General features: G+C 63.3%; 48 protein-coding genes (2 of these 48 cut by a window edge). 20 read left to right on the plus strand and 28 right to left on the minus strand.

Annotated elements, in window-relative coordinates; all coding sequences use genetic code 11:
• Positions 1 to 461, plus strand: the 3' portion of a protein-coding gene (locus ACZYGA_RS14375) for a response regulator (RefSeq protein WP_077380128.1). It extends 202 nt beyond the left edge of the window; 461 of the gene's 663 nt are visible here — the last part of the coding sequence; the start codon falls outside the window, past its left edge; it ends in the stop codon at positions 459 to 461.
• Positions 462 to 609: 148 nt separating this feature from the next.
• Here ACZYGA_RS14375 and ACZYGA_RS14380 read toward each other — a convergent pair whose 3' ends face one another.
• Positions 610 to 4,608, minus strand: coding sequence for a hybrid sensor histidine kinase/response regulator (locus ACZYGA_RS14380; protein WP_077380126.1), 3,999 nt, complete (start codon positions 4,606 to 4,608; stop codon positions 610 to 612).
• A 550-nt stretch (positions 4,609 to 5,158) separates the two neighbouring features.
• Between ACZYGA_RS14380 and ACZYGA_RS14385 the strand changes: the two genes are divergently transcribed.
• From ACZYGA_RS14385 to ACZYGA_RS14430, 10 genes are all read left to right on the plus strand, one after another.
• Positions 5,159 to 5,416, plus strand: coding sequence for a DUF4212 domain-containing protein (locus ACZYGA_RS14385; RefSeq protein ID WP_077380124.1), 258 nt, complete (start codon positions 5,159 to 5,161; stop codon positions 5,414 to 5,416).
• Positions 5,417 to 5,545: 129 nt separating this feature from the next.
• The gene (locus ACZYGA_RS14390) at positions 5,546 to 7,348 is read left to right on the plus strand and encodes a sodium:solute symporter family protein (RefSeq protein ID WP_404626617.1); all 1,803 of its coding nucleotides are present in this window, start codon (positions 5,546 to 5,548) and stop codon (positions 7,346 to 7,348) included.
• A 147-nt stretch (positions 7,349 to 7,495) separates the two neighbouring features.
• Positions 7,496 to 9,451, plus strand: a complete 1,956-nt coding sequence (locus ACZYGA_RS14395) for a DUF294 nucleotidyltransferase-like domain-containing protein (RefSeq protein ID WP_404626618.1) — start codon at positions 7,496 to 7,498, stop codon at positions 9,449 to 9,451.
• Positions 9,452 to 9,480: 29 nt separating this feature from the next.
• Positions 9,481 to 10,137 carry a 3'-5' exonuclease gene (locus ACZYGA_RS14400; protein ID WP_404626620.1) on the plus strand — a complete coding sequence of 219 codons (657 nt, stop codon included), beginning with the start codon at positions 9,481 to 9,483 and terminating at the stop codon, positions 10,135 to 10,137.
• Between the two features lie 561 nt (positions 10,138 to 10,698).
• Positions 10,699 to 10,920, plus strand: coding sequence for a hypothetical protein (locus ACZYGA_RS14405; RefSeq protein ID WP_077380116.1), 222 nt, complete (start codon positions 10,699 to 10,701; stop codon positions 10,918 to 10,920).
• A 142-nt stretch (positions 10,921 to 11,062) separates the two neighbouring features.
• Entirely contained in the window at positions 11,063 to 12,028 is a 966-nt protein-coding gene (gene ttcA / locus ACZYGA_RS14410) for a tRNA 2-thiocytidine(32) synthetase TtcA (RefSeq protein ID WP_404626622.1), read from the plus strand.
• 228 nt (positions 12,029 to 12,256) lie between these two features.
• A complete protein-coding gene (gene aceK, locus ACZYGA_RS14415; protein WP_404626623.1) occupies positions 12,257 to 14,032 on the plus strand; it encodes a bifunctional isocitrate dehydrogenase kinase/phosphatase in 1,776 nt (591 codons plus the stop codon).
• 81 nt (positions 14,033 to 14,113) lie between these two features.
• Positions 14,114 to 14,863 (plus strand): SIR2 family NAD-dependent protein deacylase, encoded by a 750-nt coding sequence (locus ACZYGA_RS14420; protein WP_404626625.1) that lies wholly within the window; start codon positions 14,114 to 14,116, stop codon positions 14,861 to 14,863.
• An 80-nt stretch (positions 14,864 to 14,943) separates the two neighbouring features.
• Positions 14,944 to 15,888 (plus strand): bile acid:sodium symporter family protein, encoded by a 945-nt coding sequence (locus ACZYGA_RS14425; RefSeq protein WP_077380107.1) that lies wholly within the window; start codon positions 14,944 to 14,946, stop codon positions 15,886 to 15,888.
• Positions 15,889 to 15,998: 110 nt separating this feature from the next.
• Positions 15,999 to 16,871 (plus strand): tRNA-uridine aminocarboxypropyltransferase, encoded by an 873-nt coding sequence (locus ACZYGA_RS14430; RefSeq protein WP_404983205.1) that lies wholly within the window; start codon positions 15,999 to 16,001, stop codon positions 16,869 to 16,871.
• A 106-nt stretch (positions 16,872 to 16,977) separates the two neighbouring features.
• Here the strand turns inward: ACZYGA_RS14430 and ACZYGA_RS14435 are convergent, their stop codons facing one another.
• From ACZYGA_RS14435 to def, 5 genes are all read right to left on the minus strand, one after another.
• Positions 16,978 to 18,426 carry a TrkH family potassium uptake protein gene (locus ACZYGA_RS14435; RefSeq protein WP_077380103.1) on the minus strand — a complete coding sequence of 483 codons (1,449 nt, stop codon included), beginning with the start codon at positions 18,424 to 18,426 and terminating at the stop codon, positions 16,978 to 16,980.
• A gap of 82 nt (positions 18,427 to 18,508) precedes the next feature.
• Entirely contained in the window at positions 18,509 to 19,882 is a 1,374-nt protein-coding gene (gene trkA / locus ACZYGA_RS14440; RefSeq protein ID WP_077380101.1) for a Trk system potassium transporter TrkA, read from the minus strand.
• A gap of 160 nt (positions 19,883 to 20,042) precedes the next feature.
• Positions 20,043 to 21,494 (minus strand): 16S rRNA (cytosine(967)-C(5))-methyltransferase RsmB, encoded by a 1,452-nt coding sequence (rsmB, locus tag ACZYGA_RS14445; protein WP_417285782.1) that lies wholly within the window; start codon positions 21,492 to 21,494, stop codon positions 20,043 to 20,045.
• On the minus strand, positions 21,491 to 22,495 hold the full coding sequence (gene fmt / locus ACZYGA_RS14450; RefSeq protein WP_077380097.1) for a methionyl-tRNA formyltransferase: 1,005 nt from the start codon (positions 22,493 to 22,495) through the stop codon (positions 21,491 to 21,493). The genes rsmB and fmt overlap by 4 nt, the downstream gene beginning before the upstream one ends.
• A 175-nt stretch (positions 22,496 to 22,670) precedes the next feature.
• Entirely contained in the window at positions 22,671 to 23,180 is a 510-nt protein-coding gene (gene def, locus ACZYGA_RS14455) for a peptide deformylase (RefSeq protein ID WP_077380095.1), read from the minus strand.
• A 239-nt stretch (positions 23,181 to 23,419) separates the two neighbouring features.
• Between def and ACZYGA_RS14460 the strand changes: the two genes are divergently transcribed.
• Both ACZYGA_RS14460 and dprA read left to right on the plus strand, forming a co-directional pair.
• Entirely contained in the window at positions 23,420 to 24,472 is a 1,053-nt protein-coding gene (locus tag ACZYGA_RS14460; protein WP_205632725.1) for a LysM peptidoglycan-binding domain-containing protein, read from the plus strand.
• Between the two features lie 56 nt (positions 24,473 to 24,528).
• Positions 24,529 to 25,788, plus strand: coding sequence for a DNA-processing protein DprA (gene dprA, locus ACZYGA_RS14465; RefSeq protein ID WP_417285783.1), 1,260 nt, complete (start codon positions 24,529 to 24,531; stop codon positions 25,786 to 25,788).
• Positions 25,789 to 25,978: 190 nt separating this feature from the next.
• On the opposite strand, the gene ACZYGA_RS14470 is transcribed toward dprA, so the two are convergent.
• The gene (locus ACZYGA_RS14470) at positions 25,979 to 26,872 is read right to left on the minus strand and encodes a 5'-nucleotidase, lipoprotein e(P4) family (protein ID WP_417285784.1); all 894 of its coding nucleotides are present in this window, start codon (positions 26,870 to 26,872) and stop codon (positions 25,979 to 25,981) included.
• A gap of 255 nt (positions 26,873 to 27,127) precedes the next feature.
• Here ACZYGA_RS14470 and tsaC point away from each other — a divergent pair, with 255 nt between their 5' ends.
• The 3 genes from tsaC (at position 27,128) to aroE (ending at position 29,663) form a co-directional block, all read left to right on the plus strand.
• Positions 27,128 to 27,709: an L-threonylcarbamoyladenylate synthase type 1 TsaC gene (tsaC, locus tag ACZYGA_RS14475; RefSeq protein ID WP_077380089.1), complete on the plus strand. Its 582-nt coding sequence runs from the start codon at positions 27,128 to 27,130 to the stop codon at positions 27,707 to 27,709.
• A gap of 154 nt (positions 27,710 to 27,863) precedes the next feature.
• Positions 27,864 to 28,784 carry an oxygen-dependent coproporphyrinogen oxidase gene (gene hemF, locus ACZYGA_RS14480; RefSeq protein ID WP_077380086.1) on the plus strand — a complete coding sequence of 307 codons (921 nt, stop codon included), beginning with the start codon at positions 27,864 to 27,866 and terminating at the stop codon, positions 28,782 to 28,784.
• A gap of 45 nt (positions 28,785 to 28,829) precedes the next feature.
• Positions 28,830 to 29,663 carry a shikimate dehydrogenase gene (aroE, locus tag ACZYGA_RS14485; RefSeq protein ID WP_103751502.1) on the plus strand — a complete coding sequence of 278 codons (834 nt, stop codon included), beginning with the start codon at positions 28,830 to 28,832 and terminating at the stop codon, positions 29,661 to 29,663.
• 144 nt (positions 29,664 to 29,807) lie between these two features.
• Here the strand turns inward: aroE and ACZYGA_RS14490 are convergent, their stop codons facing one another.
• Positions 29,808 to 30,533, minus strand: a complete 726-nt coding sequence (locus tag ACZYGA_RS14490; protein ID WP_077380082.1) for a response regulator transcription factor — start codon at positions 30,531 to 30,533, stop codon at positions 29,808 to 29,810.
• A 230-nt stretch (positions 30,534 to 30,763) separates the two neighbouring features.
• On the opposite strand from ACZYGA_RS14490, the gene ACZYGA_RS14495 reads away from it, so the two are divergent.
• Complete coding sequence (locus tag ACZYGA_RS14495) at positions 30,764 to 31,303, plus strand: putative pterin-binding protein (protein WP_240499648.1); 540 nt, start codon at positions 30,764 to 30,766, stop codon at positions 31,301 to 31,303.
• 48 nt (positions 31,304 to 31,351) lie between these two features.
• Complete coding sequence (locus ACZYGA_RS14500) at positions 31,352 to 33,763, plus strand: ATP-binding protein (protein ID WP_479399453.1); 2,412 nt, start codon at positions 31,352 to 31,354, stop codon at positions 33,761 to 33,763.
• A 241-nt stretch (positions 33,764 to 34,004) separates the two neighbouring features.
• Here ACZYGA_RS14500 and ACZYGA_RS14505 read toward each other — a convergent pair whose 3' ends face one another.
• Positions 34,005 to 35,192: an EAL domain-containing response regulator gene (locus tag ACZYGA_RS14505; RefSeq protein ID WP_164850252.1), complete on the minus strand. Its 1,188-nt coding sequence runs from the start codon at positions 35,190 to 35,192 to the stop codon at positions 34,005 to 34,007.
• Between the two features lie 284 nt (positions 35,193 to 35,476).
• Positions 35,477 to 36,316, minus strand: coding sequence for a M48 family metallopeptidase (locus tag ACZYGA_RS14510; RefSeq protein ID WP_170877501.1), 840 nt, complete (start codon positions 36,314 to 36,316; stop codon positions 35,477 to 35,479).
• A gap of 239 nt (positions 36,317 to 36,555) precedes the next feature.
• On the opposite strand from ACZYGA_RS14510, the gene ACZYGA_RS14515 reads away from it, so the two are divergent.
• On the plus strand, positions 36,556 to 37,419 hold the full coding sequence (locus ACZYGA_RS14515; protein WP_077380076.1) for an ATP-binding protein: 864 nt from the start codon (positions 36,556 to 36,558) through the stop codon (positions 37,417 to 37,419).
• A 142-nt stretch (positions 37,420 to 37,561) separates the two neighbouring features.
• Here the strand turns inward: ACZYGA_RS14515 and der are convergent, their stop codons facing one another.
• The 14 genes from der to trmJ all read right to left on the minus strand — a co-directional run bounded on the left by der (position 37,562) and on the right by trmJ (position 52,303).
• Positions 37,562 to 38,986 carry a ribosome biogenesis GTPase Der gene (gene der / locus ACZYGA_RS14520; protein ID WP_077380074.1) on the minus strand — a complete coding sequence of 475 codons (1,425 nt, stop codon included), beginning with the start codon at positions 38,984 to 38,986 and terminating at the stop codon, positions 37,562 to 37,564.
• A gap of 399 nt (positions 38,987 to 39,385) precedes the next feature.
• The gene (gene bamB / locus ACZYGA_RS14525) at positions 39,386 to 40,546 is read right to left on the minus strand and encodes an outer membrane protein assembly factor BamB (protein WP_077380072.1); all 1,161 of its coding nucleotides are present in this window, start codon (positions 40,544 to 40,546) and stop codon (positions 39,386 to 39,388) included.
• Complete coding sequence (locus tag ACZYGA_RS14530; protein ID WP_084207900.1) at positions 40,543 to 41,199, minus strand: YfgM family protein; 657 nt, start codon at positions 41,197 to 41,199, stop codon at positions 40,543 to 40,545. The genes bamB and ACZYGA_RS14530 overlap by 4 nt, the downstream gene beginning before the upstream one ends.
• An 87-nt stretch (positions 41,200 to 41,286) precedes the next feature.
• Complete coding sequence (gene hisS, locus ACZYGA_RS14535) at positions 41,287 to 42,570, minus strand: histidine--tRNA ligase (protein ID WP_127734456.1); 1,284 nt, start codon at positions 42,568 to 42,570, stop codon at positions 41,287 to 41,289.
• A gap of 113 nt (positions 42,571 to 42,683) precedes the next feature.
• Positions 42,684 to 43,799 (minus strand): flavodoxin-dependent (E)-4-hydroxy-3-methylbut-2-enyl-diphosphate synthase, encoded by a 1,116-nt coding sequence (ispG, locus tag ACZYGA_RS14540; RefSeq protein ID WP_077380065.1) that lies wholly within the window; start codon positions 43,797 to 43,799, stop codon positions 42,684 to 42,686.
• A gap of 11 nt (positions 43,800 to 43,810) precedes the next feature.
• On the minus strand, positions 43,811 to 44,821 hold the full coding sequence (locus tag ACZYGA_RS14545) for a RodZ domain-containing protein (RefSeq protein WP_417285788.1): 1,011 nt from the start codon (positions 44,819 to 44,821) through the stop codon (positions 43,811 to 43,813).
• 362 nt (positions 44,822 to 45,183) lie between these two features.
• On the minus strand, positions 45,184 to 45,993 hold the full coding sequence (gene pilW / locus ACZYGA_RS14550; protein ID WP_077380061.1) for a type IV pilus biogenesis/stability protein PilW: 810 nt from the start codon (positions 45,991 to 45,993) through the stop codon (positions 45,184 to 45,186).
• Positions 45,994 to 46,262: 269 nt separating this feature from the next.
• Positions 46,263 to 47,420 (minus strand): dual-specificity RNA methyltransferase RlmN, encoded by a 1,158-nt coding sequence (gene rlmN / locus ACZYGA_RS14555; protein WP_077380059.1) that lies wholly within the window; start codon positions 47,418 to 47,420, stop codon positions 46,263 to 46,265.
• A 357-nt stretch (positions 47,421 to 47,777) separates the two neighbouring features.
• Positions 47,778 to 48,203 carry a nucleoside-diphosphate kinase gene (gene ndk / locus ACZYGA_RS14560; RefSeq protein WP_043333812.1) on the minus strand — a complete coding sequence of 142 codons (426 nt, stop codon included), beginning with the start codon at positions 48,201 to 48,203 and terminating at the stop codon, positions 47,778 to 47,780.
• Positions 48,204 to 48,462: 259 nt separating this feature from the next.
• Positions 48,463 to 48,789 (minus strand): HesB/IscA family protein, encoded by a 327-nt coding sequence (locus ACZYGA_RS14565; RefSeq protein ID WP_077380057.1) that lies wholly within the window; start codon positions 48,787 to 48,789, stop codon positions 48,463 to 48,465.
• A gap of 15 nt (positions 48,790 to 48,804) precedes the next feature.
• Positions 48,805 to 49,953: an aminotransferase class V-fold PLP-dependent enzyme gene (locus ACZYGA_RS14570; RefSeq protein ID WP_271303350.1), complete on the minus strand. Its 1,149-nt coding sequence runs from the start codon at positions 49,951 to 49,953 to the stop codon at positions 48,805 to 48,807.
• A 30-nt stretch (positions 49,954 to 49,983) separates the two neighbouring features.
• Positions 49,984 to 50,457: a Fe-S cluster assembly transcriptional regulator IscR gene (gene iscR, locus ACZYGA_RS14575; protein WP_077380053.1), complete on the minus strand. Its 474-nt coding sequence runs from the start codon at positions 50,455 to 50,457 to the stop codon at positions 49,984 to 49,986.
• A gap of 142 nt (positions 50,458 to 50,599) precedes the next feature.
• A complete protein-coding gene (cysE, locus tag ACZYGA_RS14580) occupies positions 50,600 to 51,496 on the minus strand; it encodes a serine O-acetyltransferase (RefSeq protein ID WP_077380051.1) in 897 nt (298 codons plus the stop codon).
• A gap of 9 nt (positions 51,497 to 51,505) precedes the next feature.
• A complete protein-coding gene (gene trmJ / locus ACZYGA_RS14585; RefSeq protein WP_077380049.1) occupies positions 51,506 to 52,303 on the minus strand; it encodes a tRNA (cytosine(32)/uridine(32)-2'-O)-methyltransferase TrmJ in 798 nt (265 codons plus the stop codon).
• A 362-nt stretch (positions 52,304 to 52,665) separates the two neighbouring features.
• On the opposite strand from trmJ, the gene ACZYGA_RS14590 reads away from it, so the two are divergent.
• Complete coding sequence (locus ACZYGA_RS14590; RefSeq protein ID WP_077380047.1) at positions 52,666 to 53,460, plus strand: inositol monophosphatase family protein; 795 nt, start codon at positions 52,666 to 52,668, stop codon at positions 53,458 to 53,460.
• A 122-nt stretch (positions 53,461 to 53,582) separates the two neighbouring features.
• On the opposite strand, the gene secF is transcribed toward ACZYGA_RS14590, so the two are convergent.
• The 4 genes from secF to tgt form a co-directional block, all read right to left on the minus strand.
• A complete protein-coding gene (gene secF / locus ACZYGA_RS14595; RefSeq protein WP_077380045.1) occupies positions 53,583 to 54,488 on the minus strand; it encodes a protein translocase subunit SecF in 906 nt (301 codons plus the stop codon).
• 12 nt (positions 54,489 to 54,500) lie between these two features.
• Positions 54,501 to 56,351, minus strand: a complete 1,851-nt coding sequence (gene secD / locus ACZYGA_RS14600; protein WP_077380043.1) for a protein translocase subunit SecD — start codon at positions 56,349 to 56,351, stop codon at positions 54,501 to 54,503.
• 73 nt (positions 56,352 to 56,424) lie between these two features.
• Positions 56,425 to 56,760 carry a preprotein translocase subunit YajC gene (yajC, locus tag ACZYGA_RS14605; RefSeq protein WP_077380041.1) on the minus strand — a complete coding sequence of 112 codons (336 nt, stop codon included), beginning with the start codon at positions 56,758 to 56,760 and terminating at the stop codon, positions 56,425 to 56,427.
• Between the two features lie 131 nt (positions 56,761 to 56,891).
• On the minus strand, positions 56,892 to 57,671 hold the 3' portion of the coding sequence (gene tgt, locus ACZYGA_RS14610; protein WP_127734466.1) for a tRNA guanosine(34) transglycosylase Tgt. It continues 339 nt past the right edge of the window; only the last 780 of its 1,119 coding nucleotides appear in the window; the start codon falls outside the window, past its right edge; it ends in the stop codon at positions 56,892 to 56,894.

The following is a 57,671-nucleotide window of genomic DNA, read 5'->3' on the forward strand; positions in this document are numbered from 1 at the left end:
CAGGCCTGATCCAGCTGCGTGGTCAGACGCCGGATATCCCGGTCGCCGTCGTATCCGGTAGCGAGGAGCCCTACGTGGTGCGCCGTGCCATCGATTATGGCGCTTCCGGTTTCATCCCCAAGTCCGCAAGTCTGGATGTGATCGCCGAGGCGATCGGCGAGATTCTCGAAGGCGAAGTCTGGCTGCCGACGGACATCGCCGAAGCCATGGGCGAGTCCAGCGAAGATGAGTCCCGCTTTGCCGAAGCGATCGCCTCGCTGACGCCACAGCAGTTCCGCGTGCTCAACATGCTGACGGAAGGCCTGCTCAACAAGCAGATCGCCTATGAGCTGAATGTGTCCGAGGCCACCATCAAGGCGCACGTGACCGCCATTCTGCGCAAGCTTGGCGTACATTCCCGCACCCAGGCCGTCATCGCGGCGCAGCGTCTGGAAGTCGAGCCGCCGAAGGTTCGCTCCTGAAGTGGCTGTGATTGACGGGATGATGCATCCCGTTCGATGAGCATGATCCTGCTTCGGAAAGACAAAAGCCCGCCCTGTCACTGACAGGGCGGGCTTTTTGCGGATACAGCGCCTGCTCGTTCACAGGCGCTGCGCGATTCACCCGCGATCAGCCATCGCCGTTCTCCGGTGCTCCGCCTGTCTCATCCGAGGTACCGCTGGCATGCTTCTCGGCACGATTGGCCTGCAGGGTACGCGTCAGCAGTGCGCGCAGCGCCGCCGGACGCACCGGCTTGAGCAGCAGGTGATAGCCGGCACGGCGTACCTCCTCGGCGACTTCGTCAGTGCGATCCGCGGTGATGACGATGCCGGGCACGGAGCCTGCCAGGCGTTCATCCAGAGCATCCAGCGCCATCAGTCCGGTCACTTCATTGTCGAGGTGATAATCGGCGAGGATGGCATCCGGATCACCATCCAGATTGCGAATCACGGATTTGGCACCACCGATGGACGTGGCGGTGAAGACTTCGCAGCCCCAGCCGGACAGCATCGCCTTCATGCCTTCCAGAATCAGGCTCTCGTTGTCGATGCACAGCACGCGGGTGCCGGTCAGCTTGTTGCCGGCGCGCTTGCGGGCCGGGACGGCATCCGGCTGTTCAGCGGCCGGCAGTGTCTTGCTGATCGGGACGCTGACCGCGAAGACCGTCCCCACACCGACCCAGCTGCGCACCGTGATCGGGTGATCGAGCACGCGACTCATGCGCTCGGCGATCGACAGGCCCAGCCCCAGCCCCTTCTCGCTCTCCTTGTGACGCTCGCTCTGATCGAGACGCCGGAATTCCTGGAAGATCTCGGTCAGCTTGGACTCGGGGATGCCGGGGCCGGTGTCCCAGACTTCGATGCGAATGCGATCCCCCAGGCGGCGACAGCCCAGCAGCACGTGGCCCTGACGGGTGTAGCGCACGGCGTTGGAGAGGAAGTTCTGCACGATGCGCCGCAGCATCTGGCCGTCAGAATCCACCGCCAGCTGAGTCATCACCACCTTCAGGTCCAGCCCTCGGTCTTCCGCCATCACCTCGAACTCGGCCTTCAGCGGCTTGAGAATATCCGACAGGCGGAACACGCTGCGACGTGGCGCCAGCGCGCCGGCATCGAGCTTGGAGATGTCGAGCAGGGTGCTGAGCAGCTCCTCGGCGGCCTGCAGCGAGTTGTCGATGTGATTGGTGGTGGTCTTCATCTCGCCTTCCACCTGCTGGGCGAGAGCGGAGGTGAACAGGCGCGCGGCATTCAGGGGTTGCAAAAGGTCATGACTGGCCGCGGCCAGAAAGCGCGTCTTGGAGGCGTTGGCATCCTCGGCCAGCTGCTTGGCCTGACGCAGTGCCTGCTCGGCTTCCGCACGTACACGGTTCTCGGTACGCAATGCCTCGTTGACCTGTGACAGCTCCTGGGTACGCACGCGAACGCGTTCTTCCAGATTCTCGTTGGTTTCCTTGAGGGCAATCTCGGCCAGGCGGCGTTCGGTGATGTCCTGATAGAGCGCGAAGAAGCCGAGGATGTTGCCCTTGCCGCTGAAGTGCGGCGTATAGGTCACCAGCATGTAACGCACACCGCCCTCGGGGGCTTCCAGCGAGATCTCGAAGGAAACGCGTTCCCCCGCCAGGGCGCGCGTCATCCAGGGGGCGCGCTGGCGATAGATGTCTTCAGGCATCGCCGCCTCGGCCGGCTCGCCGATGACGGCGGTACGGTCGATGCCCATCACCGCTTCATAGGCGCGGTTGGTGAAGAGGTAACGACACTCCTTGTCGAAGTAGGCGATCAGCGCCGGCACGTTGTCGGTGTAGATGCGGATATTGTTTTCCGAGCGGATCAACGCCTCTTCGGTGCGCTTCTGCTGGGTGATGTCCTGGTAGGTATAGACGAAGCCGCCGCCGGGCATCGGGTTGCCCTGGATCTCCATCACGGTGCCGTCCTGGCGATAGCGCACGTAGCGATGCGGCTCGCCGTCACGGATGGCGTCCAGCAGCTGATCGACATGCTCTTCCGGGTCGCCCGGGCCATATTCACCATTGTGCGCGTTGTAACGGAAGATGCGATCGATCGGGGCGCCGACACGGATCAGGTTGTCAGGGAAGCGGAACATGTCCAGATAGCGCTGATTCCACACCACCAGGCGCATGTGCTGGTCGACCACGCTGATGCCCTGGTGGATGTTCTCGATGGTGGCCTGCAGCAGGGCGCGGTTGAATTCCAGCACCTGTGAGGCTTCATCGACGATGGAGATGACATCCGAGATACCGATGCCGCGTCCCTGCAGGGCGGAGTTGACCACGATCCGCGCCGAGGAGGCACCGAGCACGGAAGCCAGGAAGCGCTCGGTGAACTGTATCAGGTCGATTGACGCGCGCCCGTGGAGTTCCAGCGGCTGGCCGCTGCGGCGTGCGTAATCTTCGAAGGCGCGTTCGACCTGCTCATGGCTCAGGAAGCGCTCACAGAGTACGCGCAGGTCCGAGACGGAGGTAGAGCCGGTCCACGGGCGCGAGACGCTGGTCTGACGCGTCTCGACGCTATCGACGAACAAGGATGCCTGGATGCGCTCGACCACGCGTTGCGGCGTCATCTGCGAGACGAAGATATAGCCGAACAGGTTGAGGCCGAGAGACAGCATCACGCCGTGGGTCAGCGGGTCACTGAAGCGGAAGCCGAACAGGCCATGCGGCGAGAGCCAGTCGATGCCGAGCGGACCGTAATTGACCATGTCGGCGGGCATCAGGCCTGCCTGGGCCAGTGCCGGAACCAGCAGGGTCCAGGCCCAGACGGCGAAGCCGAGGTTGAGGCCGACGATGACCCCCAGGCGATTGCCACGCTTCCAGTAGAGCCCGCCCAGCAGAGAGGGCGCGAACTGGGCCACGGCGGCGAATGACAGCAGCCCGATGGCTGACAGCGTGCTGTATTCGGCGATCAGCAGATAGAAGCCGTAGGCCAGGCCGAGAATCATCACGATGGTCAGGCGGCGGGCCAGCAGCACGATATGACTGTAGTCGCGGGCTTCGGTATCGAACCAGCGCAAACGGAACAGCAGCGGGATGACGATCTCGTTGGAGATCATGATCGAGACCGCGACCGCCGCGACGATGACCATGCCGGTCGCGGCCGAGAAGCCCCCGATGAAGGTCAGCAGGGTCAACCAGGTCTGATCTGCCGCCATCGGCAGTGCCAGCACGAAGCTGTCCGGTGATACCGAGCCATCCGGGAACATCGTCAGGCCGGCGGCGGCGATGGGCAGCACGAAGAAGGAGATGGCGATCAGATAGATCGGGAACAGCCAGCGGGCGCGGCGGGCATCCGAGTGGTGGGTGTTCTCGACCACCGCGACATGGAACTGGCGCGGCAGGCAGAAGATGGCCAGCATCGCCAGCAATGTCTGGGCCCAGAAGCCGGAGCCGAAGGTCTGGTTCTCGAGCTGTTGCTGGAGCTCCAGATAGGTGTCCGCCTTGGTGAAAAGATCCCCCAGGCCATTGAACATGCCCCAGGTGACATAGGCGCCCAGCGTCAAAAAGGCGATCAGCTTGACCAGAGATTCGAAGGCGATGGCCTGCAACAGGCCGACATGGTGCTCGGTGGCATCGGTATGCCGCGTGCCGAACAGGATGGCGAATATCGCCATCACCGCCGCGACATAGAAGGCGGTATCCCCCAGCCAGGCAGTGCGCGTGACGTCACTGGTGTCGGTCAGTACCTGATAGGCACTCGACACCGCCTTCAGCTGCAGGGCGATGTAGGGCAGGGTGCCGACCAGTGCCACCAGCGAGGCAAACACGGCCAGTGACTGCGTCTTGCCGTAGCGCGAGGCGATGAAATCGGCGATCGAGGTGATGTTCTGTCGCTTGGCGACGCGAATCATCTTCAAGAGGATCGGCCAGAACAGCAGACAGGTCAGGATCGGCCCGATGAAGATGCTCAGGTAGCTCCAGCCACTGGTCGCGGCCTGGCCGACACTGCCGTAAAAGGTCCAGCTGGTGCAGTAGACCGCAAGCCCCAGACTGTAGACTGCCGGTCGGCGACTGGCCGACCCGTGCTTCTTGGCGTTGCGATCCCCTCGCCACGCAATCATGAACAGTACCGCGATATAGCCCAGCGCCACTGCGATTAGCCACCACCCCTGGAACATGTTGCTCTCCTCTCTGGAAGCGCCATTCTACGCAGGCCCGGCCATGAGTCCCAAGCCTTGCAGGCCGCTCGGGGCTTCCTCCTGGCCATCAGACGACAAGATGTCCGCTCTCGCTCGTCCGTTCTCACCCGGCCTGAGGTGTCTCCGGCAGAAAATTGCGCCGCTTTCTTTCAGTGACATGACGAAAGAGCGGGGCCGTCTCGCCGTCATTTCCGACGCGTCATGAGAGTGTTTCGTTACTCATTTGGCCAATAGACCAAGGGAGTGCGTCTTTAGTTTATCTTTCAAGTATCTGTTATTTAAGGAATTGATGAGAGGCGTCATGAGGTCTTCAAGCGGATGCTCATGCTCTCGACTAAAGTCAGCCTGCGATGAGCTGGCCCCTTGGCTACTGTCAGAAGCGAGTCGCCAAGTTTCCTGATAAGCAACGCAAGACGCAGGGAATATCACTCACTCCATGAGGACGAATGATTCAGTCAATGGAGACCATTCATCGGTTCATCGCCGATGGGTCTCTCGCCAATCACAATAACAATGCGAGAACTCCGTCATGAAGGAAGAGAATGCCAAGGCGTATTGGGCCGCCAATATCAGACTGATCATGGGGTATCTCGTGATCTGGTTTGTCGTGTCCTATGGATGCGGAATCCTGTTGGTGGATGTCCTCAACAATATCCAGTTCTTCGGTTTCAAACTCGGTTTCTGGTTTGCTCAGCAAGGGGCGATCTATTTCTTCCTCGCGCTGATCATCTTGTACGCCCGTTCGATGAACAAGCTGGATGAACGCTTCGACCTCCACGAGCAATGAGCGGTGTTGAACCGCTTCCGTGGGCAGGTCTGCGATGAATTCCAGCGACGGCTCTGCAGGAAAGGAACAGGACTGAGCGTTTCATCTCTCACGACAACAAGATGATCGATATCGCCAAGGACAACGCCAATGGATGTTCAATTACTGACGTACCTTTTCGTGGGCGCCTCGTTCGCGCTCTACATCGGCATTGCGGTGTGGTCGCGTGCCGGCTCTACCAAGGAATTCTACGTGGCGGGCGGAGGGGTCCACCCCATCGCCAACGGGGCCGCCACCGCTGCGGATTGGATGTCTGCCGCCTCCTTCATCTCCATGGCGGGCATCATCGCCTATGTGGGCTATGACGCCTCCGTCTATCTGATGGGCTGGACGGGTGGCTATGTGTTGCTGGCGATGTTGCTGGCACCGTATCTGCGCAAGTTCGGCAAGTTCACGGTGCCGGATTTCGTCGGTGACCGTTATTACTCGAGCGTCGCACGTACCGTGGCGGTGGTCTGTGTCATCTTCATTTCCTTCACCTATGTCGCGGGTCAGATGCGCGGCACCGGCATCGTCTTCGCGCGCTTCCTTGAAGTGGACGTGAACGTCGGTGTCGTCATCGGCATGGCGATCGTCTTCTTCTATGCCGTTCTGGGTGGCATGAAGGGGATCACCTATACCCAGGTGGCGCAGTACTGCGTGTTGATCTTCGCCTTCCTGGTACCGGCCGTCTTCCTGTCGATCATGATGACCGGACACGTGCTGCCTCAGACCGGCTTCGGCGGCACGCTGGTGGATGCACAGGGCAACGATACCGGCGTCTATCTGCTGCAGAAGCTGGATCAGGTCGTGACTGACCTCGGCTTCCGCGAGTACACCGAAGGCTCCAAATCCACCATCGATGTCTTCTTCATCACGGCGGCACTGATGTGCGGGACCGCGGGTCTGCCGCACGTCATCGTGCGCTTCTTCACGGTACCGACCGTCAGGGATGCACGTATCTCCGCTGGCTGGGCGCTGTTCTTCATCGCACTGCTCTACACCACTGCGCCGGCCGTGGGTGCCTTTGCGCGGGTGAATCTGGTCGAGACCGTCAACGAGACACCCTATGAGGAACTGCCGGGCTGGTTCTACAACTGGGAGAACACCGGTCTGATCGGCTGGGTCGACAAGAATGGCGACGGCATCATCCAGATGCGCGGCGGTGACCCCTTCGCGGGCAAGCCGAGCTATGAAGGCGACGCCGACAGCCAGGCCGCTCGTGGTGAGTATGGTCAGCGTCTGGTGAGCAACACGCCCACCGACAACGAGAGCGAGGTCTACATCGACCGCGACATCATCGTGCTGGCCAACCCGGAAATCGGCAATCTGCCGGCATGGGTCATCGCGCTGGTGGCGGCAGGTGGCGTGGCGGCGGCGCTCTCGACGGCAGCGGGGCTGTTGCTGGTCATCTCCTCGGCCATCTCGCATGACCTGCTCAAGAAGACCTTCAAGCCAGACATCACCGAGAAACAGGAGTTGATGGCAGCTCGCATGGCGGCAGCGGTGGCCATCGTGATCGCCGGTTACTTCGGCATCAATCCGCCAGGCTTCGTGGCGCAGGTGGTGGCCTTTGCCTTCGGTCTCGCGGCCTCGAGCTTCTTCCCGGTCATCCTGCTGGGGATCTTCTCCAAGCGCATGAACAAGGAAGGCGCCATCGCGGGCATGCTGGTCGGGCTGGTGTTCACCTTCAGCTACATCGTCTACTTCAAGTTCATCTCGCCGGAGCTCAACACGGCGGAGTACTGGCTGCTGGGCGTGTCGCCGGAGGGGATCGGCTCGCTGGGCATGGTGCTCAACTTCGTCGTCGCGGTCGTCGTCTGCAAGGTGACACCGCCGCCGCCCGAGCACATCCAGCATATCGTCGAGGACATCCGCGTGCCGCGCGGGGCAGGAACGGCAGTGGATCACTGATCCCTGACGACAGCGCCTGGCCCGCTTGACCTCTCGGTCTGCGGGTCAGGCCCTACATATCCCGAGGCCCCGTCGTGCATTCGCAGGCGGGGCCTCATGGCTTGATGATCCGTGCCCTTCGGGGCGGGGAGCCAGTGGAGTCGTGTCATGCAAGCCACATTAGTCGAAATTCCGTTCGGCGAGCCGCCGTTCAGCCTGCTGGATGAGCGCAGCCGGGCACGCCTGGCCGAGAACGTCGACCTGCAGTACTTCGCGGCCCTGGAGCAACCGCTGATACCGGGAGCGGTGGGAGAGGCGCTCTTCATCATCCACAAGGGCGAGGTGGTCGAGCTGGCGGCAGAAACGCCATTGCCGGACACCGCCACCCTGGAGCAGGCGCGACGTGAGGGTCACGACGCCTGGCTGAGTCTGCGCATCGGGCATTACAGCAAGGGAGATCTGTTCGGGGCCTTGACCCTGCTCAACGGCGAATGCCGGACACGCTTCGTCTGCGAGCAGGAAACGCTCTGCTATCAATTGCCGGCCGACCACTTCCATCAGCTGTGTGAAGACAATCCCGGGTTCGAGGAGTATTTCCAGCACAGCCTGCGTGACAAGGCCCGGCTGCTCGCGGCGTATCGGGACACCCGACTCGGCAGCAGCCGGGACCAGACAGGCTTCATGCTGGCGAGGGTGATGGATTGCATGCGTCCGCCACTGGTGATGCCAGCCAGCAGCAGCATCGAGGCAGGCGTGAAGGCCATGGGAGAGGCTGGTGCTGACAGTCTGATCATCGAGGTACAGGGCCGTTGTGGCGTGGTCACGCGCACCGATCTGCTCAACGCACTGGTGCTGGAGGGACTCCCTGCCACGCATCGTCTCGCCCCTCTGGGCACCTTCGCGCTGGTGGCGGTCACCGCCGAGGATTATCTGTTTCAGGCACTGGTCCAGATGACGCGTCATCGGGTCGCCCGCGTGGTGGTGCAGGAATCGCTCGCTGCCGATGCCAAGGTGGTCGGAGTCATCGAGCTGACCGATGTGCTGGGCTTCTTCTCCAATCGTAGCCAGCTGGTCAGTCTCGAGATCGAGCGCGCGGCGGATCTGGAGGCGCTGGCGCTGGCCAGTGCTCGCCTGCCGGAGCTGGTCCGCGCGCTGGTTCTCCAGGGCGCGCATCTGCGCCATGCCATGGCACTGCTCAGCGCCCTCAATGGGCGTCTGATCGAGCGCACCTTCGCCCTGCTGGTGGAAGAGCAGCACCGAGTCTCCTGCTGTCTGATGCTGATGGGCAGTGAGGGGCGTGGCGAGCAGATGCTCAAGACCGACCAGGACAACGGGCTGATTCTCGCTGATGGACATCAATGGCCAGACTGCAGCGACGCCATGCAGACCTTCAGCGCTACCCTGGCACGCCTCGGCTATCCACCGTGTCCGGGCAACATCATGGTCTCCAATCCAGAGTGGGTCGCGACCGAATCCCGCTGGCGCGGCAAGGTGGCGCGCTGGTGTGCCGGACGCGATGGGGAGGCGCTGATGAATCTGGCCATCGTCTTCGATGCACGCGCCAGCGGTGGCAATGCCGAGCTGGTCGACAGTCTGCGCGGACACCTGGTGCAGCATGCCCGACGTGATGAATTGCTGCTGTCGCACTTCGCGCGCCCGGCATTGCGGTTCTCGACGCCGTTGACGCTGTTCGGCTCACTGCGCTCACCCCGCCATGGCATCGACATCAAGAAGGGCGGCATCTTTCCCATCGTGCATGGGGTACGCACCATGGCGCTGGAGCGTGGCGTGATGGCGACCGGCACCTTTGCGCGTCTTGAGGCGCTGGTAGAGGAGGGGCGTATCGAGGCCAGCGACAGCGAAGATCTGTCTGAGGCCCTGTCGCTGTTCTCCGAACTGCGTCTGCGTCAGCAGTTGCGGCATCTCGAGGAGGCGCCGGCCAACGCTGGCAGATACGCTGAGCAAGAGCTGTCCGAGGCACGGGGTAACGCCAGCACCGCCAGTGCCAATCTCATCATCACCCAGTCGTTGTCTTCGCTGGAGCGGGACCTGCTGCGCGATGCCTTGAGTCGGGTCAAGGATTTCAAGCAGCGCCTGACCCATCGTTATCACCTGGATTACTGACGCGCGGCCGAGCGCCGCAAGGAGATGGCATGTTCCAGCAGCTACGTCGTGCGGCAGACCGCCGCCGCCATGGGCATGGCGAGTTTGCCGAGCTGTTCAGACCCTGGCACGCCAGTGAGCATGAGGGAGAGCGGGTGGCACTGGATTGCGAGACCACCAGTCTCGATGTCGAGCGTGCCGAGCTGGTCTCGCTGGCGGCGGTACGTTTCGATGCGCGCCGGGTGAGGACGGCCAGCGCGCTGTCGTTGCAGCTCCAGTGTCCGGAAGGCCTGCGCGGTGACTCCATCCGGATTCATCGCCTGCGCGGAATCGACCTGCATGGTGGCGAGGCGCTCGGCGACGCCTTGCACCAGTTGCTGGCCTTCATCGGCAATCGCCCGCTGGTGGGGTGGTGCATCGATTTTGATGTCGCGGTGATCAATCGCCACCTGCGGCCACGTTTCGGCTTCGACCTGCCCAATCTGCGTCATGATCTCGCGCGCGACTACCTGAAGCGCTGTCGTCACGCTCAGCCCGAGGCCGCGCCGGACCTGCGCTTCGAGGCCATGGCCGAGGCGCTGCAGGTGCCGGTGATCGGGCGGCACACTGCGCTGGGGGATGCCGTGACCAGCGCCATGATGGCGCAGCGCCTGATGCTGCCGGTCACTCAAGTCTTGCCACGTCACGATGCCTGTTCAGGCTCATGAGCCTGAACCACCTGGTCCATGCGTCGCCCGGGCGACGAGCCTGTGGTTGATGACCCTGTGGTTGATGGCCCTGCGATTGATGGCCCTGTCGTTGTTAAACCTCTTGGCTAATAAACCAAGGTCTGTTGCCGGAATGTCCAATGGCAAGACATCACCCGCTTGGCCACACTGGCCCCATACGACGACGCCATGCTGCTTTTCCTCATCGTGACAGGCATGCGCGAGCCCTTGTCGAACCGGATTACACGCCAGTGCAGTACCGACCAGCAACACGGTCAGCCATGCAGGATGCATTACCGAGCAGCTTGATAATCATAACGGGGTAGCGACAGCGTGCAGAGGTCATGATCGACGAAGACCTGCTGTCAGCCAGCCCCAGTCAGGCCCGAGGGATGTGAACGCTTCGCCCTGCGCGATGACGGATGCACTCTCGGGATCGCCATCACTACGCCAGGTGATGGCACCGGGCCTTGGGCACCTGCCTGAGGCCCGGTTTCAGATTGGGCACCACGCGCTGTTGCCTTTCTTGCCTATTCAGGGTTCTTGCCCACGAGGTGCGACATGCTGATCGCGACCAACACGTTATTGATCATTGGCCTTGCCATCGTTCTGTTTGCCTATTCCCTCTACATCCGTCGTACCCAGGATGTCCGGGGAGTACTGATGTTCTGGTCTCGCAAGCTGGCGCTCACCGCGCTCGAATTCCGACTGCAGCGCTTCGGCATCATGGTGATGCTGGGCGGAGTGGTCATCCGCTATCTGGAAGTCCTGCGGCTGTTCTGATCGCTTCCCGTCATCTGCACGAATCCCCCCACGCCCGCTGACTGCGGGCGTCTTGCGTATTGCGGCAGGCCGTCCGCCTCTGTGACGTGACACTGGCCGATGCTAGACTGTGTGCCCTCCCAAACTGCCTGTCTGATGCCCCATGTTCACACCTGAAACTGACGCCACCTCCCGCACGCATGACGCAGCGGATGCCAAGCATGAGCTGAACAAGCTGCAGAAGCGGCTGCGCCGCAATGTCGGCACCGCCATCACGGATTACGGCATGATCCGCGATGGCGACAAGGTGATGGTGTGCCTGTCAGGTGGCAAGGACTCCTACACCATGCTGGACATCCTGATGAACCTGCAGCGCAATGCGCCGGTCCAGTTCAGTCTGGTAGCGGTGAATCTGGATCAGAAACAGCCCGGTTTCCCGGAGCACGTGCTGCCGGCATGGCTTGAGTCAGTGGGCGTGGAGTACCACATTCTCGAGCGTGACACCTATTCCATCGTCAAGGAGAAGGTGCCCGAGGGCAAGACGACCTGCGGGCTGTGTTCACGCTTGCGGCGTGGCTCGCTGTACGGCTTTGCCACCGAGATAGGGGCGACCAAGATCGCCCTTGGCCATCACCGCGATGACATTCTCGAGACGCTGTTTTTGAACATGTTCTTCGGTGGCAAGCTCAAGACGATGCCGCCCAAGCTGCTGTCGGATGATCAGCGGCATATCGTCATTCGTCCGCTGGCCTATTGCCGCGAATCGGACATCGAAGCCTATTCCACGGCGCGTCAGTTCCCGATCATTCCCTGCAACCTGTGTGGCTCCCAGGAGAACCTGCAGCGTCAGGTGGTCAAGGAGATGCTGCAGGACTGGGAGACGCAGCATCCCGGGCGTCTCGAGACCATGTTCCGTGCCGTCACTTCCGTGGCACCCTCGCACCTGGCGGACCGTGAGCTGTTCGACTTCGCGGGGCTGGATGACAAGCGCGATCGCTTCCAGGCCACGCGTATCGATGCGCTGGACATGGACTCGGAGCAGGCCGGCATGGCAGAAGACCTCTTCGAAGCCGAGCGCCGTGTTCAGACTGCCTCCGAGACTGCGGCCTCATTGGGCCGGGAGCTCTAAGCCCGGATCCTGCTGACATCCGCGAATCCCCGACGCCATCTCGCCTGTCGCGAGATGGCGTTATACGTTTCAGGGCCGGTAATCCTCAAATGGCATGACGGGACAGCGCTGGCGTGCGTGAGTGGAACGTCATCGAGAGTTGACGGCCCGCGACCATTGTCGTCTCGCCTGACGGGGCAACTGTCCGCATGCTCTGAGGATGTCGGATGACCCAAGGGCGGGGGGGCGATGATGGACAATGATGTCGATGAACGTGGCAATGGTCAGCAGGGCCAACGTCTGGCGGCGACGGTGCTGCATGGCTTTGATGAATACCGCTCGCGCTTCAAGCAGATTTCCAGCGATGCCAGACGGCGTTTCATCGAGGCCGACTGGCGTGAGGCACAGCAGGCCTCGGCGGCACGCATCAATCTCTATGACGAGAAGGTCGCCGCGACCATGGAGCGTCTGGCGCGCGCCTTCGAGCCTGAGCGTCTGAGCGAATGCACCCTGTGGGGCGAGGCCCGACGCCATTACATGACGCTGATCGATCAGCGCCTGGACTACAAGCTGGCCGAGACCTTCTACAACTCCATCTTCTGCAGTGTCTTTTCCCACCGTCATATCCGGGACGACTGGATGTTCGTGTCATCTTCCCGACAGGCGCCAGCTCGCCACTCCGGGATGAGCATCAGCCACCGTGTGCCGGTCGAGGGTGATTGGGCAGGGGCGCTGGACACGGTATTGAGCGAGGCCCCGCTGGGGATCGCCTTCGAACATCAGGGGCGCGACGTGACATTGGGCGCCGAGATGCTGCTCGAGGTGTTGCCACCCGAGGTGCGTGAGGCCTCCGATGCCACCTTCGAGGTGCTGCGCAGCGTCTTCTATCGCAACAAGGGGGCCTACCTCATCGGACGCATCGAGGGCGGCGGGCAGACGCTGCCGCTGGTGCTGCCGGTACTGCATACCGAACGCGACGGCGTCTATCTCGATACCGTGATCATCGAGCCCGAGGAAGTCTCGATCATCTTCTCCTTCACCCGCGCCTACTTCCAGGTCGAGATCGAGGTGCCCGGTGAGGTGGTGGGCTTCCTGCAGACACTGATGCCCGACAAGCCCATCGGCGAGCTCTACGCTGCCATCGGGTTCTACAAGCACGGCAAGACCGAGCTTTTCCGTGGCCTCAACGACCACGTCGCCAGCCGCACCGACCGATTCATCATCGCGCCGGGCGTGCGAGGCATGGTGATGGCGGTCTTCGTGCTGCCCAGCTATCGACTGGTCTTCAAGCTGATCAAGGATCGCTTTGCGCCCAGCAAGGACATGAGCCGGGACCAGGTGCGCCAGAAGTATCGTCTGGTCAAGCGCCACGACCGCGTCGGCCGTCTGGCGGACACCCAGGAGTTCTCCAATTTCGCCGTCGGACGCGATCATTTCGATCCCGACTGCCTGGCCGAGCTGCTGGAGGTCTGCAGCTCCTCTATCACGCTGCGCGGCAACAAGGTATTGATTCGGCATTGTTATACCGAACGCATGATGACGCCGCTCAATCTCTACCTCGAGCAGTGTGATGAGGATGAGACGCGCGCCGTGCTCAATGACTACGGCAATGCGATCAAGCAGCTGGCCGCGGCCAACATCTTCCCCGGCGACATGCTGCTGAAGAACTTCGGCGTGACCCGTCATGGTCGGGTGGTCTTCTACGATTACGACGAGATCAACTATCTCACCGAGTGCAATTTCCGCGAGATTCCCGAAGCGCTCTACCCTGAGCAGGAGATGGCCAGCGAACCCTGGTATTCCGTGGGACCGAACGACATCTTCCCGGAAGAATTCGGCCCCTTCCTGTTCGCGGATCTTGGGCTGCGCAAGCTGTTCTACGAGCTGCATCCGGAAATCTTCCAGGCCAGCTGGTGGAAGGGGCTGCAGGATGCCATCACGGCGGGACGGGTGATCGATGTCTACCCCTATCGTAACAAGCGACGTTTCGGGGTCGATCGCAGCCAGGACTTCATCGATGACTGAAGGCTTGCGTTTGGACAGGAAGCGCCCCCAGGCTCGGCAATGGGACGTCACGATCAAGTTCACAGCGAGAGAGAGTGTTGGATGAGTGAAGGTTTCAGGGATCCTGGCGCGCGCCATGGTCGGCATCTGGTCGTGCTCAGTGGCGCAGGCATCAGCGCGGAAAGCGGTCTGCGCACCTTCCGTGCGGAAGATGGCCTGTGGGAAGAGCACCGTCTGGAGGAGATCGCCACTCCGCAGGCATTTCGGCGTGATCCGCAGAAGGTGCTGCGCTTCTATGATGATCGCCGTGCCCAGGTCCGGCGGGCCAGGCCCAACGCGGCGCACAAGGCACTGGCAGAACTTGAACAGGCCGGTTTTCGTGTCTCGGTGATTACCCAGAATATCGATGATCTGCACGAGCGCGCCGGCTCGCGCGAGGTCATGCATCTGCATGGCGAGATTCTCAAGGCACGCTCGAGCGTCGACCACGGCTTGCGCTACCCGCTGCCGCGCGGTGGCATTCGGCTGGGAGACCTGTGTGACAAGGGCAGTCAGTTGCGCCCGGACGTGGTGTGGTTCGGTGAGACAGTGCCACTTTACGGCGTCGCCGAAGGCATCGCGGCGGAAGCGGATCTGCTGCTGATCGTGGGGACCTCGCTCAAGGTGATGCCGGCCTCGAATCTCTATGCAGCGGCACCGTTGGATGCCCCCATCGTGCTGGTGGACCCGAATGCCCATGAGCTGGCGGAGCCCGGCGTGCATCCCCTGGCGGAAAGCGCCGGGCAGGCAGTGCCACGTCTTGTGCGCCATTGGTTGTATCAGGGACACCTGGGCCTGCCTGATACGTTATGATGCGCGGCTTCAGGCCTGCCATGGGCGGTGGGCCAGCAATCCCGGAGGCAAGCAACCTTCGGTGACCGGAAATTGAAAGCATGTTTGAGACGCTGAATCGTTTCTTCCCGCTGTGGGCCCTGTTGTTCGCCGGCCTCGCCGTGCTGGCGCCGGCGCCTTTCGTGGCCCTCAAGGATGTCATCCAGCCGCTGCTGGCCCTGATCATGTTCGCCATGGGACTGACGCTGTCGCGTGAGGATTTCATGCGTGTCGCACGTCGCCCGGGGCCCATCGCGCTGGGCCTGCTGCTGCAATACAGCGTGATGCCGCTGGCTGCCTTCCTGATCGCGCGGCTGCTGGGGCTGGACCCCGCGTTGACGGTCGGCATGGTGCTGGTGGGGGCCACTGCAGGAGGAACCTCCTCCAACGTGATGACCTGGCTCGCCGGTGGTCACGTGGCCCTGTCCGTCTCGATGACCATGGCCTCGACACTGCTCTCCATCGTGATGACGCCGCTGTTGACCTGGTGGCTGCTGGGGACGGACATCGACGTGCCGGTGAGCGGCATGCTGCTGAGCATCGCCAAGCTGGTGGTGGCGCCCATCGTACTGGGTGTCATCGTGCATCACTTCGCGCGTGACGCCATCCGCGAGTGGGAATCGGCGCTGGCGAGTCTGGCCATGCTGGCGATCGTGCTGATCATCGCCATCGTGGTGTCGCTCAATGTCGGTCGCCTGGCCACGCTGGGCCCGCTGGTGGCATTGGCCGTCGTGGCGCACAACGCCATCGGCCTGAGCGCCGGCTATGGCCTGTCGCGCCTGTTCGGACTGGATGAGCGTACCTCGCGCACCATCGCCATCGAGGTCGGCATGCAGAACTCCGGACTGGCGGCGTCACTGGCCAGCCAGTTCTTCTCCGCCACGGCGGCGTTGCCGGGAGCGATCTTCTCCATCTGGCACAACGTCTCCGGCTCGTTGCTGGCCGGTTACTGGAAGCGTCGGCCGCCGAAGTTCGTGACCGGCGGCAAGCACCGCTACGAGGTATAGCCGCGACACTCGCTGAGTGAACCACGCTTGGCGACACGAGACGGCAACATGAGAAAGGGACACGCATGCTAGAATGCGCGTCCCTTTTTCTTTGGTACTGACCACCCATCATGTGTGATTCCCGTCTTACGCCGGCCGCTGGTCATCCCGCCAGCGTTGATCAAGCCGCTTCCTCCGCCCCGGAGTCGACCGAGCCGGGCGAGGCCAGCGGTATCACGACGCTTCCCAGTGGCGAGCCGGATGAGTGGCACGGACGCCACCCGCGACGGGAATTCAAGGCGCGTGGCAGCCAGGTGATCCGTTGCGAGGCCTGCCGTCTGCCCAGGCTCAACTGCCTGTGCCCGTATCAGGTCAGCGCGCAGTCACGGATCACGTTCTGGTTGATCACCCACCCACTGGAGCACTACAAGCCCACCAATACCGGGCGCCTGATCGCGGATGTGCTGGCGGGCACCGAGGTCTTCAGCTGGTATCGTGTCGAGCCGGACCCCCGCCTGCTGGCGCTGCTGGAAGATGAGCGCTATCAGCCGTTCATCATCTTCCCGGACGATCAGCCGGACTACGCTGATCGCGTGGTCGACGTGAACGCCATCGCCGGTGTCGGGCCCGAAGTGGCGACGCATACCGCCAGTGGCGAGGAGCGCATTCCGGTCTTCATCCTGCTGGACGGGACCTGGCGTCAGGCGCGTCGCATCTTCCGCAAGAGCCCTTATCTGGACGGTCTGCCGGTGCTGCCGCTGCACACCACGCGTCTGACGCGCTATCACCTGCGCAAGCCGGCGTCCCAGTCACATCTGTGCACGGCGGAGGTGGCGGCGGAGCTGCTGCGTCAGGCGGGGGAGGAGGAGGCGGCCAATGTGCTGGATGATTACTTCGACGCCTTCAACGACTGCTATCGCGCCAGCCGGATTCACTATGTGCTGGAGCCGACCGCACCGATGCGTCGGCTGTTGGCTCGCCGTGAGGCCAATGCCGGCGAATAGCCGTGACACAGAAGCGAGAACGCCCCCGTCGGAGCCATCCGGCGGGGGCGTTCGCGTTGAGGGGCGGGCAGGAGCTTGTCCGCTCCGCCTGCTCGACGGGCAGGACTCAGCGTCGCCAGAAGGCCGGCGTGAACAGAACCAGAACCGTGAAGATCTCCAGGCGTCCCAGCAGCATCGCCAGAATCAGGATGCCCTTGGCCGCCCCCGGGATATCGCCGTAGTGGGTCGCGACCTCACCGAGTCCCGGCCCCAGGTTGTTGAGCGCAGAGCCGACCGCCGACCAGGCCGTGACCTGATCCAGTCCGGTGGCCAGCATGCCCAGCATCATCAGCACGAACAGTAGCAGGTAGACGGAGAAGAAGCCCCACACTGCCTCCGCGACCCCTTCGGAGATGCGCATCTTGCCCACCTTGACCGAGAGGATGGCGTTGGGGTGGATCAGACGATGCACCTCACGCACGCCCTGCTTGAGAATCAGCAGGATACGGATGACCTTCATGCCGCCGCCGGCGGACCCGGAGCACGCGCCGATGAAGGCGGCGATGAACAGCATCATCGGCAATACGCCCGGCCAGCCGGTGAAGTCGGCGACGCCGAAGCCGGTGGTGGTGGCCACCGAGACGGCCTCGAACAGGCCATGGCGCAGCGCCTTGCTGTCATCGTAGCTGCCGGTGAGCAGCAGGCCGGCGATGGTCACGCAGGTCAGGATCAGCAGCAGGATCAGGAAGAAGCGGGTCTCGGGATCGCGCAGATAATGACTGATCCGCCCCTCGCGCCAGGCGGCGAAGTGCAGGCCGAAACTGATCGAGGACACCACCATGAAGAACACGCAGATCATCTCGATGGTGGCGGAATCGAAGTAGCCGATGCTGGCATCGTGGGTCGAGAAGCCGCCCACCGCGACGGTGGAGAAGCTGTGGCCGAGGGCATCGAACCAGCTCATGCCGGCGGCCCAGTAGCTGGCGAAGCACACCAGGGTCAGGGCGGCGTAGATGTACCAGAGCGCCTTGGCCGTCTCGGTGATGCGCGGCGTCAGCTTGGAGTCCTTCAGCGGCCCGGGGATCTCGGTGCGATAGAGCTGCATGCCGCCGATACCGAGAGTCGGCAGGATCGCCACCGCCAGTACCACGATCCCCATGCCGCCCAGCCACTGCAGCTGCTGGCGATAGTAGAGGATGGAGTGGGGCAGCAGATCGAGCCCCGTCATCACCGTCGCCCCGGTGGTGGTAAGTCCCGAGAACGACTCGAACATGGCGTCGATGATCGACAGGTTCGGGTCTTCGGCGAGCAGGAAGGGCAGCGACCCGAAGGCACCCAGCACCGTCCAGAACAGTACCGTGATCAAGAAGCCATCGCGGTTGCGCAACTCCTTGCGGGCATGCCGGTTGGGATAGAACAGCGCGAAGCCGGTCAGCAGGGTGATGCCGAGGGCGATGGCAAAGGCGCTGAGGGTATGGTCCTCGAAGGCCAGCGAGATGAGCATCGGCGGGACCAGCGTCAGGCTGAACAGCATCAGCAGAATGCCGAGGATGCGATAGATGACGCGCAGGCTCATGCACGACCCCCACGCATCATGACGCGAATGTGGCGGCCCATGCAGCGAGCCCGGCTTGCGAGAGACATCGTGGCGGCCATCATCAGAAGAAGGTCAGCCCGACCTGGAACAGGCGCTCGACTTCCCGGATACGGCGCTTGTCGACCACGAACAGGATGACGTGGTCGTTGGATTCCACCACCAGATCGTGATGCGCGACCAGCACTTCCTTGCCACGCACCACGGCACCGATGGTGGCACCCTCGGGCAGATTGATGTCCTCGATGCGCCGGCCCACCACCTTGGAGGAGCGCTCATCGCCGTGGGCGATGGCCTCGATGGCTTCTGCCGCGCCGCGCCTGAGAGAGTGCACGTTGACGATGTCGCCCTTGCGCACATGCGTCAGCAGACCGCCGATGGTGGCCTGCTGCGGCGAGATGGCGATATCGATCTCGCCACCTTGCACCAGGTCCACGTAGGCCGCGTTGTTGATCAGCGTCAGTACCTTCTTGGCGCCGAGTCGCTTGGCCAGCATCGAGGACATGATGTTGACCTCGTCATCGTTGGTCAGCGCGCAGAAGATGTCGCAGTCCTCGATGTTCTCCTCCAGCAGCAGGCGCTTGGAGGTGGCGCTGCCGTGCAGGACCACGGTGCGGTCGAGGCGCTCGGACAGGTCGGTGCAACGGGCCAGCGAGTGCTCGATGATCTTGACCTGATGGGTGTGCTCGAGCGTCTCGGCCAGGCGCTCACCGATGTGGCCGCCACCGGCGATCACCACGCGACGGAAGTTGCGGTCCACGCGGCGCAGTTCGCCCATCACGGTGCGGATATCCTTGCGCGCCGCGATGAAGAACACCTCGTCATCGGCCTCGATCACGGTATCGCCACGCGGGATGATCGGACGATTGCGCCGGTAGATGGCTGCCACGCGAGTATCCACGTTGGGCATGTGACGACGCAGGAAACCGAGTTCCTGACCGACCAGCGGACCGCCATAGTAGGCCTTTACCGCCACCAGCTGAGCGACACCATTGGCGAAGTCCAGCACCTGCAGGGCACCGGGATACTCGATCAGGCGGCGGATGTGATCCGTCACCACCTGCTCGGGGCTGATCAGCACGTCCACCGGGATGGCATCGTGGGAGAACAGGCCCTTGCGGGTCAGATAGGCGGTGGAGCGCACCCGCGCGATCTTGGTCGGGGTATGGAACAGGCTGTGGGCGATCTGACAGGCAATCATGTTGACCTCGTCAGAATTGGTCACCGCGATCAGCATGTCGGCATCTTCGCCGCCGGCCTGACGCAGCACCTGGGGATAGCTGGCCGCGCCGGTGACGGTGCGGATATCGAGACGGTTGTGCAGCTCGCGCAGCCGCTCGGTGTCGGTGTCCACGACCGTGATGTCATTTTCTTCATGGGCCAGGTGTTCGGCGAGTGTGCCGCCGACCTGACCTGCACCCAGAATGATGATTTTCATGTCCGGCTCGTCCGCTGTTGCTCAGTCGGCACAGGATAAACCAGTGCCATGACGGAAGACAGCCGTGCCCCGGGAGTCGGGGCACGGCTGTCCTGATGTGCCAGGCGCATCATCTCGCAAGCCGGGATGCGGTACGCCTGTCCGGTGATCCTGCCGAGCGTCAGGCGCCGGCCTTGGTGATGTGCGCCAGATAGAAGCCATCGTGGCCATTGACCTGCGGCAGCATCTGACGACCGGCACCGGAGACGCGGCCCCAGTCGGCCTTGATGGTCTCGGCCTTGGCATCCGGCGTGGCGGCCAGGAAGCGATCCATCACCCGGGCGTTCTCCTGGGTGATGATGGAGCAGGTGCCGTAGACCAGGGTGCCGCCGGGCTTGAGCATGCCCCACAGGTTCTCCAGCAGCTTGCCCTGCAGGCGCGCCAGGTCCCCGATGTCGTTCGGGCGACGCAGCAGCTTGATGTCCGGGTGACGGCGGATGACGCCACTGCCGGAGCAGGGCGCGTCGAGCAGGATGACATCGAAGGCTTCGCCGTCCCACCAGTCGCGCTCGCTGGCATCGGCGCACACGACGCCGGCGCCCAGTTCCAAACGCTCCAGTGTCTCTTCCACGCGTTCGAGACGCTCGCCGTCGATGTCGATGGCAGTGGCGTCCAGCGCGGGGAAGCGCTCGAGCATGTCCGCCAGCTTGCCGCCCGGCGCGGTGCAGGCATCCAGCAGGCGCACGCCTTCCCCTTCGGGGTTGATGGCCGTCACGGCGGGGGCCAGCAGCTGACCGGCCAGTTGGGCGGCCTCATCCTGCACGCTGACCAGGCCTTCCTCGAAGCCCGGCAGGGCACTGACGTCGCAGGCGCTGGCCAGGGTGATGCCGTGCTCGGCGAAGGGGCAGGCCACGGCGTCGATCTCGGCGTCGGCCAGCTGGGCGAGGTAGTCCTCGCGGCTGATGGCGGCGACATTGACGCGCAATGTCATCGGGGCCTGGGCGTTGTTGGCGGCGGCGATGGCCTCCCAGTCGTCCGGCCAGTTGCGCTGGAAGGTGTCCAGCAGCCACTGCGGGTGGGAAAGCGCCACGGCGGGGTCCTTGTCGACCTCGGCTTCCAGTGCTTCCTGCTCACGCTGGAAACGACGCAGGCAGGCATTGAGCACGCCCGTCGCCCAGCCCTTGCCCAGGCCGCGTGCGGCGCCAGCGGTCTCACCGACGGCCGCATGTGGCGCGATGCGCATGTACAGCAGCTGATAGAGGCCGAGCAGCAGCAGGGCGTGGATATCCTGGTCCTGCGCCTTGAAGGACGATTTCAAAAGCTTGTCCGCGAGTGCGTCCAGACGCGGCAGCTGGCGGCAGACACCGAAGCACAGTGCCTTGTAGAGGCCCTGGTCACGCCCGGCGACGCCAGACGGCAGGCCGTCCAGATTCAGAGAGGTCTTTGCCGCCAGTACCGGCGCCAGGGTGCGCGCAGCGGCAACCCGGACGGCAGCGCCCGGTGAGGCCGGGGCATTGTCAGGCTTGCGACGTGCACCACCGTGCTTCGAACCACCGCCCTTGCTGCGGGCCGGCGGCAGGGAGTTGCGCTTCTTGCCGTTGCCCTTGGAGGACGGGTTGTCTGACTGGCTCATGCGGAAGTCTCGGTCTGTGAATCGGAATCAGGGGCGTGGTCGGCGCCGAGGACAAGGCCCTCGGGGAAGCGCGCGGCACGTGAGTTGAGCAGGTCCTTGACGGACAGCGGCTTGGCACCGGGCAGCTGGGCACGGGTGATCTCCAGCACCTGATGGCCATCACCGCAAGCGATGCGCAGGCAATCATTGCCGGGCGCCAGCAGAGTGCCGGGTGACACGAAGTCTGCGAGGCGCTGCTCGCCCGTGCGCGACATCCACAGGCGTAGCGGCTCGCCGTCCAGGCGTGTCCAGGCCACCGGCCACGGGTTGAAGGCGCGAATGCGCGCGTCCAGCTCGGCGGCGGGACGGGTGAAGTCGAGTTCCGCCTCGGCCTTGGAGAGCTTGGCGGCGTAGGTGACACCTTCCTCGGGCTGTCGGGTCGCCGGAAGATCGCCATCGGCGATGGCGTCGAGGGCCGTGACGATGGCCTCGCCGCCCTGTGCCGCCAGGGCATCATGCAGCTCGCCGCCAGTGGTGCTGGCGGTGATCGGGGTGCGACGGATCAGCAGCATGTCGCCGGTGTCCAGGCCGGCATCCATCTGCATGATGGTGACACCGGATTCGCTGTCGCCAGCCTCGATGGCGCGCTGGATCGGCGCGGCACCGCGCCAGCGTGGCAGCAGGGAGGCATGGATGTTCAGGCAACCGAGGCGCGGGATGTCGAGCACGGCCTGCGGCAGGATCAGCCCGTAGGCCACCACCACCATGATGTCGGCCTCGAGATCGCGCAGGATCTGGCGATCGGCCTCGTCCTTGAAGTTGAGCGGCTGATGGACGGGAAGGTCGTGCTGGAGTGCCAGCTGCTTGACGGGGCCGGGGGTCAGCTTGCGGCCGCGCCCGGAAGGGCGGTCAGGCTGGGTATGGACACTGACGATCTCATGGCGGCTTTCGAGCAGCGCGGCGAGACATTCGGCGGCGAAATCGGGGGTGCCGGCAAAGGCGATGCGCAGGGCTTTCGACATGCAAGAGCTCTCATGTGGGGAGCGCGGCCGAGGGCCAGGCTCAAGGTGCTGACGGTAAAGGAGGGATTCAGGCGGTGCCGGTGAATCACTCATCAACAAGCAGGGAGGCCAGAGGAAATCCTCCGGCCTCCCTGCGATGTGACATGGCGCACCGGAGTCCCCTCCGGCGCGCGGATCACGCTTCCTGCAGCTTGTGGCGCTTCTGCATCTTCTTCATCACCCGATCACGCTTGAGCGGGGAGAGGTAGTCGACGAACAGCTTGCCTTCGAGGTGGTCGTTCTCGTGCTGGATGCAATGTGCCAGCAGGCCTTCGGCCTCGAGTTCGTAGGCCTCACCGTTGCGATCCTGAGCGTTGAGCCGTACTTTCAGATAGCGCGGCACTTCGGCGTAGTATTCCGGGATCGACAGGCAGCCTTCCTGCATCGGCTCCTGCGCTTCGCCGATGGGCGTGTATTCGGGATTGACCAATACCAAGGGCTGGGATTGATCTTCGCTGACGTCGATGACGATCAGACGACGATGCACGTCGACCTGGGTAGCGGCGAGGCCAATGCCACGCGCGTCATACATGGTCTCGATCATGTCGTCGATCAGGGTCTGCAGTTCCGCGTCGAAGGTGTCGATCGGGGCGGCAACATTGCGCAGACGCTCATCGGGGAATTCAAGAATTTCGCGCTTGGCCATGACTGGTGTAATTACCGTTGTGCTGTCAGTGGAGATTTGCCTGATATTGTAGTGTGCACAGCCGAGGAACGGAACCGATGGCCTTCAATGCTGCTACTATCGCGGCAATAGTCATGATTGATCGCGAGTTCCGTCAGGCAGGGGCAAGGCTGGGCGGCACGCGCTCGGCGCGGGTTTGAGACAGGCCATCACCACCGACAACAACAGGTGGCATCAACGCAAGGGACGCAGGAATGGGCATGAAACGACTGGTCGGCAACGCCGTGTTCACGGCACTCCTTGGCATGGCGACGCTGGGGGCAAGCGCAGGGACGTCGCTGGCGCAGGCGGCAACCGTACGTGATGACGTACCCTCCACCTATGTGGTGGTGCGCGGCGACACGCTGTGGGACATCTCGGGACGCTTTCTGCGTGAGCCCTGGCTGTGGCCGGAAGTCTGGCGTGCCAATCCGCAGATCAAGAATCCACACCTGATCTATCCGGGAGATCGCATCTCGCTCTATTACGAGAACGGCGAGCCTCGTCTGCGCCTGGAGCGTGGCCAGGGCGGCGTGGTCAAGCTCTCGCCCAAGATTCGCAAGATTCCCAAGCGCGAGGCCGTGCCACCGATCCCGCTCGAGAAGATCTCCGCCTTCCTCAAGGACCACCGCGTGGTCGATCCTGGTCTGCTCGAGAATGCGCCCTACGTGGTGGCCGGTGACGACACGCGTCTGATCAGTGGTGCCGGGGATACCGTCTATGCGCGTGGTCAGTGGCCGGCCTATGACACCTTCAGCATCTACCGGACGGGGCAGCGTTACCTGGACCCTGTCACCCAGGAATTCCTGGGCCTGGAGATGATCAGTATCGGGGATGTCCAGCTGGAGCGTCGCGAGGGCGACATCGGCGTGATGCATGTGGTCTCGGCCAATCGCGAGATTCTCAACGGTGATCTGCTGTTGCCGGCCGATGGCGGGGCCATCAGCACCAGCTTCCAGCCACAGCCTCCCGTCGAGGTGTCGGGCGGCGAGATCCTCGCGGCACCGGACGGACTGCGCAATATCGGTCGCAATGACATCGTGGCGCTCAACCGCGGGAGCCGGGATGGCGTGGAGCCGGGCTTCGTGTTCGGTGTCGAGCGTCAGGGCGAGACGATCACCGACCCCAAGACAGGGGAGCCGATCACTCTGCCGGGTGAAGAGGGCGGCCTGCTCATGGTCTTCCGTATCTATGACAAGGTCAGCTATGCCCTGGTGATGAAGGCGGAGCGCCCGCTGAGTGTCGGAGACAAGCTGCTGGAGCCGCATGGCTGAGCAGACATGCCCGGTATTTGATCCGCAACTGTGAGCATCCGCTCGGGAGGTGTGGCGTGTCGATCGATGGTGATGTCGAGCAGCGCCGCCCCTCGCGGGCGGATTTCGTCTTTCTGGCGCGTCTTCCGGGTATCGGTACGCACACCGTGGCCAAGCTGCTTGAACGAGCTGACTGGCCACAGGGGTGGCTGGCGGCACTGCCGTCGCGCCTTGCCGCGCCTGTGCGGCTGTGGTGTGAGCGACCCGCATCTTCACCGCTTCATCAGCAGGTGATGACGGATCTTGCCTGGCATGCGCCAGAGCAGGGGCGTCATCTGCTGACCCCCGCCGATGCCGACTGGCCTGCCATGCTGGCGCTGTTGCCAGATCCGCCCATCGCGCTGTGGGCCCTGGGCAGGCGCTCCCTGCTCGAGCAGCCCATGCTGGCCATCGTCGGTGCCCGCAAGGCGAGCCCCGCTGGCATGACGCATGCGCATGACCTGGCCGCCGAGCTGGTCTCCCGGGGCTGGAGCGTTGCCAGTGGCCTGGCGCTGGGCATCGATGCCGCAGCGCATCAGGGGGCCTTGAATGCTGCGCTGCGCCTGGAAGCCGATGCCTATCCCGCGCCACCCTCGACTCTCGCCGTGCTCGGGTGTGGCGTCGACGTGACCTATCCTGCCCAGCACCATCAGTTGCGGCTCCGGCTGCTGGAGAGCGGAGGCCTGCTGCTGTCGGAGCATCCGCCTGGTACCGGGGCGCATGCCCGTCATTTCCCGCGTCGCAATCGTCTGATCACCGGCCTCTCGCATGGCGTGCTGGTGGTGGAGGCCACGCTGCGCAGTGGCTCGTTGGTCAGTGCACGTCTGGCGATGGAGCAGAACCGCGAGGTCTTCGCATTGCCCGGGCGGATCGATGACATCGCCTCCAGCGGATGTCTGGAGCTGATCCGTCAGGGGGCTACCTTGGTGCGTGATGTCGATGACATGCTCGCCGAGCTGAGCCATCTGATGCCGACGGAGCAGCGTCGCCCCTTGGCCAGCCCTCGAGGTGTCGTTGACTCGCCATCCATGCCTCGCGTCTCCTCCTCCCGTTCCGTGCCGACGGGGGCGCGCGGCAATGCGCTACCCGAGAATCTGCCGCTGCTGGAGGGGGACAGGCCTGTCGCGGAGACGTCACCTGTGCCTGCCCCGCTGTGTTATCTGAGTGCGATGCCACTGGCACTGGATCAACTGGTGGAGCTCTCGGGCACGCATGTGAGTGTCCTGAGCATGCAGCTTCTGGAGCTGGAGCTGGAAGGGCGTGTGGTGCAGGCGCCGGGAGGCTGGAAACGCCTGTAAGCCGTTCAGACATCCCGTCATGGCCCGTCGTGTTTCACGCAAGCTTGCGCAGCGAGCCGTCTCTAGACATCAAAACGCCCTTCAGCGCTGCCTCGGCGGCATCTGAAGGGCGTTCCTGTTTTCTGCAACCCTCAGGCGAGTCACGCTCGCCTGAGGGTGTTGCCGGCCATGCATGGCCGGCAACGTGAACTCACTTGCCTTGGCTGACGCTGCCGCTCTCGGGTTGCCAGGCATTCAGTGCCGCCTCGCGCATGACACGCTTCTCTGCATCGCTTGCTCCCCAGTTGCCGTCATAGACGACACCTTCCCATTCGCCGTAGGTCGGGTTGGGCAGCATGATGAAGCGGCGTCCGAATTCACCGGCCTGCTTCTCGACTTCCGCGTGGCGTGCCGCGCTGGTGGCTTGCTGGAAGGCCTGGTCGAAGTCCCCCAGGTTGTCACCCATCAGGATGACGATGTCGTGCTCGGCCATGACGCTGGCGCGGCGTGCGGTCTTGTCGGAGCTGTCGGTACGCGGCATCACGTGCTCGGCATTCGCCTGCGGGAAGCCCAGTGCGGCGAGATTGTCGATGGTGGCCTGCTTGCCGACCGCCTTGCGATTGGTGATGTAGTAGACATCGACACCGCTGTCGTGGGCGTAGTTGAGGAAGTCGACGGCGCCCGGGGAGGCGGTGGAGACGGCGTCGTCTACCCAGTCCGCCCAGCTCTGGCTGTCGTAGGTACGGCCTTCGCGCAGCGCCCAGCCACCATAGCTGGTGGTGTCGAGCACGGTATCATCGACATCCACGACCACCGCGAGTGGCTTGTCCTCGGCACTGCGACGCGCGAGTGCCAGATTCAGGCGATCGTGCGCCACATTGAAGGCCTGCAGCGACAGACCATGGAATTCAGCGCTGCGTTGTATCCAGAGGGTCGCCAGCATGGCCTGGTCGCTGAGTGGAGCGGCCTGGGCGGCGGCGGGGGCCCCACCTTCGGTGGAATTCAGGGAAGGCGTCTGTTCCACTGTCGGGGCTCCAGAGCTGGCACAGCCGGCCATCGTCAACAGGAGGGCGGCAGACGTACCGAGGGTCGCAAGACGGCGCATGAGGCAGGGTTTCCTTGTTCGGGAGGAGAGGGTGGATTCGTGGTGACCTGCGGTCATCGTGATCCAGGGATGATGCGATTGCGGGATGATGACGTGATGTCGGTGCCATCATAAGTCATGCCTGCGCGACTCAGCGTTGCGTCGGCCTCGCGCTGAGTGGCGTGGTAGAATCCGCCGACTGTCGATGCGGCGGCAGGCAAGCCGCCTCGCCGTATCCCCTCTGCCAGTGTCCATTTCCAGGAGTCCGTGCGGATCATGAATGCCAGTGCTGTTTCGTTCGATCTTTCCGCGGTAGCGGCGGCTGCCGAGCATGTGCGTGGTGGCGGCATCGTCGCCTATCCCACCGAGGCCGTGTGGGGGTTGGGGTGTGACCCCGACGATGGCGAGGCGCTGTCGCGCCTGATCCGGCTCAAGGAGCGCGATCCGTCCAAGGGACTGATCCTGATCGCCGGCGACGTGACGCAGATCGAGCCCTGGCTTGAAGGGATCTCCGAGCAGCAACGTGAACGGTTGATGGCCAGCTGGCCCGGCCCCTTCACCTGGCTGGTGCCTGACAATGGTCGCGCCCATCCGCTGCTCAAGGGAGAGCACGTGAGTCTGGCGGTACGTGTCAGTGATCATCCTCTGGTCCAGGCGCTGTGTGCGGCGCTGGATGGCCCGCTGGTATCCACCTCGGCCAATCGTGCGGGAGACGCTCCGGCGATGACGGCTGCCGAAGTGCAGGCTGCCTTCGGTGAGGCGCTGGCGGATGACGTGATTCTGACGGGGCCGCTGGGCGGCAATCCTCGCCCCAGTACCATTCGTGATCTGGTGACCGGCGAGGTCCTGCGGGCCTGAGCGTTCGCTTTCTTGATGCAGGTCAGGCGCGCAGTCGAGTTCGTCTGCCCGGCCCGCGCGGGAGGGGTATGCTGGCGCTTTCGTTTTCCTCGGCAAGCGCAGCGACGTTATCGTCGCTTTGACATCTTTCATTTTTCGATTCATCGGAGGCATCGTGGCACACGCCAATCTTGAAGACGTGAAGGTCTACCTGCTCGACCTGCAGGACCGCCTGTGTGATGCATTGCAAGCCTGCGATGGCAAGGCTGACTTTCGAGAAGACAGCTGGGAGCGTGCCGAAGGTGGTGGCGGCCGCTCACGAGTCATCGAGAATGGCGGTGTCTTCGAGAAGGGCGGCGTCAATTTCTCGCATGTCTTCGGTCATGAGCTGCCGGCCTCGGCGACTGCCGTTCGCCCTGAGCTGGCGGGCCGCAGTTTCCACGCGGTGGGGGTCAGCTGGGTGTTGCATCCCCATAATCCGCATGTCCCGACCAGTCATGGCAACGTGCGCTTCTTCATCGCCGAGAAGGAAGGCGAGGAGCCGGTCTGGTGGTTCGGAGGCGGTTACGACCTGACGCCGTTCTATCCGGTGCTGGAAGATGCCCGTCATTGGCACCAGACCGCGCACGATGCCTGCATCGCCTTCGGCAGCGATGTCTATCCTCGCTACAAGGCCTGGTGTGACGAGTATTTCTATCTCAAGCATCGCGGTGAGACGCGTGGCATCGGCGGCCTGTTCTTCGATGATCTCAACGAGTGGGGTTTCGAGCGTTGCTTCGCCTTCCAGCAGTCAGTAGGAGACAGCTTCCTCGATGCCTATCTGCCCATCGTCGAGCGCCGTCGTGATACGGCCCATGGCGAGCGTGAACGCAACTTCCAGCTCTATCGTCGCGGCCGGTACGTGGAATTCAATCTGGTCTGGGACCGTGGCACCCTGTTCGGCCTGCAGAGCGGCGGACGCACCGAGTCCATCCTGATGTCGATGCCGCCGGTGGTCCACTGGGAGTATGGTTACCAGCCCGAGGAAGGCAGTCCCGAAGCCGCGCTCTATCGTGACTTCCTGCATGCCCGCGACTGGCTGGGCGAAGAGGCCTGATCGCGTCATTGGCCCTGATGTTTCACTGTGATTGTCACCGGAGTCCTGATGTCCCGCTACGCTGTATTCGGCAATCCGATTGCCCACTCGAAATCCCCGCTGATTCATCGTGCCTTCGCTGAGCAGCTCAAGGACTCCCTGAGCTACGAGGCGCGACTGGCGCCGGTGGATGACTTCGCGGCTGGCTGGGCCGAGTTCGTCGCTGAAGGCGGGCAGGGGGCGAATGTCACCATGCCCTTCAAGGAGCAGGCCTATCGGCTGGTCGAGGTATTGAGTCCGCGCGCTCGTCGCGCCGGTGCCGTGAATACTCTGCTGCTGGGCAAGAATGGCCAGCTGTATGGCGATACCACCGATGGCGTCGGGCTGACCCGTGACCTCGAGCGTCTCGAGGCCCCGCTCACGGACGCGCGTATCCTGATTCTTGGCGCTGGCGGCGCCGTGCGTGGCGTGCTGGAGCCTCTGTTGGCCAAGCAGCCTGCGGCACTGGTGATCGCCAATCGCACCGCTGCCAAGGCCAGCGCGCTGGCCGAGGACTTCGCGGATCTGGCGGGAGATGGCTGTCAGCTCTCCGGTGGCAGCTACGAGGCCATCGAGGGTCAGTTCGACCTGGTCATCAATGGCACCAGCGCATCGCTGGGCGGTGAGTTGCCGCCGTTGCCGGACTCGTTGTTCTCATCGCAGGCACTGGCCTACGACATGATGTATGCCGCCGAGCCGACCGTCTTCATGCGCTGGGCCAGCGAGCAGGGGGCGCGGGGCGAGGATGGTCTCGGCATGCTGGTGGAGCAGGCGGCCGAGTCCTACTTCCTGTGGCGCCACAAGCGCCCGGATACGGCACCCGTGGCGGACATGCTGCGCAAGATGCTGGTCAGCGGCTGATAGGTCGCTGAGGCAGGTCAGTCAGTGACTGCAGCCCGGGTGGCCGGGATGCATGCAGGAGCCGGCACTTCGTTCAACGACGTGCCGGCTCCTTGCGTTGCGGGGCAGAGAAGGAAGTGGATACCGAGGAGGTGGGTACGATTCTCAAGCGCTGGCAGCGGACAGCGCCGATGGCGTGCAGGTTTCCAGACGATAGCCATGTTGATACACGCTCTTCAGGCGCAGGCCACGCCGACCGTCGAGTTCCAGCTTGCGGCGCAGGCGACTGATATGGGTGTCGACGGTGCGGGTGGAGATGTCGCCATTGATCCCCCAGACCATCTCGAGCAGGTAAGCCCGCGAGAACAGCTCTCCAACATGACGCAACAGCAGCACGGCAAGCCGGTATTCGCGCTGCGTCAGATTGACGGGATGTTCGCCGCACCAGATGGTGTGCTCATCCTGTTCGATCCGGTACTGGCCGGGAAGCGCTTCCACTTCCTGCGATCCATTGCTGGCCTTGCTGTTGGCAAGGCGTCGTCCCAGCGCGGACACCCGGGCTGATAGCTCTCTGGGATTGATGGGTTTGCTCAGGAAGTCGTCGGCACCATGCTGCAAGGCATGCACGACATCCTCCTCTCCCTGGCTTGCGGTGATGAACAGGATCAACCCCTGCCAGCCGTGTTCATTGCGCAGCGTACGCGTCAGTTCCATGCCGCAGGCATCCGGCAGCTGCCAGTCGATGATCAGCAGATCGAAGCTGCGTTCACGCAATGCGCGCAACAGTTGGCTCGCGCGTTCGAATCCTGCCACTTCATGCCCCTGGGACTCGAGACACAGGGTCAGATAATCACGTTGATCATGGTCATCTTCGAGAATGCCGATATGCATGTCGTTGCCTCCCTGCGTGGGTATGACCAGCAGTCTACGCGCCCCTTGCGTGAGACCGCGTCACAATGGTTCACGTTTGGCCCGACGATGGCGGCTTATACTCGTTCCCAGCTGCTCTCTTGCTGTCGTGCACCTCTGCTCATGGTGGCTCGTGATTGGCGATGATGCCTCGCGACGGTGAATCACTGGCCGTGATCAATGGCTACCCATGATCAACAGGAGTCTCCCTCATGCCTCTTCTCGTACTCTCACGCCGCTTCATTCTGGCGTCACGTCGCATGCGCCACTGGCTCCTGCTGATGGCGTTGTCGCTCTCACCCTTCGCCATGGCGCTGGAAGCACCGCAAGGGCCGGTCGTGCTGCGCGTCACGGGTGATATCCGTCACGTCAATGCCGGTGATGAGGCACATTTCGATCGCGCGATGCTACAAGCGCTGCCACAGCGGGAAACCGTGACCACCACGCCATGGCATGACGGTGAAGTCAGCTTCAGCGGACCGCTCGGTTCGGCGCTGATGGAGGCGGTGGGCGTTGACAGTGGCACCATGCGCATCGTCGCGCTCAATGACTACGCGGCCAATGCCCCGGTGCAGGATTACTTCGACTACCCGGTGATACTGGCCATGCAGGCCGAGGGCAAGCGTCTTCGGGTACGCGACAATGGCCCGATCTTCATCATCTATCCCTTCAGCGAGCAGCCGGATCTCCTCAACGAGGAAATCATGACTCGCTCTGTCTGGCAGGTGAAGCGGATCGTCATCGAACGCTGAGCCCACATTCTCCGCTCCGTCTGATGAGCTCTGGCAGGATGCCTGTGCATGAATCCTCTTCGTTCTCTGCATTTCAGAACCGCCATCGCCATTGCCGCGACGCTGTTTTTCGTCTCGGCACTGGTGACTGGCGTGTTGGTCTACCAACGCCAGCAGGCCCTTGAGCACAAGCTGCGCGAGAACCTGATCTGGGCGGTCTATCAGTTCGACAGGGAGGTGCGCGAGCTGCGCATGGTGGTGGCCGAGGAGCAGCAGTCTCCCACGCCACCGGAACTGATGGATGACAGTGAGCTGCTGTTGCGTCTGGACATCCTGTACAGCCGGGTACAGCTGCTGCAGAACGGTCAACTCGGCAGCATGCTGGCGGGTATGCCGGAACTGCATGTCCAGCTGCTGGCGATGCTGCCCAGAATCGAGGTGCTGGACAACGGCATCATGGAGCTTGCGAGTCGTCAGCAGCGTGAAGAGGCACTCTACGCGCAGCTGCTCAGTCGCCTGGTCTCTCTTCAGGAGCAGACAGGCAAGCTGCTGCTGGATATCAACGCGGAGGCTGCCTTGCAGCGCACGAAGGAGCGTACGGAGCTTCTCAATCTGTATGCACTCGCGCTGTCACTGGTCCTGCTGATGACCCTCAGCGGCACTGTCCTGGTGGTCGCTCTGATCGTCGAGAGTCGCGGACGGGCCTCCAAGACCCGCAAGCTGGAGGAGCGTACGCAGGAGCTGGACGGCATGGTGCAGCTGGCGCAGGCCGCCAGTCGTGCCAAGTCGGAATTCATGGCGATCATGAGTCATGAGATACGCACGCCTCTCAACGGCATGGTCGGCGTATCGGACCTCATCGGTGAGGAAGTCTCGACCCAGCGTGGGCAGCAATATCTGGTGATGCTGCGTCAGAGTGCCGAGAGTCTGCAGGCCGTCATCAATGACGTGCTGGATTATTCCAAGATCGAGGCCGGCAAGCTGGAGCTGGACCGGCGCTGCTTCTCGCTGCCCGACTTTCTCGAGTCATTGTCCGCGCATTACACCCGTCAGGCAGACGGTGCCGGCAAGGGGTGCTCGCGCATCTTCCTGGAGGAGCGTGCCGATGACCTGCCTGTCTGGGTCGAGGGAGACGTCAATCGTCTGCGCCAGGTGCTGACCAACCTGCTCAACAACGCGTTCAAGTTCTGTCCCCAGGGGACCATCCGGCTGCGGGTGTCGTCGCAAGAGGACGAGACCCTTCATTTCGAGGTCCACGACAGCGGTTGCGGTATCGCCTCTGACCAGATGAGTCAGCTGTTTGCCCCCTTCACCCAGGTGGATACCTCGATGGCACGTCGCCATGAAGGGACCGGGCTGGGGTTGGCCATCTGCAAGCGGCTGGTGGAGGCAATGGGTGGAGAGATCGGCGTGGAGAGTCATCTTGGCCTCGGCAGTCGATTCTGGTGTCGCGTGCCGTTGCCGGTGCTGACAGCCTCCGAGGCCTGCCCCCAGCAGACGGCGAGGGAAGCCCCCTTGCCCGAGGCCCGCGTTCTGGTGGTGGAAGACAACGAGGTCAATCAGTCGCTGGCTCGCGCAATGCTGGAATATCTGGGGCAGCAGGTCACGATCGTCGAGGAGGGGGAGCAGGCGCTGGCCTGGCTGTCGCAGGCGGACCATGAGGTTGATCTGATCTTCATGGACATGCAGATGCCAGTGCTGGATGGTCTGGAGACGACACGACGCTGGCGTCAACGGGAAGCCGAGACGTCCGCGACCCGCCTGCCGATCATCGCGATGACAGCCAACGTGATGCAGGAAGATGCACGCCGTTGCATCGAGGCCGGAATGGACGGTGTCCTGCACAAGCCCTTCACTCGTGATGACCTGCAGCAGGTGCTGCACCAATATCTGACGTCCCGCCAGCAGGAGATTCCCGTGGACGCTGGCGTGGGCTCTGGCGCGGAGTCTGACGCGAAATCTGGCACGGAAGTTCTCGCCATGGCGAGCCTGGCGGAGGAGCCCTCCGCCAGTGGCGTCAACGTGTCGTTGGCGGATGAGCAAGCGGCGCCGCTCGGTACGGAGCCGTCATCTGACGAGACACATGCTGGCGCCGATCCGGCCTCTGATCAGTGTGACCTGCAGGGCAACCCGTCATCGCTGCTTCAGCAGGCGACCTGTCAGGAGCTGCTTGCCACCCTGAGTCGCGAGGCTTACTCACGACTGTTGAGCAATTACCTGACGCGCCTCGAGGGGCGACTCGACGTGATGTTGACCCTGCTACAGCAGAGGGATCTCGGGGAGCTCAAGCGGGAAGCGCATTCCCTGAAAGGGGCCTCTGCTTCGTTGGGATGCAGCGGTATCGCCAGCGGTGCCAGGGCGTTGGAGGAGGCCGCGATCTCCGAAGACATGACCCGGGCCCATCATCATGTCGCCACGCTGCGCGCCTTGAGTGTGCCGACGCGCGACAGTCTTCTCGAGCAGGGATATCTGCTCTCCTGAAGGGCTTTTTCTCCTGAAGTGCCTTTTGCAGGAGCCCTCATGTGAGGGCGATAGGCGAGCGAAGGGAGGTGAAGCGGAAGAGAAAAGAGTGCAGGAAGTGCAGGGAGTGTAGGAAGTGCAGGGCTCGCAAGACAGAAACGCCACCCATGGTGACATGAGTGGCGTTTCTGTCTTGAAGGAGCATCCGCTTGCTCGAGTCGGCTTTCTTGATCCGGGCATGCGTTGATGGGAAGCCTGTCCGTCAGTGAACGGAAGGCGCATGGCGCTGGATGAGGGCACTGACGGCAGTGGGTGGGCAGTGGCTCCAGGCATTGAAGTCGGTGACTGTCATGGGCCGCGCGAAGAGATAGCCCTGGCCGAGATTGCAGCGAGTATCGCAGAGGTAGTCGCGTTGCTGTGTCGTCTCGATGCCTTCCCCGACGACAGCGAGATTGAGTCGCTGGCCAAGCTCGACGATGGTGCGCGTGATGGCACGGGCTTCCGGGTGGCTATCGCTGCGGCCGACGAAGCACTGGTCGATCTTCAGCTCGTCAAAGGGCAGATTGTAGAGCTGCATCATCGAGGAGAAGCCGGTACCGAAGTCATCCAGTGCCAGGCGATAACCGCGCTCGCGAATGGCGTTCAGGAGATGGCGGGCGTAGGTCAGACAGTCGATACCGCAACTTTCCGTGAGCTCCAGGGTGATCGTATGGGGGTCGACCTGATGCTGGCTGGCAAGCGCATCAAGCTTCTTCAGCATGTCACGCGAGCGCAGCAGTTGTGGGGAAAGATTGAGCGCCAGATTCAGCGTGAGGCCCTGTGATTGCCACTCCTGCTGCTGACCGAATCCCTGATTGATGACCTGCCAGGTAAGCGATTCGATGCGATTGCTGCGCTCCGCCAGGGCGATGAACTGGTTGGGCATGACCATGCCGCGCAGAGGGTGCTGCCAACGCACGAGGGCCTCGGCACCACTCAGCTGGCCACTGGCAAGGTCGATCTTGGGTTGATAGACGAGATGCAGCTGCTGCTGGGCCAGGGCCTCATCCAGCTCCGCGAGCGTCAGCGGATTATGGTGTTCATCGAGATCATTGAGCATGGACGCCAGATGCTTGAGATCGAACGGCTTGCTGAGCTGTCCCAGCATGTCCAGGCCACTGCGTCGGCCCTGATTGATCATCGCCTGCATGTCGTCATCGTGACAGGCGCTCATCAGAATGATGCCCGCCTCGACATTGCGCTCACGCAGATAGCTGAGAACATCAGCGCCGGTGAAGTCCCCCAGTTCATAATCCACCAGGATGAGGTCTGCCTGTAGGGAGGAAGGGTCACAGGCGATGTCCTGCAGTCCCTCACTTTCCATGCAGCTGAATCCGAAGGTGGAAAGCAGTCCGGCGATCAGCTCACGAAAGTCCGGATCATCGTCGATGATGAGTGCATGTCGCGTCATGTGATACATCCTTGGCTGGGGGCGAGAGGACGCTCACGGTGACATTTCTCGGGGGGTAGGTGAGCGCATGTCTGAAGACTAGCAACGTCGCCACTCACAACGCGTATATCGACACATTTGGCGCCACCTTTTTACATTCATGCGCCTGGTGGAGTCGTCCGGATTCAGAGTGGCGCACGGCGGTGAGACGTCGGGACACGAGATCGATGAATGCGCGGCAGAGATGCCAGAGGCGCCCGACAGGCGCCTCTGGAAGACGGGGACGTTCTCCTGCGTAAGCCGGCTCAGCGCAGCCTGTCGCAGTTGGGCTTCTCGCCGGCGGCCCGTGCCTGTTGGTAGGTCGGCAATGCGGTCTCGAGGCGCTCGTTGAGCGCGGTCATGCGCTGCTCGTCACTGGGGTGAGTGGACATCCAGACCGGGGGCTGAGCGCCACCGGAGGCGTTCATGTTAGCCCACAGCTTGATGCTGGCACGTGGGTCAAAGCCGGCTTCGGCCATCAGGTCCAGCCCCAGCAGGTCGGCTTCGGACTCATGTGAACGCGAGAACGGCTTGAGCACGCCATATTCGGCGCCCATGCCCAGCAATCCCATGAGCTGATCACCACCGGTGCCTTCCAGCCCGGCCAGTGCCTGGGTCAGGGAAAGACCTGCGGACGTCAGGGATTGGGTCGAGACGCGCTCATTGGCATGGCGGGCCAGCACGTGGGCGATCTCATGGCCGATGACGGTCGCCAGCTGATCCTGATTCTCGGCGACTTCCAGCAGACCGGTGTTGACGCCGATGTAGCCGCCCGGCAGTGCGAAGGCATTGGCAGAGTCATCCTCGAATACCTTGACCTGCCACTCGCTGATGCCATAGCTGGCGGGCACCTTGGCGGTCACGGCATCTGCCACGCAGCTGACATAGGCATCCTGGCGGCCTTCCACCACCGGCAGCTCCTGTTGGTACTTGCTGAAGCTGGCTTCTCCCATCTTCTCCAGCTCCTGATCCGAATAGAGCGTCAATTGGCTTCGGCCCAGAGGAGAACTGGCGCAGGCACTCAAGGTGACGGACGCCGCAAGAGCCGCCAGCGGGAGCAGACGGCGCAGGGCGCGGGGAGATGAGTGATCGAGCAATCCTGGCATTGAGGCCTCCTGGCAATGGTGACGATGACAACCTTCGAGTGCACGGCAAGGCGGTGCTGAACGTGCAAGAAACGTGCAGACAGCATAACCGGATAGGCGCAGTGGTGCAGTCAGCGAAATGATACGTTGCTGAGATCACAGCAACGTCAGGCCAGACGGGCTCGCCGGGCATGAGATACTGGGCGCGATCTCATGGGCCTGCCACGGCCCTTGCCCCATGTACCTGACAGGGAGTCATCATGTCACCAGAGTTTGAACACCGCCTCTCGCAGTTGCTGGACCGTCTGGAGCCGATGCTGCCGCCGACGGCTGTCGAGGTGGACTGGACACGAGACGTCGCCGCCTTGTGGACCCGCCACCCCCTGGGCGGCCGCCTGACCCCGATCGCGCCGCGTGATGCCCTGACGCTCGAGGATCTGCTCGGCATCGCCCGTCAGAAGCGCGAGCTGCTGGCCAATACCCGCGCCTTCCTGGCGGGTCGGCCGGCCAACCACGCGCTGTTGTGGGGCGCGCGTGGCACCGGCAAGTCATCGCTGGTACGTGCGCTGCTCAACACCCTGGGCAGTGAAGGCCTGCGGTTGATCCAGATAGACCGTCACGACCTGCCGGCGCTGCCGGGGCTGGTCGCCGAGCTGGCACAACAGCCGCACCGCTTCATCGTCTACTGTGATGACCTGTCCTTCGAGGGCAGCGATGACGCCTACAAGGCGCTCAAGAGCGTGCTGGATGGCACCCTGACGGGCCCGCCGGAGAACGTGCTGCTGTACGCCACGTCCAACCGTCGTCATCTGCTGCCGGAGCACATGAGCGACAATCACGACACCCATATCGTCGATGGCGAGCTGCATCATGGCGATGCGGTGGAAGAGAAGATCTCGCTGTCGGACCGCTTCGGCCTGTGGCTGGCCTTCCATCCCTTCAATCAGGATGCCTATCTGGAGACCTGTCAGCACTGGGTGGAATGGCGTCTCGGCGCGGGCAGCTTCGACGAGGCGGCGCGTGCCGAGGCGTTGCGTTACGCCACTCAGCGCGGGGTGCGCAGCGGGCGTGCTGCCTGGCAGTTCGCCAATCTGTGGGCGGGACAGAAGACGCTGGAAGCCTGATGCCATCATGTGACCGGGGTGTGCAGCACCGGCCACTGGCCTGAGGCAATGCGCCCAGACGAAGACGCCGCCCCTGCAGTCATCTGCGGGGGCGGCGTCGTTCAGGTGCGGAACCTGTTCAGAGCATGCGCGGCGGCTGTGATCAGCGGCGTTGCTTGCGTTCCTTGCGGGCTTCCTTGGTGCGCGCCAGTGAACGCTCTTTCGCGCGCTCGCGGTCATCGCTGCCCTGGGCACCGTCGAAGGGGTTGTCGCCTGAGCGGAACTCAAAGCGCATCGGCGTGCCCTTGACCTTGAGCACCTTGCGGAAGGTGTTGGTCAGATAGCGCTTGTAGGCTTCCGGCAGCTTGTTGGTCTGGTTGCCGTGCACCACGATCAGCGGCGGATTGGCGCCGCCCTGGTGCGCCATGCGCAGCTTGATGCGACGGCCGTTGACCATCGGCGGCTGGTGCGCCTGAGTGGCATCCTGCAGCAGGGTGGTCAGGCGCTTGGTCGACCAGCGGGCCACGGCACTCTCGAAGGCGCGGTCGATGGACGGGTAGAGGTCACCCACCGCCGTACCGTGCAGTGCGGAGATGAAGTGCAGGTCGGCGTAGTCGGCAAAGCCCAGGCGACGCTTGATCTCGGAACGCATCTTCTCCTTGGCTTCGCTTTCCAGGCCATCCCACTTGTTGACCACCAGCACCAGAGCGCGACCGCTGGTCAGCACGAAGTCCAGCAGGTGGAGATCCTGCTCGACCAGTCCCTGACGGGCATCGAGCACCATCACGGCGACGTTGCACTTCTTGATCGCTTCCAGGGTCTTGATGATGGAGAACTTCTCCACCACTTCGCGCACGTTCTTGCGGCGACGGATCCCGGCGGTATCGACCAGCAGATACGGCTTGCCACGACGCTCGAAGGGAATCTCCACGGCGTCGGTGGTGGTGCCGGCCTGGTCAAAGACGACCACGCGCTCCTCGCCCAGCAGGCGGTTGACCAGCGTCGACTTGCCGACGTTCGGGCGACCGATGATGCCGATGCGCACGCCGCGGTCATCCAGCTCCGGATGCAGGTCCTCGTCTTCGCCTTCCTCGACTTCCGGGTAGGGCGAGAGCACCTCTTCCAGCAGCGTGGTGACGTTGCGGCCATGCTCGGCGGCGATGGCACGCGGGTCACCCAGACCCAGGGTCCAGAAGTCGGACTTGCCGATTTCCTCGTCCATGCCGTCGGTCTTGTTGACCACCAGCCAGGTCTTCTTCTGGTTGATGCGCAGGTGGTTGGCGATGGCTTCATCGGCCATGTTCAGGCCGGCGCGCGCGTCGACCATGAACAGCACGATGTCGGCCTCGTCGATGGCGGCCAGCGACTGGCCCGCCATCATCAGGTCGATACCTTCCTCGTCACCGCTGATGCCGCCGGTGTCGATGACGGTGTAGGGCTTGCCACCGACCTTGCCGGTGCCGTACTTGCGGTCACGGGTCAGGCCCGGGAAGTCGGCGACCAGGGCATCACGGGTCTTGGTGAGGCGATTGAATAGCGTCGACTTGCCGACATTCGGGCGGCCGACCAGGGCGATCACGGGGTTCATGAAATCTCACAGCATTCGCAGGGATAGCATCGATGCCGGCCCCGGGCGGTCTGCTTCGAACCATGACGGCTGGAAAGCACCTTGTGCAGGCAGGGCGATAGCGATGATATCGGACTTGGGTCACTGAAGGGCGTCGTCGGCAGGCGCCTGACGAGGCGTGTCTCCAGTATGGCCCGCAGAGTGGGCCTTGGCACTCTCTGCGGAAATGATCTCGTGGCTGAGTTCAGCGAATCTGCCGACACCTTGGCGCGTCAGCCGACTCGTGTGGTCAGCGGGGGCGGTATTCTAGCACTGCGAGCATGACGCTACCAATGGCGTAGACGGCATTGCGTGCCCACAACGCATCAACGGCAGCACTGGGGCTGCCGTTGATGCGTTGCAGAGGCTTCCCGACCGGACTCAGGGAGCTTCGAGATCCAGTGCGGTCAGCTCGCCATCATTGGTGTAGACGAAGATGCGCTTGCCTTCGGTGAGCGGCGTGATGCTGATGCCGTCGCCACCGACGTCGTAGCGGCCAGCCATTTCCCCACTCTGGGCATCGATCAGGTGCACGTAGCCTTCATAATCTCCCACCACCAGCTTGCCATCGATGAAGGCGGGTGAGGTCAGCCAGCGACCCTCGAGGTCTTCCGATTTCCACAGCACGTTGCCGGTGTTGGCATCCATCGCCAGGATGTGGCTGGCGTTGTCGATGCTGAACAGGTAGTCACCCACGACGATCGGTGTCAGGTAGCTGGAGGAAGGCTTGTCCCACAGCGGCTCGCCATTGCGAGCATCCAGCGCGATCAGGCGGCCGTTGTAGCTGGTGACGTACAGGCGACCGTCACGGGTCAGCACCGGCTGGCCATCCAGATCCACCAGCTGATCCACTTCGGTACGCCCGGAGGGCACCGCGACCCGCAGGTCCCACAGCTCCTGACCCGAGCGGTTGTCCAGGGTCACGAGCTTGCCATTGGCGAAGCCGGCGAAGGTGACCGGCTGGATGACGCGCGGTGCGCCGGTGCCGCGCAGCGTCAACGCGGGGATGGTCGCGGAATAGACCCACTGTTCCTCGCCGGTGAAGCGATCCAGTGCGGTCACGCTGCCATCGACGCTCTGCACCACGATCAGCTCCTCGTTGTACTGAGGTGCGGCCAGCACTTCGCTGGAGACTCGCGTGCTCCATTCGATGCTGCCGTCCTGCTGGTCAATGGCGCTGACCTTGCCATCGCGGGTACCGACATACAGACGAGACGGGTCGGCATTCAATGCACTGGTGATGCCGGCCGGCAGGGTGATCTGCCAGACCTCGTCGCCGGTCTTGGCATCGAAGGCTTCCAGCTCACCCTCTTCAGCCGCCACGAACAGCCGGTCATTGGCCACGATGGGGGCCAACGGGTAGTGAGCGCGACCCAGGCCGTTGCCGACCGATTCGCTCCAGGCGGAATCCAGCGCCACCGTGGCATCGAAGTCGACGAGTTCCTTGGGGGCATACTCTGGCTGGGCACTGCTGGCGCAACCGGCCAACAGGCTGACGGTCAGCAGCGACACAGGCAGCGACAGGCGGTGATTCAGTTTCATGACGGGCTCTCCACGGCGAGGTCGGCGAGTTTCAGATCCAGCCCGTAGACCGGCTGGCCGCTCTGCTCGGACAGGCGGCTGGCTTCTTGATAGGCCGCGACGGCTTCATCACGCTTGCCTTGTGCCACCAGTGCATCCCCGCGCACGGCGGCGGCCTGTGCCGCGAGGGTCGTGGGCGGGTTCTCCAGCAGGCTCAAGGCCTTGTCCTGCTCGCCGAGCTCCACATGGAGTCGGGCCAGACGCAGGCTGGCCAGCCCCTTGAGATAGCTGTCGGCGTCGCTGTCCACCACGCTCTGCAGTGCCTTGGCGGCAGCGTCGAGGTCATCGGCCTTCACCGACATGCTGGCATCCAGCAGATGGGCCATCTGGGTATAGAGACTGTCGGCGTGCTCGCTTTCCAGCTCACTGATCAGATTGCGTGCCCGCTGGACACCCGCATCTTCCAGCGTGGGCTGACTGACGAGGCTGATCAGCTGTTGATAGCGCATGGAGGCTGCCTCGGACTGACTGGCCTCGTAATTCTGCCAGGCCTTGAAGGCAAAGATGCCGGCACCGGCCAGCACGACACCGGCGATCAGTGACTTGCCGTTCTCGCTCCACCAGCGCTTGATGGCCTCAAGCTGTTCTTCTTCGCTTCTGAGCTCTTCCGCCACGGGCGGTCTCCTTGACCTGGCCGGTACGCCGGCACATGCATTCGGGAGGCGGGGCGCACTGGCCCCGCCGGATATTCACTGGCCGTCTCAGGCGCTGAAGACACTCGCGAGACGCTCGCCGAGGGCGCGCTGATTCAGGGTTTCCTGATCACGCTCCTCGCGCAGGAACTTGAGTCCCACGGTCCCTTCGATGACTTCATTCTCACCGAGAATCAATGCCACGCGTGCGCCGCTCTTGTCGGCCTTCTTCATCTGGCTCTTGAAGCTGCCGCCGCCGCAATGCAGCACGAGGCGCAGGTCGGGCAGGGCGCTGCGCAGATCTTCGGCCAGACGCATGGATTCGGCTTCGGCCTGCTCGCCCATCGACATCAGATAGACATCGACGGTCTCACGCACGGCCTCCGGGACCAGTTCCAGTGTCTCGAGCAGCAGGATCAGGCGCTCGACACCCATGGCGAAGCCGACCGCCGGCACCGGCTTGCCGCCCAGCTGTTCGAACAGGCTGTCATAGCGGCCACCGGCACACACGGTGCCCTGGCTGCCCAGTGCGGTGGTGGTCCACTCGAACACGCTGCGCGAATAGTAATCCAGGCCACGTACCAGGCGCGGATTGATGACGTACTGGATGCCCGCCGCATCGAGACGTGCCTTGAGGCCCTCGAAGTGCACGCGGGAGGCTTCATCCAGGTGATCGCCGAGACGCGGCGCGGCATCGACGACGGCGGCCATGTCCGGGTTCTTGGTATCGAGAATGCGCAGCGGATTGCTGTGCAGGCGACGCTTGGCGTCCTCGTCGAGCACGTCCAGATGCTGCTCGAAGTATTCGATCAGCAGGTCACGATAGGCAGCACGTGCTTCCAGGCTGCCCAGTGAGTTCAGTTCGAGCGTGACGTGCTCCAGCAGGCCCAGCTGACGCCACAGGCGTGCCGAGATCAGGATCATCTCGGCATCGATGTCCGGGCCATCCATGCCGTAGGCTTCGACACCCACCTGATGGAACTGACGATAACGGCCTTTCTGCGGGCGCTCGTGGCGGAACATGGGGCCGGCATACCACAGGCGCTGGATCTGGTTGTGGACCAGACCGTTCTCCATCGCCATGCGCACGCAGCTGGCCGTGCCTTCCGGACGCAGGGTCAGGCTGTCGCCGTTGCGATCCTCGAAGGTGTACATCTCCTTCTCGACGATGTCGGTCACCTCGCCGATGGAGCGCTTGAACAGCGCGGTCTGCTCGACGATGGGCGTGCGAATCTCGCGATAGCCGTACTGGCCCATCAGGGTCTGCACCTGGCGTTCGAAGTATTGCCATACCGGTGAGTGGTCCGGCAGCAGGTCGTTCATGCCACGGATGGCCTGGATCTTGGTGCTCAACGTTCTCTCCTGAATCCTTGCGCATCTCCCCGCGGCAGCGGCATGCAACAGCATGACGTCAGGCGGGGAGACGAAGGCGCATCGTGATGATGCGCAAGCCGACTGAGACGTGCTCAGCCCTGGCGGATGATGGTATCGGCCTCACGGGCCTCTTTTTCGGCGACCTTGTCTCGAATCAGACGTTCCAGGTCATCGACGAGCGTGTCGTTGGTCAGCTTGCTGGCCGGCTTGCCGTCCAGATAGACCAGATTCGCCGGGCTGCCGCCGGTCAGACCGACATCGGTCTCCTTGGCTTCACCGGGGCCGTTGACGACACAGCCGATCACCGAGACGTTCAGCGGCGTCAGCACGTCCTCGAGGCGATTCTCCAGCTCGTTCATGGTCTTGATGACGTCGAAGTTCTGACGTGAGCAGCTGGGGCAGGCAATGAAGTTGATGCCCTTGGCACGCAGCTTGAGACTCTTGAGCATGTCGAAGCCGACCTTGATCTCCTCGACCGGGTCCGCGGCCAGCGAGACACGAATGGTGTCGCCGATGCCGTCCATCAGCAGCATACCGAGGCCGATGGAGGATTTCACGGTACCGGAACGCAGACCGCCGGCTTCGGTGATCCCCAGGTGCAGCGGCTGTTCGATGCGCGTGGCCAGATCGCGATAGGCGGCGACGGCCATGAAGATGTCGCTGGCCTTGACGCTGACCTTGTATTCCTGGAAATCAAGGCGATCGAGGTGATCGATGTGGCGCATGGCGGATTCGACCAGCGCGGCCGGCGTCGGTTCGCCGTATTTCTTCTGGAGGTCCTTTTCCAGGGAGCCTGCGTTGACGCCGATGCGGATCGGGATACCGTTGTCACGTGCGGCACTGACCACGGCACGCACACGGTCTTCACGGCCGATGTTGCCCGGGTTGATGCGCAGGCAATCCACGCCGAGCTCGGCGACGCGCAGGGCGATCTTGTAGTCGAAGTGGATATCGGCCACCAGCGGGATGTTGCTCTGCTGCTTGATGCGACCGAAGGCTTCAGCGGCATCCATGTCCGGCACGCTGACACGCACGATATCGGCACCGGCATCCTCGAGGCGCTTGATCTGCGCGACGGTGGCGGCGACATCGTTGGTGTCGGTATTGGTCATGCTCTGCACGGAAATCGGTGCATCGCCGCCGACGGCGACGTTGCCGACATGAATCTTGCGCGAGACGCGGCGCTTGATGGGGGAGTGACTATGCATGGGATTCCGGATCATTCACCGAGTGTGAGTTTGGCGACGGTGCCGCGTGTGGCGCTTTTCAGATCAACCGGCTCGTTCATGTATTCAAGGACGACGCCCGCAGATTTGCCGATGGTGAGCTTGAAAGGCGGCTTGCCTTCCAGCGTCTTGCTGCTGCCTGGCGGGTTGGTGCCGTAAAGCAGTTTCTTGCCATCAGCATCACGGATATCGGTCCAGGAATCCGTATTGAAGGTCAGTGTCAGCTTGCGCGGGTCAGCGGCAGGGGCAGGGGCGGTAGCTTCCTGTACCGCTTGCGGTTCTGTCGTGTCCTCTGCGCCGGCAGCCGCGGTGTCGCTTGCGGTGTCCGCCGCGAGGCTGGCATCCGCCGGCGTGGTGCCGGTTTCGCTGACGTCGCCGCCAGTCGTGGCCGGAGTCGCCCCGGGTGTCGTCGCGACGGATTCGCCGGCGCTGGCCTCCCCGGCATCGTCAGTGGCAGGCGCTGCTGCCGTCTGGGAGAGGGTCAGCTCGATCGAGCCATCGGCATTGACGACCGGTGAGCCATCGTCGGTCGCGCCTTCGCTGAGGGGGGCGGCGTCGGACGTCTCTGACGGTGAGGTGCGTCCATAGTCTCCACTCTGCCACCAGACGTAGCTGAGGCCGATCAGTCCGGCGATGACCAGCAGGCTGACGAGTCGAAACAGGTACTTGCCCAGCTTGCCGGGCGGGCGCACCGAGGGGCTCATCGCAGGAGGATGGCGCTCCACCTCGGTGGTGCCGAACTGGGCATTGTACTGGCCGACGACCGCTTTCTCATCCATGCCCAGCAAGCGGGCATAGGCGCGCAGGTAACCGCGGCGGTAGGCCGCGATGGGGATCTGGTCGTAGTGGTCGCGTTCCAGGTCATCGACCAGACTGGGGCGCAGGTTGAGCTGTGTTGCCACTTCATCACGTGACAGCCCCTGATGCTCCCGCTCAGCCTTGAGAAGCTTGCCAGGCAGTGTGTCGCTGACGGACATGTCAGGGGAGGGCTGATGTTCGCTCATGGCGCATCCTTGTAGGGAAGAACGGACGACCGGATACCTGTCCGGGTACTCTTCCGGTATTGCTGTGAACAGTTACTGTAAACAACTGCTGTGAACGATGGTCGTGAAAACGGGTGACTGCCAACAGGAGTGACCATCCGCTCCGGCTGTCGAGCTGACATGCCACGACGGTGACGTGACCTCGTCGGCGATGGCAAGCCGTCATGCCATGTTGACGTCGGCACTATACCAAGGCCGGGCCAGAATTTTCACCGGCATTTCGGTCTTCCGGTGCCTCAACGAAGCAACCTGTCGCCGAGTGACGCCCGGTGAGCCGGGCGCGCAGGGCGTTTCCCGCGTCACGCCACGCCCGAGCCCCGGTTTCATGGTGTGCGGATGACCGCGCGTCCGGCCTCGCGTGTTCTGATCTGCTCCAGCTGTCGGCCGTAGAGGTCCGCCAGACGTGCATCACCGCGTGCCACGGCGACATCCACGGCCAGTTCCAGACTGTCACTGTCGGTGCCGTTCAGTCGGAAATATCGGCTCAGCGCCTGCTGGGCAGCGTCATCGTCACCGGCTTCATGTTCCATGCGCGCCTTGGCGAGCCACGCCTCGGCTTCCCGCGGGTTGATCTTGACGGCACGATCGAAGTTCGCCCGTGCCTCGCTCGTCTTGCCCAGCTGCAGCTGACAGCGCCCCAGGTTGGTGTAGAGCTGGCCGCGGTTATCATAGGTCAGATCCTGCGTGGCTTTTTCCAGCTGCTCGCAGGCGGCGACGTATTCCCCGCGCGAGTACAGGAATGCCGCATAGTTGTTGCGTGCCCGCGTGAACGAGGGGTCACTGGCGATGGACTGCTTGAAGTAGTCATCTGCCAGCACGTTCTCGCCCTGACGCTGATAGATCATCGCCAGCCCGGCCTTGGCTTCGGCATTCCCCTGCTGCAGCTTGAGTGCCTTCTGGAAGGCATTGTCCGCGCGTTGCAACTGATTACGACTCAGATAGGCCTCGCCAAGTTCCACATAGGCCGTCGATGCCTTGTTGTCATCGGGGGCCGCGTAAGGGTCATTGGTTTCCACGCGCGTCGCGCAGCCCGACAGGGTCAGGCCGGCAAGACTCAGGCACAGCAGCATGCCGCGAACTCGCGCCGTGGCGCCGCGGCGGGAAAAGCGATGAAGTGGCAGACGACTCGACATGCAATCCTCGCGAGATAAGGCTCGTGATCTGCCTGCGGGCGAGGATCGCTGCAGGCAACAGAAGCGCCTCCATCAAAGCGCTGCACTCCAGACAAGTCAAGGCGGGTTTGTCAGGCAGGGCGGTGGGGGTCGTCACAGTCGCGCGGCAGGCATCCCCATGGGCCATTTGCGGCTTCCCCGCGCGAAAACGCCAGCCATGAAAAGCTCATGGCTGGCGCTGGGAGTCACCGTGGTGGCCTCAGGTATCTGGCCCCGACAAGTGCTCTGGCTCAGTCGGCGTCGAGCTGGATGGCGTTGATGTAACGCTCGGCGCGACGGGTGCGGTCCTTGACCTGACCGACCAGCTGGCCACAGGCGGCGTCGATGTCATCGCCACGTGTCGCGCGCACCGGGGCGGTGTAGCCCAGCTCATAGAGACGCTGCTGGAAGCGCATCACCTGATTGCGTGACGGCTTCTCGTAACCGGAATGCGGGAACGGGTTGAACGGGATCAGGTTGATCTTGCACGGCAGCTCGTCGAGCAGCGCGGCCAGTTCCTCGGCGTGCTGGATCTGGTCGTTGACGTCCTTGATCAGGGTGTACTCGATGGTGACGATACGCGCGTCGTCACACTTGGCCAGGTAGCGATGGCAGGAGTCGAGCAGCGCGCGGATGTTCCACTTGCGGTTGATCGGCACCAGCACGTTGCGCAGTTCATCGTTGGCCGCGTGCAGCGAGATCGCCAGGCTGACGTCCATCTCGTCGCCGAGCTGGTCCAGCTTGGGCACCACACCGGAGGTGGAGAGGGTGACGCGACGCTTGGACAGGCCATAGGCGTTGTCGTCCAGCATCAGCTTCATTGCCGGCACGACGTTGTCGTAGTTCATCAGCGGCTCGCCCATGCCCATCATCACCACGTTGGTGACTGGACGCTTGCGGGTGTCCTTGCGGTCTTCGGCGCCACGGGTGGCGACCCACACCTGGCCGATGATCTCGGCGGCGGTCAGGTCACGCTCGAAGCCCTGCTTGCCGGTGGAGCAGAAGCTGCAGTCCAGCGAGCAGCCGACCTGGGAAGACACGCACAGGGTGCGACGATTGCCGTTCTCGGACGGAATCAGCACGGTCTCGACATAGCTGCCGTCGCTGACTTCCAGTACCCACTTGCGGGTACCGTCCTTGGACTCGCCTTCATAGACGATGCCCGGCGCGCGAATCTCGGCGACCTGCTTGAGGCGTTCGCGCAGGGGCTTGGCGAGATTGGTCATCTCGTCGAAGCTGTCGACGCCTTCCTGGTGAATCCATTTCATCACCTGGGTGGCGCGGAATTTCTTCTCGCCGATGCTCTCGAAGAAGGCTTCCATCGCCGGGCGCGGCAGGCCAAGCAGGTTGGTGAGCTTCACGTCGGCAGGTGCCGCGGCATCGGTAGCGGTTGCAGTGGTATCAGTCATGGTCTCGGGCCGGTCGTGTCAGGGATGGGCAGGCGTCAGCCACAAGGATAGACGTCTGCAGGGTGGCGCTGTCAGCGGAGGTGGCGATGAATCGCGGACCTCAATGGACACTCGCAGTCAGGCAATGGGCAGGGAATGGCCGCACGGCACTGGCGGAGGTAGCTGCAGGGCTTCAAGAAAAGCGTATCGGACCTGCTCAAGCGTCGAATCTGCTTCAGGGAATGCAGGTTGGCGCACGACGCTTCAGCACGTCCGATACCACGACGGCCCCGCCACGCAGGCAGGGCCGTCGAGTCATGCACGGCTGGTGATATCACGCCCGCAAGGGACAGACATCATCAGGCGCACAAGGCGAAATCAACCGCGCGGGCAGATTTCGTTGTCGCCGAAGAAGTAGGCGATTTCGCGAGCAGCGGATTCCGGCGCGTCAGAACCGTGAACGGCGTTGGCGTCGATGGAAGTGGCGAAGTCTGCACGGATGGTGCCAGCTTCTGCTTCCTTCGGGTTGGTAGCGCCCATCAGGTCGCGGTTCTTTGTGATGGCGTCTTCGCCTTCCAGCACCTGGATCATGACCGGGCCGGAGGTCATGAAGCCGACCAGCTCACCGAAGAAGCCACGTTCGCTGTGCTCAGCGTAGAAGCCTTCGGCCTGTTCCTTGGACAGGTGAACCATCTTGGAAGCGACGATCTGCAGACCGGCCTTCTCGAAGCGAGAGTAGATCTCGCCGATCACGTTCTTGGCGACGGCGTCCGGCTTGATGATGGACAGAGTACGCTGGGTCATGGTGAATCTCCTGAGACAAGCTTTGAAGAGCCGCACGGCCTGGGGCCTTGCGGCGGAAAAAGGGCTCTGTCGACGCAGGGCTCGACAAAAGTGGGCGGCATTATAGCTGCTCGCGTCATCCACTGCATCCATCATGCGGATACTGGATGACGCGCGGATGGCAGGCGTCTTGTCTGCAATGACGCTCTACGCGCTGAGCCAGCTCTATACGCTGATGCTGGATCTACACGCTGAGCCAGGTCTACACGCTGAGCCAGGTCTACACGCTGAAGCTCTCGCCACAACCACACTCGTCCTTGACGTTGGGGTTGTTGAAGCGGAAGTAGCGGTTCAGACCGTCCTTGACGTAGTCCACTTCGGAGCCGTCGAGCACGGCCAGCGCTTCGCTGTCGACATAGACAGTCGCGCCGTGATCGACGAAGACGACATCTTCCTCGTTGGCCTCATCGGCGAAGTCGAGCACGTAGCTGTAGCCGGAGCAGCCGCTGGGCTTGACCGAGACGCGCAGGCCAAGGCCGTGGCCGCGCTCGGCCAGCACGACACGGATCTGGTCGGCGGCGGAGGGGGAAATCGACAGGTGTGCCATGAGCAGTCTCCCGGGTCAGGCGCGCAGCGAGGTCAGGGCATGCCTGAGCTCGCCGAGCGCGGATTCAATGTCGGCGGCGGTGGTGAAGCGTCCGAAGCTGAAGCGCAGTGACGCCAGCGCCAGTGGACGGGGCACCCCGATGCCGGTGAGTACGAAGGACGGTTCGACACTGGCGGAATTGCAGGCCGAACCGGTGGAAATCGCGATGCCGCGCAGTGCCATCAGCATCGCCTCACCGTCCACGCCTTCGAAGGCGAGGTTGAGGATGCCGGGGGCGCTGACGTCTATATCGGTATTGAAATGCACGCCTTCAAGGCCGGATAGTCCGGCGACGAATTGCTGGCGCAGCGCGATCAGGTGCTGGTGGTCGGCATCGAACTGTTCGGCGCACAGGCGGTAGGCCTCGCCCATGCCGACGATCTGATGGGTGGGCAGGGTGCCGGAGCGCATGCCGCGCTCATGCCCGCCGCCGTGGATCAGGGCCTCTACCTTGATCTGCGGCTGACGTCGCACGTACAGCGCGCCAACCCCCTTGGGGCCGTAGGCCTTGTGCGCGGACAGCGACAGCATGTCGATGGGCTGTCGGCTGACATCGAGCTGCACCTTGCCGGGAGCCTGGGCGGCATCGACATGGAAGGCCGCGCCATGCGAGCGGGCGATATCGCCGAGGGCATCGAGATCATTCAGGCTGCCCAGCTCATTGTTCACTGCCATCAGCGATACCAGGATCGTGTCGGCGCGCAGAGCGTCACGCAGGCTCTGGGGGCTGATGCGGCCATCCGGCTGCGGTGCGATACGCGTGACCTCGAAGCCCTCGGCTTCCAGCGCACTGGCGGTATCCAGAATCGCCTTGTGCTCGATGGTCGAGGTGATCAGGTGACGCCCACGCTCGGCATTGGCGCGCATGTAGCCGGTCAGCGCCAGGTTGTCGGCTTCGGTGGCACCGCTGGTCCAGACGATCTCGCGCGGGTCGGCGCCGATGGCGTCGGCTACCTGACGACGCGCGCCCTCGACCGCCTGCTCGGCCAGCCAGCCCGGCATGTGACTGCGCGAGGCCGGGTTGGCGAAGGTGCCGTCCTGCGTCAGGTGACGCATCATCAGCTCGGCGACGCGTGGGTCGACGGGCGTGGTGGCAGCATAGTCAAGGTAGATCGGCTGGGACATGGTGACTTCCTGAAGACATGACGAACGGGTTCAGCTGCCGGGCATGACGGTGATCGGTGTCGGCTCGCAGGCCTTGCGCTGACGACTGGCAATCTGGCGAACCTCCTCACGTGCGACAAGGTCCGCCAGGCTGATGCCGTCGAGAAAGCCATGGATCTCATCGGACAGGTCACACCACAGATGGTGCGTGAGGCAGGTGTCGCCTGCCTGACAGTCCGAGAGTCCCTGGCAGCGGGTGGCATCCACCGATTCATTCACGGCATCGATGATGCGCGCCACGGAGGTGCTTTCCAGCTCGACGTCCAGCAAGTAGCCGCCACCCGGGCCGCGTACGCTCTTGACCAGCCCGGCACGGCGCAGGCGAGCGAACAGCTGCTCGAGATAGGACAGGGAAATGCCTTGGCGCACGGAGATGTCGGCAAGGCAGGTCGGACCACAACTGGCATGAAGCGCCAGATCGAGCATCGCGGTGACGGCGTAGCGTCCCTTGGTGGTCAGGCGCATGGCGGAACTCGTGAGCTGGTGGAGCGAATGGCATCGGCGACAGGGCCGCAGTGTCGGCGCCGTCTGCAGGCAGACGGCGCATCAGACTGTCCATTATGGTGAGACGCGGCGAGGGGGTCAATCCCGACTGATTTGGTCAACTTTATCCGTGCTGGCGCTCGGACTCGCCATGACCGGAGGCGCTGGGTGTGGCGTCGGCTTCGCGGGTGACCGGCCGGGCCTGCGGACGCTTGTCCGCGGGCTCACCACCACAGGGGCCCAGCTCATCGATCAGCTGCGCGAAATCGGCATCGTCCAGCTCGGGAAGGTGGCCGGCGCGATAGCTGGCATCCAGCTTGCGCAGCGTGCCGCACATCTGTTCGATCCGCTTGTCCACCGCATGCATGTGATCGAGCATCGCGTGCATGGAGCGCGCGACCGGGTCGGGCATGTCCTGGCCCATGCCGTAGGCATCGAAGCCGAACTTCTCCTTCATGGCTTCGCGGCTTTCCGGATCGACGGGCGGCTCCTCCGCCACGTCCGGTTCGGCGCGCTTGACGATCTTGCCGGGAATCCCGACCACGGTGGCACCGGCCGGGACTTCGCGTGTGACCACGGCGTTGGAGCCGACCTTGGCCCCGGCGCCGACCGTGAACGGGCCGAGAATCTTGGCGCCGGCCCCGACGATGACGCCATCGCCGAGGGTCGGGTGACGCTTGCCGGCATTCCAGGTGGTGCCGCCGAGGGTGACGCCGTGATAGAGGGTCACGTCATCACCGATCAGCGCCGTCTCGCCGATCACGACGCCCATGCCGTGGTCGATGAAGAAGCGGCGTCCGATGGTGGCACCGGGATGGATCTCGATGCCCGTCAGCCAGCGCATCAGGGTCGAACCGGTGCGCGCCAGCCACTTGGCGTTGTGACGCCACAACCAATGATTGATGCGATGCGCCAGCAGGGCGTGCAGACCCGGATAGTTGGTCAGGACTTCAAAGAAATTGCGTGCCGCCGGGTCGCGAGCAAAGACGCTGTTGATGTCTTCACGCAGTCGAGTGAACATGGCGTGTCCTCAAAGAGTGCGGTTTGCCGCGTCGGTCTGTGCCAGGCGGACCTGCTTGTCGACTGACGAGAGAATCCCGCGCAGGATGTTGATTTCCATGCTGTCGGGGCGGGCGCGCAGGTACAGTCTGCGCAGGCGTGCCATCAGCTGGCGCGGTTGTTCCGGGTCCAGGAAATCGATGCTGATCAGCGTCTTTTCCAGATGCTCGAACAGGCGCTCGAGGTCTGCGTGGCTGGCCAACGGACTGTCCCAGTCGATGCCGAATGGCTGGTCATCCTCGGCCCGCGGGGTCTCGCCGGCGGCTTCCTGATCAGCCAGCCATGCCTGGCGGCACTCGTAGGCCAGCACCTGCACGGCCGCGGCCAGATTCAGCGAGCTGAAGTCCGGATTGGTCGGGATGTGGACGTGACGATGGCAGCGCTGCAGCTCTTCATTGGAGAGCCCGGAATCCTCGCGCCCGAACACGATGGCCACGCGGGCCTCCGGCAGGCGGGTCTCATCGGCCAGGGTGGCGCCGAAGGCGCGCGGCGTGATCATCGGCCATGGCAGATTGCGGGAGCGTGCGCTGCACCCGACCACCAGACTGCAGTCCGCCACGGCCTCTTCCAGCGTCTCATGCACGTGGGCATTGGCGACCAGAGTATCGGCGCCGGAGGCGCGTGAGGCGGACTCCTGACATTGCACCTGACAGCGCGGCGCGACCAGAGCGAGGTCGGCCAGACCCATGTTGAGCATGGCGCGGGCTGCACCACCGATGTTGCCGGGATGGCTGGTACCGATCAGGACAATGCGCAGACGTTCAAGCATGAGGACTTCCAGGATAGCGATTGAAGGGCGGGGCAATCGACGCGGCCCGGACACCGGGCAGGGCGGGACGTGCGTCAGGACCCGATATCCTAGCATGAAGCCGGCGCGGGGAGCAGTCAGGCGCTGACCGATAAGGCCGGCTCTCTTCGCCGAAGGTCGGGGATGGCGATGGCAGCCGGGCGTCGCATCTGCTAGACTTCGCCGTCCTGTTGTAGCGTATTCGCTCTCCTGCATTGCTGACCCCCGTGTCCGGCAGGTGCCATGAGCGTGGCCGTTGCACCCGCTGGCAGATTCCCGGGCCAGCCGCCTTACTGCGTTACACACCGTTCTTTAACAGCTTCCGACTCGTCAAGGCCTTGATCATGCATCCGATGGTCCAATTTGCGCTGCGTGCTGCACGCGGCGCCGCAGAGCAGTTCGTCCGTGTTCGTGAACGTATCGAAGTCGCGCGCAACGACAACGATCTCGATACCTTCATCGCTGACACCGCACGCCGCGCCGAAGCGCACATCGTGCGTCAGCTGGAACGCGGCTATCCGCAGCACGGCCTCTCCGGCCGTTACACCGACCATCGTGATGGCGAAGGCCAAGGCGCTGACTACCACTGGCGCATCGAGCCGGTGCACGGGTATTCCAACCTCGCATCCGCCTCTTCCGGCTTCGCGCTGTCCGTGGTCTGCCTGTTCAAGGGGCGTGCCGAGCACGCCGTGGTCATCGCGCCGTTCACCGACGAAGAGTACATCGTCAGCCGTGGTCGTGGCGCCCAGCATTCCGGCCACCGTATCCGCGTGACCAATGCCACCTCCATCGAAGGTGCGCGTCTGGCGATGGGTCTGCCGGAAAGCTGGCAGCGTCCGCGTCATCTGGCCACCTACCTGTCCATCGTCCAGCAGGTCGGCCCGCAGCTCGATACCCTGCGTGCCAATGGCTGTGCACTGCTGGATGTGCTCGAACTGGCCGCCGGCCGTGTCGATGCCGTCTACGTGCTGGGTCTGGAAGCCGGTGACAGCGAGATCGTCAGCCTGTTCCTGAAGGAATGTGGCGCACTGGCCGGCAGCGCCGACGGTACGCCGGTTGTCGTGGCGGAAGGCACGCTGATGGCCGCGGGTGCTCGCCTGTACAAGGCGCTGGCGCAGACCATGCAGCCGCACCTGTAAGATGCCGTGATTCGCTGTCCTGCCAGCCGCAGGGCGACGCGGAGAACGAAAAAAACCCCACCTCATGCGAGGTGGGGTTTTTTTGTGCCTGGCGATCCGTGCCGGGCGGTCGAGCGAGGCGCTTACGGCGCGCCGTCCTCGAACTGCTCCTTGGGCGGGGGAATCAGATCCACGCGCTTCAGGCCGACCACCAGCAACAGCGCCGCTGCCACGTAGATGGACGAGAAGGTCCCCGCGACCACGCCGATGATCAGTGCGATGGCGAAGTTGTGGATCATGTCGCCGCCCAGGAAGAACAGCGCCAGCAGCACCAGCAAGGTGGTGCCGGAGGTGGACAGCGTACGTGACAGCGTCGCGTTGATCGCGTCATTGAAGATCGACGGCATGTCATCGGTACGCGATTTGCGAATGTTCTCGCGAATGCGGTCGTAGACGATGATGGTGTCGTTCAATGAGTAGCCGATCACGGCCAGCACCGCGGCCAGTACCGTCAGGTCGAAGTCGAGTCCGAACAGGGCGAAGATGCCCAGCAGGATGATGACGTCGTGACCCAGCGAGATGAGGGCGCCGAGGGCGAACTTGTACTGGAAGCGGAAGGCCACGTAGACCATCACCACGGCCAGGGCGAGCAGCATGCCGAGACCGGACTGGTCACGCAGCTGATCACCGACCTGAGCACCGACGAACTCGGCACGGATCAGGTTGACGCTATCGCCGGTGGCCTGCAGGTGCGCCACGATGTCATTGCCGATGCCGGCCTCGAAGCTCTGCTGCAGACGCACCAGAATCTCGTTGCTGGCACCGAAGGTCTGGACCGAGACGTCCTTGTAGCCGGCGGCTTCCAGTGTCTGGCGTACGCTGTCCAGCGCCGGCGCCGCCTGGTATTGCACTTCCACCAGGGTGCCACCGGTAAAGTCGAGGCCCAGGTTCAGGCCGTGAATCACAAGGGCGCCAATGGCCACGATCGTCAGCACGATGGAGACGATGAAGGCCGCGCGCCGCTTGCTCATGAAGTCAAACTGTCGCATCACGATGGCCCCTCAGATCCAGAGTTTCTTGAGTGTCTTGCCGCCAATGGCAAGATTGATGATGCCGCGCGAGACCATGATCGCCGTGAACATTGACGTCAGGATGCCGATGGACAGCGTGACCGCGAAGCCCTTGACCGGGCCACTGCCGATGGAGAACAGGATCACCGCGACCAGCAGGGTGGTGATGTTCGCATCGACGATGGAGGTGAAGGCGCGTTCGAAGCCGGTATGCACGGCCTGGTGCAGCGGCATCTTGGAGCGCATTTCCTCGCGGATACGCTCGAAGATCAGCACGTTGGCATCCACCGCCATGCCCAGCGTCAGCACGATACCGGCAATGCCCGGCAAGGTCAGGGTAGCGCCCAGCATCGACATCGCGGCGATCAGGATCGCCAGGTTGGCGGTCAGGGCCACGTTGGCGACGACACCGAAGGCCTTGTAGCGGGCCAGCATGAACAGCACGACCAGCAGCAGGCCCAGCTCGACGGACAGGATGCCGCGCGAGATGTTCTCGGCACCCAGGCTCGGGCCGATGGTGCGTTCCTGCACGAAGTAGATCGGCGCGGCCAGCGAGCCGGAACGCAGCAGCAGCGACAGCTCCTTCGCCTCGGTCGGGGAATCCAGACCGGTGATGCGGAAGCTGTTGCCCAGCGCGCTCTGGATGGTCGCCAGACTGATCAGGCCCTTCTCGGTGTAGGGGATGCGCTTCTCGACTTCCTCGCCATCCTCCATCACGGTGCGCGTGCGTGTCTTGTGCTCGATGAACAGCACCGCCATGTTGCGGCCGATGGCAGCACGCGTGACGCGGTTCATGATCGAGCCACCGGTGCCATCCAGGTTGATGTTGACCTGCGGACGGCCACTTTCATCGAAGCTGGTGCTGGCGCTGGAGACACTGTCACCGCTGATGATCACGTCCTTCATGATGTTGGCGGTGCGCCCCGGCTGGTTGCGGAAGGCGAAGGTTTCCATCTCGCTGGAGGGCGTGTCGCTGGCCGCTTCGAGACGGAACTCGAGGTTGGCGGTGGCACCCAGTACGCGCTTGGCAGCGGCCGTGTCCTGCACGCCCGGCAGCTCGACCACGATGCGGTTCGGGCCCTGACGCTGCACCAGCGGCTCGGAGACGCCCAGCTCGTTGACGCGATTGCGGATCGTGGTCAGGTTCTGATTGACCGCGTAATCCTGAATCTCCTTGATGGCGGCGGTCGTCAGAGTGAGATCCAGTACGGCCCCACGATCGACATCGCGCTCATCGTATTCGAAGTTCTGGAAGTCGCGCGAGACCAGTGAACGTGCCTTCGAGCGGTCTTCGTCGTCGGAGAAGGTCAGGCTCAGCGTGCCATCGTTGACCTCACTGCCGCGGTAGCGGATACGCTCCTCGCGCAGGGTTTCCTTGATGGCGCTGGCGTTGACTTCCAGGCGTTGCTTGACCGCGGCGTCCATGTCGACTTCCAGCTGGAAGTGGACCCCGCCGCGCAGATCAAGCCCCAGCTTCATCGGCGAGGCGCCGAGACTGGAAAGCCAGGACGGCGTGGCATCAGCCAGATTCAGCGCGACGATGGCGTCATCGCCAAGGGTGTCGCTGATCAGTTCCTTGGCACGCAGCTGCTGGTCGTTGCTGGTGAGGCGAATCAGGCCGGTGGAACCATTGAGTTCCTCGGATTTGGGCGTGATGCCGGCGTTTTCGAGGGCGCTGGTGGCGCGATCGAGATCTTGCTGGTCGATGGCATCGGCGCCGCTGGCGGCACTGATCTGCACGGCCGGGTCTTCGGGGTAGAGATTCGGCAATGCGTAGATCACGCCGACGGCAAGTACCAGGCAGATCACCAGGTACTTCCAAAGCGGATAGCGGTTGAGCATGGCAGCCCTGTCCTTGGTGGAGCGGGAGAGAAATAGCATGCTGCCGGCACAGGGGCCGGCAGCAGGAGGGAGATCAGATGGACTTGATGGTGCCCTTCGGCAGGACCGCAGCCACGGCGGACTTCTGCACGTTGACTTCGTTGCCTTCGTTCAGCTCCATGGTGATGAACTGCTCGCTGACCTTGGTGATGCGGCCGACCAGGCCACCACCGATGACGATCTCGTCACCCTTGGCCAGGTTGCTGATCAGGTTCTTGTGTTCCTTGGCGCGCTTGGACTGCGGACGCCAGAGCAGGAAATAGAAAATGACCACGAAGCCGACCAGCATGACGATCTGGCCGATGGCGCCGCCGCCGGCGACAGCCGCTTCGGCTTCCGCGTGTGCGGCAGGAATCAGGAATTCCAGCATGTGTATCTCCAGAGGTTACGAGTGAACTGTTGTTATGCAATGAGCGTGATTCGAGCGCTGCTTCACGCCTGTCTCGAGTCAGATACCAAGGCGACCGGAGCGGGTTGCTCTCCGGTCGCGCTTCGATTCGATCAGTCGGCCAGCGGCGGCACCGGCAGGCCGCGCGCGGCATAGAACTGTTCCACGAAGTCCTGCAATGTACCCGCTTCAATTGCACCGCGCAAACCAGCCATCACGGTCTGGTAGTAGCGCAGATTGTGGATGGTGTTGAGCATGGAACCGAGCATTTCTCCACAGCGATCAAGGTGATGCAGGTAGCCGCGTGAGAAGTTGGTGCAGGTGTAGCAATCGCAGTCCGGGTCCAGCGGTGACGTATCGTGCTTGTGGACGGCATTGCGGATCTTGACCGTACCGGTCGGCGTGAACAGGTGGCCGTTGCGCGCGTTGCGGGTCGGCATCACGCAATCGAACATGTCGACACCACGGCGCACGCCTTCCACGAGATCCTCCGGCTTGCCGACACCCATCAGGTAGCGCGGCTTGTCCTCCGGCATCCACTCGGGAAGGTAGTCGAGCACCTTGATCATCTCGTCCTTGGGTTCGCCCACGGACAGGCCACCGATGGCGTAGCCATCGAAGTCGATCTTCTTCAGGCCCTCGAGGGATTTCTCGCGCAGGTCCGGATACATGCCGCCCTGGATGATGCCGAACAGTGCCGAGGGGGAATCGCCATGGGCATCGCGGGAGCGCTGGGCCCAGCGCAGTGACATCTCCATCGACTTGCGGGCTTCGTCATGTGTGGCCGGATACGGCGTGCACTCATCGAAGATCATCACGATGTCGGACCCCAGCGAGCGCTGGACGGCCATCGACTCTTCCGGGCCCATGAAGACCTTGGAGCCATCCACCGG

The sequence above is a fragment of the Cobetia sp. BL01 genome (assembly GCF_056493605.1).

Excerpts from the sequence above, each read along its gene's own strand:
- ACZYGA_RS14380 (WP_077380126.1), bottom strand. The coding sequence starts at position 4,608 with ATGTTCCAGGGGTGGTGGCTAATCGCAGTGGCGCTGGGCTATATCGCG.
- ACZYGA_RS14385 (WP_077380124.1), top strand. The coding sequence starts at position 5,159 with ATGAAGGAAGAGAATGCCAAGGCGTATTGGGCCGCCAATATCAGACTG.
- ACZYGA_RS14390 (WP_404626617.1), top strand. The coding sequence starts at position 5,546 with ATGGATGTTCAATTACTGACGTACCTTTTCGTGGGCGCCTCGTTCGCG.
- ACZYGA_RS14395 (WP_404626618.1), top strand. The coding sequence starts at position 7,496 with ATGCAAGCCACATTAGTCGAAATTCCGTTCGGCGAGCCGCCGTTCAGC.
- ACZYGA_RS14400 (WP_404626620.1), top strand. The coding sequence starts at position 9,481 with ATGTTCCAGCAGCTACGTCGTGCGGCAGACCGCCGCCGCCATGGGCAT.
- ACZYGA_RS14405 (WP_077380116.1), top strand. The coding sequence starts at position 10,699 with ATGCTGATCGCGACCAACACGTTATTGATCATTGGCCTTGCCATCGTT.
- ttcA (WP_404626622.1), top strand. The coding sequence starts at position 11,063 with ATGTTCACACCTGAAACTGACGCCACCTCCCGCACGCATGACGCAGCG.
- aceK (WP_404626623.1), top strand. The coding sequence starts at position 12,257 with ATGATGGACAATGATGTCGATGAACGTGGCAATGGTCAGCAGGGCCAA.
- ACZYGA_RS14420 (WP_404626625.1), top strand. The coding sequence starts at position 14,114 with ATGAGTGAAGGTTTCAGGGATCCTGGCGCGCGCCATGGTCGGCATCTG.
- ACZYGA_RS14425 (WP_077380107.1), top strand. The coding sequence starts at position 14,944 with ATGTTTGAGACGCTGAATCGTTTCTTCCCGCTGTGGGCCCTGTTGTTC.
- ACZYGA_RS14430 (WP_404983205.1), top strand. The coding sequence starts at position 15,999 with ATGTGTGATTCCCGTCTTACGCCGGCCGCTGGTCATCCCGCCAGCGTT.
- ACZYGA_RS14435 (WP_077380103.1), bottom strand. The coding sequence starts at position 18,426 with ATGAGCCTGCGCGTCATCTATCGCATCCTCGGCATTCTGCTGATGCTG.
- trkA (WP_077380101.1), bottom strand. The coding sequence starts at position 19,882 with ATGAAAATCATCATTCTGGGTGCAGGTCAGGTCGGCGGCACACTCGCC.
- rsmB (WP_417285782.1), bottom strand. The coding sequence starts at position 21,494 with ATGAGCCAGTCAGACAACCCGTCCTCCAAGGGCAACGGCAAGAAGCGC.
- fmt (WP_077380097.1), bottom strand. The coding sequence starts at position 22,495 with ATGTCGAAAGCCCTGCGCATCGCCTTTGCCGGCACCCCCGATTTCGCC.
- def (WP_077380095.1), bottom strand. The coding sequence starts at position 23,180 with ATGGCCAAGCGCGAAATTCTTGAATTCCCCGATGAGCGTCTGCGCAAT.
- ACZYGA_RS14460 (WP_205632725.1), top strand. The coding sequence starts at position 23,420 with ATGAAACGACTGGTCGGCAACGCCGTGTTCACGGCACTCCTTGGCATG.
- ACZYGA_RS14470 (WP_417285784.1), bottom strand. The coding sequence starts at position 26,872 with ATGCGCCGTCTTGCGACCCTCGGTACGTCTGCCGCCCTCCTGTTGACG.
- tsaC (WP_077380089.1), top strand. The coding sequence starts at position 27,128 with ATGAATGCCAGTGCTGTTTCGTTCGATCTTTCCGCGGTAGCGGCGGCT.
- ACZYGA_RS14490 (WP_077380082.1), bottom strand. The coding sequence starts at position 30,533 with ATGCATATCGGCATTCTCGAAGATGACCATGATCAACGTGATTATCTG.
- ACZYGA_RS14495 (WP_240499648.1), top strand. The coding sequence starts at position 30,764 with ATGCCTCTTCTCGTACTCTCACGCCGCTTCATTCTGGCGTCACGTCGC.
- ACZYGA_RS14500 (WP_479399453.1), top strand. The coding sequence starts at position 31,352 with ATGAATCCTCTTCGTTCTCTGCATTTCAGAACCGCCATCGCCATTGCC.
- ACZYGA_RS14505 (WP_164850252.1), bottom strand. The coding sequence starts at position 35,192 with ATGACGCGACATGCACTCATCATCGACGATGATCCGGACTTTCGTGAG.
- ACZYGA_RS14510 (WP_170877501.1), bottom strand. The coding sequence starts at position 36,316 with ATGCCAGGATTGCTCGATCACTCATCTCCCCGCGCCCTGCGCCGTCTG.
- ACZYGA_RS14515 (WP_077380076.1), top strand. The coding sequence starts at position 36,556 with ATGTCACCAGAGTTTGAACACCGCCTCTCGCAGTTGCTGGACCGTCTG.
- der (WP_077380074.1), bottom strand. The coding sequence starts at position 38,986 with ATGAACCCCGTGATCGCCCTGGTCGGCCGCCCGAATGTCGGCAAGTCG.
- bamB (WP_077380072.1), bottom strand. The coding sequence starts at position 40,546 with ATGAAACTGAATCACCGCCTGTCGCTGCCTGTGTCGCTGCTGACCGTC.
- ispG (WP_077380065.1), bottom strand. The coding sequence starts at position 43,799 with ATGCATAGTCACTCCCCCATCAAGCGCCGCGTCTCGCGCAAGATTCAT.
- ACZYGA_RS14545 (WP_417285788.1), bottom strand. The coding sequence starts at position 44,821 with ATGAGCGAACATCAGCCCTCCCCTGACATGTCCGTCAGCGACACACTG.
- pilW (WP_077380061.1), bottom strand. The coding sequence starts at position 45,993 with ATGTCGAGTCGTCTGCCACTTCATCGCTTTTCCCGCCGCGGCGCCACG.
- rlmN (WP_077380059.1), bottom strand. The coding sequence starts at position 47,420 with ATGACTGATACCACTGCAACCGCTACCGATGCCGCGGCACCTGCCGAC.
- ndk (WP_043333812.1), bottom strand. The coding sequence starts at position 48,203 with ATGACCCAGCGTACTCTGTCCATCATCAAGCCGGACGCCGTCGCCAAG.
- ACZYGA_RS14565 (WP_077380057.1), bottom strand. The coding sequence starts at position 48,789 with ATGGCACACCTGTCGATTTCCCCCTCCGCCGCCGACCAGATCCGTGTC.
- ACZYGA_RS14570 (WP_271303350.1), bottom strand. The coding sequence starts at position 49,953 with ATGTCCCAGCCGATCTACCTTGACTATGCTGCCACCACGCCCGTCGAC.
- iscR (WP_077380053.1), bottom strand. The coding sequence starts at position 50,457 with ATGCGCCTGACCACCAAGGGACGCTACGCCGTCACCGCGATGCTCGAT.
- cysE (WP_077380051.1), bottom strand. The coding sequence starts at position 51,496 with ATGTTCACTCGACTGCGTGAAGACATCAACAGCGTCTTTGCTCGCGAC.
- trmJ (WP_077380049.1), bottom strand. The coding sequence starts at position 52,303 with ATGCTTGAACGTCTGCGCATTGTCCTGATCGGTACCAGCCATCCCGGC.
- ACZYGA_RS14590 (WP_077380047.1), top strand. The coding sequence starts at position 52,666 with ATGCATCCGATGGTCCAATTTGCGCTGCGTGCTGCACGCGGCGCCGCA.
- secF (WP_077380045.1), bottom strand. The coding sequence starts at position 54,488 with ATGCGACAGTTTGACTTCATGAGCAAGCGGCGCGCGGCCTTCATCGTC.
- secD (WP_077380043.1), bottom strand. The coding sequence starts at position 56,351 with ATGCTCAACCGCTATCCGCTTTGGAAGTACCTGGTGATCTGCCTGGTA.
- yajC (WP_077380041.1), bottom strand. The coding sequence starts at position 56,760 with ATGCTGGAATTCCTGATTCCTGCCGCACACGCGGAAGCCGAAGCGGCT.